The 56851-nt window shown below is 64.4% G+C and carries 53 protein-coding genes and 1 pseudogene (2 of these 54 running past the window's edge); 26 read left to right on the top strand and 28 right to left on the bottom strand.

The genetic code is table 11. The features are described from left to right. Together F8G81_RS23200 and F8G81_RS23195 are read left to right on the top strand one after the other, a co-directional pair. Positions 1-535 carry the 3' portion of an FMN reductase gene (locus F8G81_RS23200; RefSeq protein WP_267276955.1) on the top strand. The gene continues 92 nt to the left of window position 1, outside the view, so 535 of the gene's 627 nt are visible here — the last part of the coding sequence; its start codon lies off the left edge, out of view; its stop codon occupies positions 533-535. 66 nt (positions 536-601) lie between these two features. Next, positions 602-961: a zf-TFIIB domain-containing protein gene (locus tag F8G81_RS23195; protein ID WP_416377083.1), complete on the top strand. Its 360-nt coding sequence runs from the start codon at positions 602-604 to the stop codon at positions 959-961. Positions 962-1044: 83 nt separating this feature from the next. On the opposite strand, the gene F8G81_RS23190 is transcribed toward F8G81_RS23195, so the two are convergent. Both F8G81_RS23190 and F8G81_RS23185 read right to left on the bottom strand, forming a co-directional pair. Next, positions 1045-1620, bottom strand: a complete 576-nt coding sequence (locus tag F8G81_RS23190; RefSeq protein WP_267276953.1) for a hypothetical protein — start codon at positions 1618-1620, stop codon at positions 1045-1047. A gap of 3 nt (positions 1621-1623) precedes the next feature. Further along, a complete protein-coding gene (locus F8G81_RS23185) occupies positions 1624-2079 on the bottom strand; it encodes a hypothetical protein (RefSeq protein ID WP_267276952.1) in 456 nt (151 codons plus the stop codon). Between the two features lie 685 nt (positions 2080-2764). Between F8G81_RS23185 and dnaB the strand changes: the two genes are divergently transcribed. Then, a complete protein-coding gene (gene dnaB, locus F8G81_RS23180) occupies positions 2765-4147 on the top strand; it encodes a replicative DNA helicase (protein ID WP_267276951.1) in 1383 nt (460 codons plus the stop codon). A gap of 25 nt (positions 4148-4172) precedes the next feature. Here dnaB and F8G81_RS23175 read toward each other — a convergent pair whose 3' ends face one another. From F8G81_RS23175 to F8G81_RS23160, 3 genes are all read right to left on the bottom strand, one after another. Next, positions 4173-5156: an acyl-CoA thioesterase gene (locus tag F8G81_RS23175; RefSeq protein WP_267276950.1), complete on the bottom strand. Its 984-nt coding sequence runs from the start codon at positions 5154-5156 to the stop codon at positions 4173-4175. A 125-nt stretch (positions 5157-5281) separates the two neighbouring features. Then, positions 5282-9673 carry a GDSL-type esterase/lipase family protein gene (locus F8G81_RS23525; RefSeq protein ID WP_323809222.1) on the bottom strand — a complete coding sequence of 1464 codons (4392 nt, stop codon included), beginning with the start codon at positions 9671-9673 and terminating at the stop codon, positions 5282-5284. Between the two features lie 500 nt (positions 9674-10173). After that, positions 10174-10608: a DoxX family protein gene (locus tag F8G81_RS23160; RefSeq protein WP_267276949.1), complete on the bottom strand. Its 435-nt coding sequence runs from the start codon at positions 10606-10608 to the stop codon at positions 10174-10176. 209 nt (positions 10609-10817) lie between these two features. Between F8G81_RS23160 and F8G81_RS23155 the strand changes: the two genes are divergently transcribed. The 3 genes from F8G81_RS23155 to F8G81_RS23145 all read left to right on the top strand — a co-directional run bounded on the left by F8G81_RS23155 (position 10818) and on the right by F8G81_RS23145 (position 13281). Continuing rightward, positions 10818-12158, top strand: coding sequence for an MATE family efflux transporter (locus F8G81_RS23155; protein ID WP_267279343.1), 1341 nt, complete (start codon positions 10818-10820; stop codon positions 12156-12158). 25 nt (positions 12159-12183) lie between these two features. Continuing rightward, the gene (locus tag F8G81_RS23150; protein ID WP_267276948.1) at positions 12184-12774 is read left to right on the top strand and encodes a hypothetical protein; all 591 of its coding nucleotides are present in this window, start codon (positions 12184-12186) and stop codon (positions 12772-12774) included. A gap of 126 nt (positions 12775-12900) precedes the next feature. Continuing rightward, positions 12901-13281, top strand: coding sequence for a hypothetical protein (locus F8G81_RS23145; RefSeq protein ID WP_267276947.1), 381 nt, complete (start codon positions 12901-12903; stop codon positions 13279-13281). 103 nt (positions 13282-13384) lie between these two features. Here F8G81_RS23145 and F8G81_RS23140 read toward each other — a convergent pair whose 3' ends face one another. Next, positions 13385-13930, bottom strand: coding sequence for a CGNR zinc finger domain-containing protein (locus F8G81_RS23140; protein ID WP_267276946.1), 546 nt, complete (start codon positions 13928-13930; stop codon positions 13385-13387). Between the two features lie 71 nt (positions 13931-14001). On the opposite strand from F8G81_RS23140, the gene F8G81_RS23135 reads away from it, so the two are divergent. Then, positions 14002-15117: an EamA family transporter gene (locus F8G81_RS23135; protein ID WP_416377082.1), complete on the top strand. Its 1116-nt coding sequence runs from the start codon at positions 14002-14004 to the stop codon at positions 15115-15117. A 111-nt stretch (positions 15118-15228) separates the two neighbouring features. Here F8G81_RS23135 and F8G81_RS23130 read toward each other — a convergent pair whose 3' ends face one another. Continuing rightward, the gene (locus F8G81_RS23130) at positions 15229-15567 is read right to left on the bottom strand and encodes a hypothetical protein (protein WP_323809221.1); all 339 of its coding nucleotides are present in this window, start codon (positions 15565-15567) and stop codon (positions 15229-15231) included. Positions 15568-15700: 133 nt separating this feature from the next. On the opposite strand from F8G81_RS23130, the gene F8G81_RS23125 reads away from it, so the two are divergent. Next, entirely contained in the window at positions 15701-15973 is a 273-nt protein-coding gene (locus tag F8G81_RS23125) for a DUF2277 domain-containing protein (protein WP_267276945.1), read from the top strand. An 18-nt stretch (positions 15974-15991) separates the two neighbouring features. On the opposite strand, the gene F8G81_RS23120 is transcribed toward F8G81_RS23125, so the two are convergent. The 6 genes from F8G81_RS23120 to F8G81_RS23095 form a co-directional block, all read right to left on the bottom strand. Continuing rightward, positions 15992-18448: a heavy metal translocating P-type ATPase gene (locus F8G81_RS23120; RefSeq protein WP_267276944.1), complete on the bottom strand. Its 2457-nt coding sequence runs from the start codon at positions 18446-18448 to the stop codon at positions 15992-15994. Between the two features lie 25 nt (positions 18449-18473). After that, positions 18474-18713 carry a heavy-metal-associated domain-containing protein gene (locus F8G81_RS23115; protein ID WP_267276943.1) on the bottom strand — a complete coding sequence of 80 codons (240 nt, stop codon included), beginning with the start codon at positions 18711-18713 and terminating at the stop codon, positions 18474-18476. Positions 18714-18819: 106 nt separating this feature from the next. Next, entirely contained in the window at positions 18820-19173 is a 354-nt protein-coding gene (locus F8G81_RS23110) for a metal-sensitive transcriptional regulator (protein WP_267276942.1), read from the bottom strand. Positions 19174-19413: 240 nt separating this feature from the next. Then, entirely contained in the window at positions 19414-19932 is a 519-nt protein-coding gene (locus tag F8G81_RS23105; RefSeq protein ID WP_267276941.1) for a universal stress protein, read from the bottom strand. Between the two features lie 59 nt (positions 19933-19991). Continuing rightward, complete coding sequence (locus F8G81_RS23100) at positions 19992-20762, bottom strand: class F sortase (RefSeq protein ID WP_267276940.1); 771 nt, start codon at positions 20760-20762, stop codon at positions 19992-19994. Between the two features lie 121 nt (positions 20763-20883). After that, on the bottom strand, positions 20884-21513 hold the full coding sequence (locus tag F8G81_RS23095) for a hypothetical protein (RefSeq protein ID WP_267276939.1): 630 nt from the start codon (positions 21511-21513) through the stop codon (positions 20884-20886). 381 nt (positions 21514-21894) lie between these two features. Between F8G81_RS23095 and F8G81_RS23090 the strand changes: the two genes are divergently transcribed. The 9 genes from F8G81_RS23090 (at position 21895) to F8G81_RS23050 (ending at position 29899) form a co-directional block, all read left to right on the top strand. Continuing rightward, entirely contained in the window at positions 21895-22095 is a 201-nt protein-coding gene (locus F8G81_RS23090; protein ID WP_267276938.1) for a hypothetical protein, read from the top strand. Positions 22096-22158: 63 nt separating this feature from the next. Further along, a complete protein-coding gene (locus F8G81_RS23085; RefSeq protein ID WP_267276937.1) occupies positions 22159-23265 on the top strand; it encodes a WD40/YVTN/BNR-like repeat-containing protein in 1107 nt (368 codons plus the stop codon). Further along, positions 23225-23545, top strand: a complete 321-nt coding sequence (locus tag F8G81_RS23080; RefSeq protein ID WP_416377081.1) for a MoaD/ThiS family protein — start codon at positions 23225-23227, stop codon at positions 23543-23545. The genes F8G81_RS23085 and F8G81_RS23080 overlap by 41 nt, the downstream gene beginning before the upstream one ends. Before the next feature lie 182 nt (positions 23546-23727). Further along, on the top strand, positions 23728-25080 hold the full coding sequence (locus F8G81_RS23075; RefSeq protein ID WP_267276935.1) for an aminomethyl transferase family protein: 1353 nt from the start codon (positions 23728-23730) through the stop codon (positions 25078-25080). A gap of 123 nt (positions 25081-25203) precedes the next feature. Then, positions 25204-25986, top strand: coding sequence for an ABC transporter ATP-binding protein (locus F8G81_RS23070; RefSeq protein WP_267276934.1), 783 nt, complete (start codon positions 25204-25206; stop codon positions 25984-25986). Then, entirely contained in the window at positions 25973-26683 is a 711-nt protein-coding gene (locus tag F8G81_RS23065) for an ABC transporter ATP-binding protein (RefSeq protein ID WP_267276933.1), read from the top strand. The genes F8G81_RS23070 and F8G81_RS23065 overlap by 14 nt, the downstream gene beginning before the upstream one ends. A 5-nt stretch (positions 26684-26688) precedes the next feature. Next, positions 26689-27570 carry a branched-chain amino acid ABC transporter permease gene (locus F8G81_RS23060; RefSeq protein ID WP_267276932.1) on the top strand — a complete coding sequence of 294 codons (882 nt, stop codon included), beginning with the start codon at positions 26689-26691 and terminating at the stop codon, positions 27568-27570. Beyond that, positions 27570-28646: a branched-chain amino acid ABC transporter permease gene (locus F8G81_RS23055; protein ID WP_267276931.1), complete on the top strand. Its 1077-nt coding sequence runs from the start codon at positions 27570-27572 to the stop codon at positions 28644-28646. The genes F8G81_RS23060 and F8G81_RS23055 overlap by 1 nt, the downstream gene beginning before the upstream one ends. Further along, complete coding sequence (locus tag F8G81_RS23050) at positions 28643-29899, top strand: ABC transporter substrate-binding protein (RefSeq protein ID WP_267276930.1); 1257 nt, start codon at positions 28643-28645, stop codon at positions 29897-29899. The genes F8G81_RS23055 and F8G81_RS23050 overlap by 4 nt, the downstream gene beginning before the upstream one ends. 69 nt (positions 29900-29968) lie before the next feature. Here the strand turns inward: F8G81_RS23050 and F8G81_RS23045 are convergent, their stop codons facing one another. The 10 genes from F8G81_RS23045 to F8G81_RS23000 form a co-directional block, all read right to left on the bottom strand. Further along, entirely contained in the window at positions 29969-30589 is a 621-nt protein-coding gene (locus F8G81_RS23045) for a PadR family transcriptional regulator (protein WP_267276929.1), read from the bottom strand. A 64-nt stretch (positions 30590-30653) separates the two neighbouring features. Further along, complete coding sequence (gene ligM, locus F8G81_RS23040) at positions 30654-32066, bottom strand: vanillate/3-O-methylgallate O-demethylase (RefSeq protein WP_267276928.1); 1413 nt, start codon at positions 32064-32066, stop codon at positions 30654-30656. 79 nt (positions 32067-32145) lie between these two features. After that, complete coding sequence (gene purU / locus F8G81_RS23035) at positions 32146-33018, bottom strand: formyltetrahydrofolate deformylase (protein WP_267276927.1); 873 nt, start codon at positions 33016-33018, stop codon at positions 32146-32148. A gap of 10 nt (positions 33019-33028) precedes the next feature. Continuing rightward, positions 33029-33922, bottom strand: coding sequence for a methylenetetrahydrofolate reductase (locus F8G81_RS23030; RefSeq protein ID WP_416377080.1), 894 nt, complete (start codon positions 33920-33922; stop codon positions 33029-33031). Between the two features lie 133 nt (positions 33923-34055). Beyond that, complete coding sequence (locus F8G81_RS23025; RefSeq protein ID WP_267276926.1) at positions 34056-35330, bottom strand: MFS transporter; 1275 nt, start codon at positions 35328-35330, stop codon at positions 34056-34058. Between the two features lie 87 nt (positions 35331-35417). After that, on the bottom strand, positions 35418-36911 hold the full coding sequence (locus F8G81_RS23020; RefSeq protein WP_267276925.1) for an aldehyde dehydrogenase family protein: 1494 nt from the start codon (positions 36909-36911) through the stop codon (positions 35418-35420). Positions 36912-36956: 45 nt separating this feature from the next. Next, positions 36957-37910, bottom strand: coding sequence for a VOC family protein (locus tag F8G81_RS23015; protein ID WP_267276924.1), 954 nt, complete (start codon positions 37908-37910; stop codon positions 36957-36959). 61 nt (positions 37911-37971) lie between these two features. After that, on the bottom strand, positions 37972-39051 hold the full coding sequence (locus F8G81_RS23010; RefSeq protein WP_267276923.1) for a 4-oxalomesaconate tautomerase: 1080 nt from the start codon (positions 39049-39051) through the stop codon (positions 37972-37974). Continuing rightward, positions 39038-39787, bottom strand: a complete 750-nt coding sequence (locus F8G81_RS23005; RefSeq protein ID WP_267276922.1) for a 4-carboxy-4-hydroxy-2-oxoadipate aldolase/oxaloacetate decarboxylase — start codon at positions 39785-39787, stop codon at positions 39038-39040. Before F8G81_RS23005 ends, F8G81_RS23010 begins: the two co-directional genes overlap by 14 nt. After that, positions 39784-40515: a PIG-L deacetylase family protein gene (locus F8G81_RS23000; RefSeq protein WP_267276921.1), complete on the bottom strand. Its 732-nt coding sequence runs from the start codon at positions 40513-40515 to the stop codon at positions 39784-39786. The genes F8G81_RS23005 and F8G81_RS23000 overlap by 4 nt, the downstream gene beginning before the upstream one ends. 209 nt (positions 40516-40724) lie before the next feature. Here F8G81_RS23000 and F8G81_RS22995 point away from each other — a divergent pair, with 209 nt between their 5' ends. Further along, positions 40725-42077: an aminomethyl transferase family protein gene (locus F8G81_RS22995; protein ID WP_267276920.1), complete on the top strand. Its 1353-nt coding sequence runs from the start codon at positions 40725-40727 to the stop codon at positions 42075-42077. A gap of 41 nt (positions 42078-42118) precedes the next feature. After that, a complete protein-coding gene (gene ligM, locus F8G81_RS22990; protein ID WP_267276919.1) occupies positions 42119-43570 on the top strand; it encodes a vanillate/3-O-methylgallate O-demethylase in 1452 nt (483 codons plus the stop codon). Between the two features lie 123 nt (positions 43571-43693). Here the strand turns inward: ligM (F8G81_RS22990) and F8G81_RS22985 are convergent, their stop codons facing one another. Further along, on the bottom strand, positions 43694-43930 hold the full coding sequence (locus F8G81_RS22985; protein WP_267279339.1) for a hypothetical protein: 237 nt from the start codon (positions 43928-43930) through the stop codon (positions 43694-43696). Between the two features lie 180 nt (positions 43931-44110). Here F8G81_RS22985 and F8G81_RS22980 point away from each other — a divergent pair, with 180 nt between their 5' ends. The 3 genes from F8G81_RS22980 (at position 44111) to F8G81_RS22970 (ending at position 46415) form a co-directional block, all read left to right on the top strand. Further along, complete coding sequence (locus tag F8G81_RS22980) at positions 44111-44566, top strand: hypothetical protein (RefSeq protein WP_267276918.1); 456 nt, start codon at positions 44111-44113, stop codon at positions 44564-44566. A 65-nt stretch (positions 44567-44631) separates the two neighbouring features. Beyond that, positions 44632-45921, top strand: a complete 1290-nt coding sequence (locus F8G81_RS22975; RefSeq protein WP_267276917.1) for a serine/threonine-protein kinase — start codon at positions 44632-44634, stop codon at positions 45919-45921. 20 nt (positions 45922-45941) lie between these two features. Then, on the top strand, positions 45942-46415 hold the full coding sequence (locus F8G81_RS22970) for a hypothetical protein (protein ID WP_267276916.1): 474 nt from the start codon (positions 45942-45944) through the stop codon (positions 46413-46415). 238 nt (positions 46416-46653) lie between these two features. Here the strand turns inward: F8G81_RS22970 and F8G81_RS22965 are convergent, their stop codons facing one another. Together F8G81_RS22965 and F8G81_RS22960 are read right to left on the bottom strand one after the other, a co-directional pair. Next, positions 46654-47061 carry a hypothetical protein gene (locus tag F8G81_RS22965; RefSeq protein WP_267276915.1) on the bottom strand — a complete coding sequence of 136 codons (408 nt, stop codon included), beginning with the start codon at positions 47059-47061 and terminating at the stop codon, positions 46654-46656. A gap of 186 nt (positions 47062-47247) precedes the next feature. Continuing rightward, positions 47248-48004: pseudogene (locus tag F8G81_RS22960) on the bottom strand (class I SAM-dependent DNA methyltransferase). A 289-nt stretch (positions 48005-48293) separates the two neighbouring features. On the opposite strand from F8G81_RS22960, the gene F8G81_RS22955 reads away from it, so the two are divergent. Both F8G81_RS22955 and F8G81_RS22950 read left to right on the top strand, forming a co-directional pair. Then, positions 48294-49556, top strand: coding sequence for an ROK family transcriptional regulator (locus tag F8G81_RS22955; RefSeq protein ID WP_267276914.1), 1263 nt, complete (start codon positions 48294-48296; stop codon positions 49554-49556). Positions 49557-49727: 171 nt separating this feature from the next. Beyond that, complete coding sequence (locus F8G81_RS22950) at positions 49728-51545, top strand: glycoside hydrolase family 35 protein (RefSeq protein WP_267276913.1); 1818 nt, start codon at positions 49728-49730, stop codon at positions 51543-51545. A gap of 1 nt (position 51546) precedes the next feature. On the opposite strand, the gene F8G81_RS22945 is transcribed toward F8G81_RS22950, so the two are convergent. After that, positions 51547-53232 carry a helix-turn-helix transcriptional regulator gene (locus tag F8G81_RS22945; protein WP_267276912.1) on the bottom strand — a complete coding sequence of 562 codons (1686 nt, stop codon included), beginning with the start codon at positions 53230-53232 and terminating at the stop codon, positions 51547-51549. A 182-nt stretch (positions 53233-53414) separates the two neighbouring features. Here F8G81_RS22945 and F8G81_RS22940 point away from each other — a divergent pair, with 182 nt between their 5' ends. Together F8G81_RS22940 and F8G81_RS22935 are read left to right on the top strand one after the other, a co-directional pair. Next, complete coding sequence (locus tag F8G81_RS22940) at positions 53415-53798, top strand: hypothetical protein (RefSeq protein ID WP_267276911.1); 384 nt, start codon at positions 53415-53417, stop codon at positions 53796-53798. 117 nt (positions 53799-53915) lie between these two features. Further along, positions 53916-55646, top strand: a complete 1731-nt coding sequence (locus tag F8G81_RS22935) for a glycoside hydrolase family 13 protein (protein ID WP_267276910.1) — start codon at positions 53916-53918, stop codon at positions 55644-55646. Between the two features lie 43 nt (positions 55647-55689). On the opposite strand, the gene F8G81_RS22930 is transcribed toward F8G81_RS22935, so the two are convergent. Further along, positions 55690-56851, bottom strand: partial view of an alpha-amylase family protein gene (locus F8G81_RS22930; protein ID WP_267276909.1) — the 3' portion only. It continues 533 nt past the right edge of the window; the window shows 1162 of its 1695 coding nt (coding positions 534-1695); its start codon lies off the right edge, out of view; its stop codon occupies positions 55690-55692.

The raw sequence follows: 56851 nt of genomic DNA, 5'->3' as shown, positions 1-56851 counted from the left end.
ACGCCAGCTCACCGAAGCCGGCTACCGGGTAATCACGGACGTTGTTGAGCTCCGCGACCTGGCTGTGGACATTGCGAACAACTTTGTGACCGGCTACGCCGCCCCGCGGCTGGCTGATGTTGTTTCCGGCGTGCAGGCCTCGCACGGCATCATTGCCGTCACTCCGGTCTTCAGTGCGTCCTACAGCGGCCTCTTCAAGTCCTTCATCGACATCCTGGACCCCAAAGCCCTGGGGGGAAAAGCAGTCTTGCTGGGTGCGACGGGAGGCACAGACCGGCACCAGATGGTTCTGGACTACGCAATGCGTCCGCTGTTCAGCTACTTGAGGACCCGCATCGCAGCCACGGGTGTCTTTGCCGGGCCGCAGGACTGGGGAAACACCAACGAGGGCAGCTCACCGCTTTCGGACCGGATCACGCGGGCAGCTGGGGAGTTCGCTGGCCTCCTTCAGGGCAGCCAGCCTGCACCCAAGCCGGCTGTCTCAGCCTCGTTGCCTTTTGAGCAGCTGCTGGCGGGCATCTCTGGGGGCCAATGAGCCACCTTTCGGGAGGGGCCGAACTTTCCTGCCACCCCAATCGTTGACCGGGTCATGAAGTGTCCTGTGGATTCCATTGACCTGATCATGAGCGAACGCAGTGGTGTGGAGATTGACTACTGCCCCCAATGCCGCGGTGTGTGGCTGGACAGGGGTGAACTGGACAAGATCATCGACCGCGCCGAAACAATGGGCGGAACGGCTGCACCCGCCCGGCCGGTATCCCCGCCCCCTGCCATGACTCCGCCGCCGCTGTACCAGAACCTGGACCCGCGCAGGGAACAACGGCCCGACACCAGGAACTACGGCGACAACAGGACATACGGCGACGACAGAAGCTACGGCAAGCAGGGCTATGATCGTGACTCCGACCGCCGTCGGCCCAAAAAGAAGGAAGGCTGGCTGGGCGAGCTCTTCGACTTCTAGGTCCCTGCCGCGGCTTTCAGTCCTGTGACGGCGCTTGGGCTGTCCGGGTTCAGGCGTCCACGGGGTTCAGTCATCCACGGGGTTCAGTCGTCCAGCAGGGCGATGAACTCGCGGGCCTGCTTCAGGGAAATGTCCGAATGCCGCGTCAGCGCAGTGGCGGCCGCCTCCGTGTCTCCGCTGCGTGCCAGCGTCCGGATCCGCCCATAGATCTCGTCGTTGAGCATGTTGCTGCTGACCTCCCGTGTGACGTCACCCTTGCTGGCGATGGCACGGTACCGGTACGGAAAGCGCTGGGGTGTGTCGTCGTCGTCGGGCTCCGCAGCAACTGGTTCAGCGGTGGGGCTGCGGTAAGGCTGCGGATGGGCCGCCAAGGCAGTCACCGCGTCCCGCGAGGCCCGCAATCCTTCGCCTGTTGACTCGTAGTAGAGCTTGATGGCCGCCATCGCCTGTCCCTGCGCGATGAGAGCATAAAGCCGGCGGTGCTGGTCCTCGGTGAGCCTGGCTGAGGCTGTCCGGGCAACCTCGACTGGGTCAACATCGGCGGGAGCGCTGGCATGACGCGTAGTGGCGGCCAGGCGCCTGCTGATGGCGCGCGACGCCACGGCCACGCCGGCTGCCACGAGCACAAGGATGAGGGCGGGGATCACAAGCGATTCCATGTTCTAAAGCCGATCTACATACTTCTTTGCGGTAGCCAGGTCAGAGTGGGTTGCCTGGCGGAGGAGTTTGATGGCCTGCAGCTTCTGACCGTTGCGTGCCATCGACTGCAGTTGCAGGGCGAACTGGGGGTCCAACTGTCCGCCGGGCACTGCCATCTGCCCATAATGCCCGGGCACGGGACCAGTCTGGGCCCGGAGGGCTGCCCGCGCATGGTCCTGCTGCTGGGACTGCTGCTGCTCGTTCTGGCTTGGCCTGGTCATGGCATCCACGCGGGCGCGTGCCGCGGTGGCGGCCTGAACCTGTGCTGCGTAGTGCTCAGCGGAACGCAATGCGAGGTCCAGCTGGTAGCGCTCTGCGTCCGAAATGCCGGAGTCGCGCGGGCGCAGGGCCGTCGAGAGCGCCCACAGAACTGCCACCAGAATCAAACCAGGCAGTAACACCATCAGTAGTTCGCCCATAGATAGAGCTTATGTCAGATCGCCTGTTCTCCACAGCATATTCCCTGTCTCGCATACAGGCCTTCTGCTGTTCGCGTCAATTCATTTCAGGCACTTGTGTGATCGATCACAAATAACGCATGCATTATCGGTCGGAAGCGGGAAACGGGTCTTCCTGTCAACAGCCGGCAGCCACAACCTGTGGATGAAGGTTGGCGAAAAGAATATTTAGTCCACACGCTGGGAAGAACGTTTCCGCAGGTCAGAGCCGCAAGACGGGCAGAACTTTTTTTCTTTCCACAGGGTCGCCCACAGGCTGTGCACAAGCTATGCCCGTTAGTGCACAGGTTATCAACAGGCGTGGACGGAGCCCGGCTTTGCTGCTGCGGGCCGGGCGGCTAGCGTAGCGGGATACCAGTTTTACGGGTGCAGAAAAAGCTGCCCCCGGGCACGCTGCCACCGGCAAGGATCCACCGGTCCACCGGATGGGCCCCTTGTGGATAACCTGTGGATTCTGGGGATAACTCTGTCCGCGGGCAAGGCATTACGTCGAAACCTGGCAGGTCCGAGCGGCTCAATGTCGGTGCCAACCGGTACACCTGAGGTGACGGAAGCTGTTGACGCTTGGCAGCCCCGCACCCCTGCAGGGATGGCATCAAAGCAACGGCAGTTGAAAAGCCGCGGCACACAACGGAGGACGGCAGCTTTGTCAGTAACGCACCTGGATTCGATCGAGGGCACCCGCGCATCGGAAGGCAGCCGAAAGCCGCCGCAGGATATTCCTGCCGAACAGTCCGTATTGGGCGGCATGATGCTGTCCAAGGACGCCATTGCCGACGTCGTGGAGATCCTCCGCGGGCAGGACTTCTACCGCCCTGCCCATGAAACCATCTATGAAGCCATCATCGACCTCTACGGCCGCGGTGAACCTGCCGACGCCGTCACGGTTTCTGACGAACTGACCAAACGCGCCGAGATCAACAGGATCGGCGGCCCCGCCTACCTGCACGAGCTCATCCAGACTGTCCCCACGGCAGCAAACGCCGGTTACTACGCAGAGATCGTGGCCGAGCGCGCGGTTCTCCGGCGCCTGGTCAATGCCGGCACCAAGATCGTCCAGCTTGGATACGGATCCGACGGCGAAGTGGAGGACCTGGTCAACCAGGCCCAGGCCGAGGTTTACGCCGTTGCCGAGCGCCGCACCGCCGAGGACTACGTGGTCCTCAAGGACGTGATGGAGTCCACGGTGGACGAAATCGAAGCGTCCGGGCACCGCGGCGAAGGAATGACGGGTGTCCCCACCGGCTTCTACGAACTTGATGAGCTGACGCACGGCCTGCACCCCGGCCAGATGATCGTCATCGCTGCCCGTCCGGCTGTGGGCAAGTCCACCTTCGCCCTGGACTTCGCCCGGTCAGCGGCGATCAAGAACAACTTGGCCACCGTGATGTTTTCACTGGAAATGGGCCGGAACGAGATCGCCATGCGCCTCCTTTCAGCGGAGGCAACCATCGGCCTGCAGGACCTTCGCAAGGGCACCATCAAGGACGAGCAATGGTCCAAGATCGCCACCACCATGGGCCGGATGAATGATGCGCCGCTGTTCATTGATGACAGCCCCAACATGTCACTGATGGAAATCAGGGCCAAGTGCCGCCGGCTCAAGCAGCAGCATGACCTCAAGCTGGTCATCCTGGACTACCTCCAGCTCATGAGCTCGGGTAAAAAGGTGGAGTCGCGCCAGCAGGAAGTCTCGGAGTTCTCCCGTGCGCTGAAGCTGCTGGCCAAAGAGCTCCAGGTCCCGGTCATCGCCCTCTCGCAGCTCAACCGTGGCTCCGAACAGCGCCAGGACAAACGCCCCATGGTTTCGGACCTCCGTGAATCGGGTTCCATTGAGCAGGACGCCGACATGGTGATCCTGCTGCACCGTGAGGACGTCTACGACAAGGAGTCACCGCGTGCGGGCGAGGCGGACATCCTGATCGCCAAGCACCGTAACGGCCCCACCAAGGACATCGTGGTGGCATTCCAGGGCCACTACTCGCGTTTCGCCAACATGGCCGCGGACGCCGGCGGCGGCGGGTTCTAACGCGCGGGCGTCCGCCGTCCGGACGTCAGTTCCGCCCCGGCGCGCCCTCCTGCAGCAGGTGGTTGGGGAGCCGGTTCCCCGGTGCGGTGCCGCGGATCTCCAACAGCTCCCGGGCATGGGCGTGGAGCCGCTTGTCCTCCTCCGAAACGGGCAGCCACGGCGGGACGGGCAGGGAGTTCCCTTGGGCGTCGCGCGCCACCATCACGGTGAGGCAGTACGTGGTGAGGTTCAGCTCGACGCCTTTGGGATCTCCGGAGCGGACGTGGACCGCCACGTGCATGCCTTTTGTGCCGGTGTATACCAGCCTGGCTTCCACTTCCACCACGTGGCCTATCAGGAGTGGCCGGTAAAAACGGACGCCGCCGGAGAAGACGGCAACGGTGTCCTTGCCGCAGTAGCGTGACGCGCAGACATAGGCGGCTTCGTCGATCCACTTCATCACAATGCCGCCGTGGACCTTCCCTCCCCAGTTGACATCTGTCGGGGCAGCCATAAACCGCAGGGTCACGCGTTCGGCGGTGCCGGCGTCGGTGTATTTTTGGCTGTTCATTGCCTCCACGATCTGCTCGCGGACCCTGATCCGTGCCAGGGCGTGGTCGCGTTGTTCGATCTCCCGCGGAGTGACCGGTTCAAAGTGCTTGACCGGGACGGGCTTCCCGTCCTCGCCCACTGCCACAAAGATCACCATGCACTGGCTCCGCATGGTGGCAGGACCGCCCTTGGGATCCCCGGAGGAAACAACGGTATGAATGTGCATGGAGGAACGGCCGGTGTAAACAATGGTGGCTTCGACCTCCACCATGTCCCCGCTGTTGACGGGGTCCGCGAAATGGATGTTGCCCACGTAGGCGGTGACGCAATAGGCCTTGGCCCAGCCAACGGCCGCTGCATACGCGGCTTTGTCCACCCACTCCAGCACAGTTCCGGCATCCACGGATCCGCTGTGGCCCACATCCATGGGAGCGGCCAGGAAGCGGAGGGTTACCGAATTGGGTGCGGTCTCAGTCATGGTGCGATCTTACTGACGGCTGCTGCTACCCGCCGGTTCGGAGACGAAACTGTCCTGCAGACGGGAGCTGCCCCGCCCGCCGAACGGCGGGCGGGGCAGCTGGATACTGGTTAAGCGGGCGGGGGCTAGCGGGCTCCCATGTAGACGATGTCCGGCTGGGAGGGCAGTTCCATGCCCACTCCGATGTAGAAGCCCGGATGCGGCGGCTGGTTGTAGGAAATGTTCTCCCGGGCCACCGAAAGCCGGTAGACCGGATCATGCATCAGCGTCCGGAGGCGGACGTCAGTGCTGGCCGTGGTGGTGTAGATCCGCAGTTCGGTGCTGTCCGACGACGGCCAGGCGATTTCCTCACGCCAGTCACCGAGGAGATCCGCCTGGATGGCCGGGGTGCCTTTGGTGCTGTTGTTCGATTTCGCTCCGGAGGCTGTCAGCAACCTGTCGCTGGACTCTGTCTCCCAGTTCCACTTGGAGATGCTCGGAGTTCCGCGGCTGGCAGTGGCGTCCCAGTCGTGATCCACGATTTCACGCAGGAGGTCACCGTCCCACCAGGCCAGGAAGTTGGCTGCCGGGATGTTGTTGGCGATCAGTTCACCCTTGGCTGAGTGGAGCTCACCCACCGGCGAGTTCCACGCGGCGTCGCCACCGATGGCCCAGCCCTCGCCCCCTGCATAACGCGGGTCGATGTCGCCGGCGGCGGCCCGGCCAGTGTCCTTGGTGGCAGGGATGCTCCAGAGGACTTCGCCGGTGCGTGAGTCACGGAACGTGGCACCCTTGTTACCGCTTGAACCCATGTCCTCGTGGGCGGCGAACGTTTCCAGTCCCGGGCGGGAGGGGTCCAGGTCGCTGGTATGGATGGCGTCCCCGTGGCCAAGCCCGGTGTTGTACAGCGGCTTGCCGTTGTCGTCGATGGTCATGGAACCGAAGATGAACTCGTCCTTCCCGTCGGCATCCACATCAGCCACAGACAGGTTGTGGTTGCCTTGGCCACGGTATTGGGCACCTGCGGTGTCTGAATCAAAAATCCAGCGCTTGATGATTTTGCCGCCCACCAGGTCGTACGTTGCCAGCACGGTCCGGGTGTAGTAACCGCGGCTGAACATCATGGACGGCCGTTCGCCGTCCAGGTAGGCAACGGCACCCAGGAAGCGGTCAACGCGGTTGCCGTAGGTATCGCCCCAGGCTCCCACGTCGCCGCGGGGCGGGTCGTAGGGCACGGTGTCCATCACGGTGCCCGTGGCGCCGTGGAAGACGGTGATGAACTCCGGTCCCGTCAGCACATAGCCGCTGCTGTTGCGGTAATCCGCACCGGCGTTCCCAATCACGGTGCCGGCAGCGTCACGGGTACCGTCCGCTGTCTTCATCGCAACTTCGGCCTTGCCGTCGCCGTCGAAATCGTAGGCCAGCAGCTGGGTGTAGTGTGCTCCGGCGCGGACGTTCGGACCCATGTTGATCCGCCAGAGCCTGGTGCCGTCCATCCGGTAGGCGTCCACATAGACAGTGCCCGTGTAGCCCGCCTGCGAGTTGTCCTTGGAGTTGGACGGAGACCACAACTGGAGGATTTCGTAGGTGCCGTCCCCGTCGAGGTCGGCCACGCTGGAGTCGCCCGCGGAGTAGCTGTACGGCTGGCCGTCCTTGGTGTAGTCATCGGCCGGTTTGTCGAGCTTGATGGACAGGTAGTCCCGGGCCAAGGGCGTAAATTCGGCCGTGAGCTGCTCGCCGCCATTTCCCACGCTCTTAATGACGTAGCGGGAGGCGGCTGTCCCTGACGGGTCCAGGAACGTGGTGCTGCTGCGGATCGGCTCCTCGGTGAGCTGTACGCCGTCGCGGATTACATGGAAGCCCACCTGTTCCCGGTCCAGGCCCAGCATGCGCCAGCCCACGCGGACCCCGCCGTCGGTCAGCAGTGCCACGGGTGCACGGTCCAGGTGCTCCATTTGACGGTTGACCACCGTGACTTTTTCCGTGCCCACCACAGGGGAGGGGACGGATTCGCCGCCCTTGTTCACGGTGGTGACCCGGTAGTAGTACTTGATGGTGGTCAGCACGGTGTAGTCGGTGTAGTTGACCTCGGTAGCACGGCCAACGTACTCAAAGGGGCCGTCGGGGGAGGTGGAGCGGTAGACCTGGTAGGCGGCGGCACCGGTTACCTTCTGCCACTTCAGCGTCACACTCGTCTTCTCCACAGCCTTGATGTCCACCTTGGCTGTGGGGGCTGGGACAGGAGTGCCGGGATCAACAACTGCAGCGTCCACCGCGTTGGAGGGAACGGATTCCAGGCCGGTATTGTCCAGTGCGGTGACGAAGTACTTGTACGTCAGCCCGGCAAAGGCCGTGGTGTCCTGGAAGGACGGGGCTGTGACGTTTTCCGCAATGACCTGGGCTTCGGATTCAAAAGACGCCTTGCGGAACACCTTATAGCTGGCGGCGTCGGCCACGGCATCCCAGGCCAGATCAACGGTTGGCGGTTCGGTGGCGGCGTTAACGGCCGTGGTGTGCAGGTTCGTGGGGCCCACCAGCAGCGGGGTGACCTCCAGGCCGTTGAGCCGCTGCCCGGAGCCGCTGATGGCCAGGTTCAGCTGCCCGTCCGAGACCAGGACCTGGTTGATGATCTTGGTGGCGGAGGAGGCGCGGCCGGAGGAGACCTGGCCGAACGGGATTCCTTCGGCCGCAACGTCTGTCCGCGTGGAGCCGATCCAGTCGCTGTGGTACGTCTTCAGGGCGTAGGTACCGTTGGGCACGTCCAGCTGGAATTCGAAGCTGGAACTGCTGAGCACAAAGTCGCGCAGCAGGTTGGTGGTGACCGCACCGCGGTCCCGGTCGCTGAGGACGGTGAGGTCCTTGAAACCGAACGTCCGCTCGGGGGTGTAGCCCATGGTCCGGTTCACTTCGGTGTAGCCGGGCTCGACGGGGGCTCCCACCGGGCCGAAATCGAACTTGTACTTCGCCTGCTTGGTGGTCACGTTAAGCGTGTCGCTGGGCTCGGAAAGGCCTTTGCCGTTCATGGCCGCAACGCGGACGCTGTAGGCCGTGCCTTCGGCCAGGCCTGCCAGGTTGGCGGTGGGCACGGTGGCGGTGGTGGTGAGTTTGTAGGCGCTGTCCGGCTCGGAGGCCAGCTTGCGGTACACCTTGTAGATGTCCGCGCCGTCAATGGGCTGCCATTTCAGAAGTGCACCGGCGTTGGAAACGCTGCCGGCCACGAGCCCCTGCGGTTTGGCAGGAACGGACGACGGCGGCGCGATTTCCTTGACGCGGGAGGCCAGCGGAACGCTGAGCTGCTTCACTCCGCCGGCCACGAGGCGGGCGATCTGGATGGCGCCGTACTCCTGGAAGTGCGTGTTGTCCACGGTCCCGGTGGGCCGGTTGGGGTAAACGCCGGCATCGACGTGCAGGAAGACTGACTTGGTGTCTTCCGGACCGATCGCGTCGTAGTAGGCGCGGCTCGAGGCGGAAAGGTCCACCAGGGCCACATTTTCCTCAGCAGCGAGTTCCTGCATCTTGGCCACGTATTCGGGGAAGCTGACCCTGAATTTGCCGGTGGCCTCGTCAAAGTCGCGGCGGCCCACGGGGGTCACCAGGATGGGGGTGGCACCGCGCTGCCGGGCGCCGTGGACGTACGTCCGCAGGTATTCCTTGTAGTCCTCGGGGGAGGCGTACCGGTCGTCAACGCCGATGGTGGCGTCGTTGTGGCCGAACTGGACCATCAGGTAATCGCCGGGGTTGATGACGCGGAGGATCTCATCGAGCCGTCCCTGGCTGATGAAGTTCTTGGAGCTCCGCCCGCCAATGGCGTGGTTGCGGAACGTCACCGCAGTGTCGAAGTAGCGGTCGATCATCTGGCCCCAGCCGGCCTGCGGAACGAAGCCTGGGTCGTAGGTTTGCACGGTTGAGTCGCCTGCGAGGTAGATCCCGGGATCGGTGGTGGCAGTGCGCGGTGCCCGGGCGGCGATAACCAGGGAGTTGATCTTGGCTGCGGTGCCGGTGAAATCGAGGTTCAGCTGGCCGTCCACCAGCGAGATGGGGAACTCCATTTCCAGGAACTGGCCTGCGGGTTTGTCCGTGACCTGGACCTTGGCTATCTTTTCCGCGGTGATGGCGATGTTGGTTGCTTCTGCGGCATCGCCAGCCACCAGCTTGATGGTGTAGTCACCGTTGGGCAGGTCAACCAGGAACGTGCTGCCCTGGGCCTGCACAAAGTCTGAGCGGAGGGCGTCACCGGTACCACGGTCGGCGCCGGAGGTGACGGCAGTGTCAGTGAACCCAAACTTTCCCGATGCTGTGTATTGGGTAGCGGCGTCCACGTGCGTGTAGCCGTCTGCCGTGGAACCCGGGCCAAAATCGAACATAAATCCGCTGCCTACCGGTGGCAGGGCCGTGTCTGCCTGCGCTGCCGGAAGACCCGTCAGTGCGATTGAGGCTGAGGCAACAGCTGCGGTGGCAGCCTTGGCTGAGTTGAAAATCCTGCGCCGGCGCGGCGGCCCTGCTTTTGGACTCGGGATCGCTTGCGGGTGTTTGTTCACGGACATCTCCTTCGATGAGCGGTGGCAGAGCGGCCCCGAATCTCTATTGGAACGATTCAAAATGACAGCACAACCCAAACGGGGATGCGCAAGCCGATGTATGAGATTCCCGGGAGTGACCCGTTGAAAAAGCTGAGACCTGGGGTGCGGTGATGCAGCTCTCACTGCAACAGTCACTGGTTTATCAGTTGGCCTGCATCCTTGGCAAGCGTTTTCCCGATCTTTCCCGCGCGCTTCTGGTGCTAATTGTCCGCAAGTGTTAGGTCTTGTCCAAGGCAATGCTCACTGGCGGCCCTGTCAAGGCTTCTTGTTCCGCGGCCGGGTTCGCCGACTTCGTGGGAAGCCATCCGGGGCGCCGGAGTTATACGGCGTCCCGGTGTTGCCTCCCGCGAACTCGGTGCAGGTGCGGGTGTGTGCGGGGAGGGGCCGGGGTTAAACGGCCGACGGCGGCGGGGCACCCGGGTGCCCCGCCGCCGTCGAGCGGTGTTCCTTTGCCGTTGTCAGGCCAGGACTGCAAGCTTGGACTTGCGCCCGCCAAAGAGTGCCCGGTCTACCGACAGGCGGCCGGCTCCGGTGAGGGTCAGGGCCAGGGCGGCGGCGGCGAGCAGGAGTACCAGCTCGTAGCCGCCGGTGGCGGCGAAAACGCCTGCGGGCGCATGCACCAGGAACAGGGCGCCGAGCATATCCAGGGCAAGAAGTGCGGCAACCACGCGGGTCAGGACGCCCAGGATCAGGGCAATTCCGCCGGCCAACTCGAGGCTGGCAATGACCGGTGCCGCCAGTTCTGCAGCAGGAACGCCCATCTTGGCGAAGGAGGCCTGGGTGCCGGCGATGGTGAATTCGTTGAACTTCTGCCAACCATGGGCTGCAAAAAGGAAGCCGAGGATGACGCGCAGGATGGTGATGGCGCTGGTGGTAAGGGAGGTCTGGTTCATGGGAGGTTCACCGTTTCGGATATCGGTCGGGGCTGTTTGGACACAAGCGGGCCGGATCGCAGCGTTGAAGCTTGAGGTACCAGTCTTTCCGATACTTACTTGAACTGTCAACTAATTACGGGAGATGTGTCCTTTGTCATAAACAGGATCGCCCTGAATCCGGGGTTGTCGGCAGGGCGGGCTACGCTGTCATCGTGCCTCGCCAAACCATGCCTGATGCCAATACGACGGTGCCTGCTGGCCACGCCCGGGAGATCCTGCGGCTCGCTGTGCCGGCCTTCGGCGCGCTTATTGCCGAACCTCTGTTCCTGCTTGCTGATTCCGCCATAGTTGGTCATCTCGGCGTCGCCCAACTGGCCGGCGTCGGGCTGGCTTCGGCGGTGCTGCATACCGTCGTCGGGCTGATGGTTTTCCTGGCCTACTCCACCACGCCCGCAGTGGCCCGGGCCATTGGCCACGGCCAGCTCGGAAAGGCGCTGGCTGCAGGCCGTGACGGCGTGTGGCTGGCCCTCTTGCTGGGCATTGTCCTTGCCACGGCAGGGTTTGTGGCCGCCGAACCCCTGGTGGAACTGATGGGTGCCCAGGGTGACGTTCGCTCCTACGCCGTGGACTACTTCCGGTGGTCCATGCCCGGACTGGTGGCCATGCTGCTCATTTTCGCCGGGACCGGGGTTCTGCGCGGGCTGCAGGACACGCGCACCCCCCTGGTGGTGGCCACGGCGGGCTTTGGACTCAACATCGCCCTCAACCTCTGGCTTGTGTACGGCCTGGGCTGGTCAGTGACGGGTTCGGCGGTGGGTACCAGCATCGCGCAGTGGGCCATGGCGGCCGTCTATCTCGTGATGGTCCAGCGGAATGCCGCCCGGCACGGGGTCAGCCTGCTGCCGGACTGGCACGGGATCCGCACCATGACCCGGATTGGTTCCTGGCTGATGCTGCGCACGCTCAGCCTGCGGGTGGCCATCCTGGCTACAGTCCTGGTGGTCACAGCCCAGGGCGCAACCAACCTCGCGGCCCACCAGCTGGCCATGACCATCTTTTCATTCCTCGCCTTCGCGCTCGATGCCCTGGCAATCGCCGCCCAGGCTTTGATCGGAAAGGAACTGGGGGCATCACATCCCCTCCGGGCACGCCAGTTGACCCGCACCATGATCCGCTGGGGTGCGGGCTTTGGGGTGGTCACCGGAATCCTGCTGGCCCTGGCTGCGCCGTGGGCAGGCGCATTGTTCACGCCGGATCCCGGTGTGCAGTCCGCCCTCACCCTGGCGCTGTGGGTACTCGCAGTGGGCCAGCCTGTCGCCGGGTATGTTTTTGTCCTCGACGGCGTCCTGATCGGCGCCGGGGATGCGAAGTACCTGGCGCTGGCGGGCATGGTCAATCTTGCGGTGTACGTGCCCATGCTCCTGGCAGTCAGTGCTTCCGGTATTTCCGGCGGACCAGGATTGATGTGGCTTTGGGCCGCCTTTGCCCTGGGCTATATGGCCGCCCGCGCCCTGACGCTCGGTCTCCGTGCGCGGTCCGATCGCTGGATGGTGCTCGGTTCGTCCTAGCGTCGGCGGCCACTAAACTGGTCCGGTGACCCAACCGCTGACACCCGCAGGAACGTCCCCAGGTACCGCACCCCAAGCCGAGCTGTGGAAATCCATCCTCCTGCGTGCCGGGGCGGCGCTGATGTTTGGCGCGGTGACGGTATTTTGGGCTTCACCGTCCATCGCCGTGATGGGTTGGGCGGGCGGACTCTATCTGCTGGCCACCGGCCTGCTGTTCCTCAAGGGCATCCCGCTGGCCGGTTTCCGCACTGACGCCATGCCGGGGAGGATTTTCTCCGTCGCCGGATCGGCCCTTGCCGGCGGCGGCGTGGCTCTGGTCCTGATTCACGGGGACCTGGTCTGGGGGGTCCTGGCGGCTCTGGGCCTGGGCCTCGCGGGCGCCGTCGAGTTGTACTGCGGTGTCCAGTACCGCGGCCGCCATGTCCTGGCCAGGGACTGGCTCATCTCCGGCATCGTTGGCCTTGGCACCGCTGCTGCCCTGCCCTTTTTCATCAGCCTGGGCGCCCACGCTTTGCTCGGCGTTGCCGGTGGCGGAGCCATCATTTCCGGAGTTCTGTGGACGCTGTCCGGGCTGACCCTCCGGCACGATGCCGAGCCAGCCAGCCAGAAGCCGTAAACTAGGAAGGCACGGTTCTACTCAGCGTAGAAGAATCGCCGCGGGTGAATGCAGCGCAGGACGTATTCACACCACAATATTCAAACCAGGCCGCCGCAGTGCCATGCCTGAACGGGAGGAACCACCTTGGCAGACCAGCAACCAGGAAAACCGCGCAGGCTGCGGACCTCGGTGAAGGGGCCGCTGATGTTCTCCGCGTTCTGGGCCGTCATCGCCTTCTTTGCAGTACTCATTTTCGCTTCCGGCGGCAGTTCCCGTGCCCCGCGCTTTGACCTGGCCTTTACCGGCGCCGGCATCGCTTTCATCGTCACCCTGGTCATCGCCGCCATGCTTTCCATGAGCTACAAGGACAACGCAGAGCACCTCGGCAAGGGGTCCGGCGTGAACCTGAGTTCGGCCAAGAAGTCCTCTCATGGATTTGGCGGCCACGGCAGCCAGGGAGCGGCGCGTCCCGGCGCTCCGGAATCCGATAATCCGGATTCCGGCGGCAAAGGCACCGGAACCTAGCCAGCACCTTCGGCCGGCCCCACCCTCGGCGAGTTTTGTCCAGATGTAGCGACTTGGAGCGCTTGCAACCCGCCGCATCTGGACAATAACTCTTAGTGGGGAGTCAGGTTGTTGCCGCCTGGCGTGCCCGGTAGGCGGCAACATGCATCCGGTTGGCGCAGTTCCCCGTGTCGCAGTACCGCTTCGAGCGGTTGCGGCTGAGGTCCAGCACCACGGCGTCGCAGCCTTCCGCCTCGCAGACCAGCATCCGGTCCATCTCCTTGCTGCGGATGACGTCCACCAGCGCCATGGCAGCCTCGGTGCTCATTCGGTCCGCCAGCGGCGCTTCACGCGTGGTGGCGTGCAGATGCCAGTCCCATTCGTCATGCTTCATCAGTTGGGGGAGGGCATTGGCGTCCCTCAGGAGCCGATTAACGGTCTGCACGGCGGCGTCTTCATCCATGGTCCAGAGCACAGCCAGTTGACTCCGTAGCTCATGGATGCTGGCGAGTTCGGCGTCATCGCGGGTGCGTGAGCCGCTGAATCCTTCCGCCTCCAGAAAGCGGTCCAGGTCGGCAACGCTGGCCAGGTTTTCCCTACCGTTCGCGGCGGTATTGATCAGGTTGACGACGGTGCGCAGCGCAACGTCCGTGTCAGGGGCAAAAAGCATCTTGACTCCTTACAGGGAGGGCGCGTAGTGTCATGACCATTACCCCACTTTACTCCTGACAGGAGGCGACGTTGCCCGCCGCCAAAACCATCCGGTTCCGCCGGCCACCAGCTGCAGGGCGCCGCGGCTTTGGAGCCCGGGGGCTGTGGATCGCGCTGTTTTCCTCTGCCGTGTTCGGAATCTCGGGCTCGTTCGCCAAAGCACTCCTGGAAACCGGGTGGTCGCCGGGGGCAGCGGTGACCGCCCGCCTCACCGGCGCCGCCTTGATCCTCGCCATTCCGGCGTTCTTCGCGCTGCGCGGAAACTGGCACCAGTTGCGGGACAACTGGATCACCATCGTGCTGTTTGGGCTGATCGGCGTGGCCGCCTGCCAGCTTTTCTACTTCAACGCGGTAGCCAGGCTCTCGGTGGGGGTGGCGCTCCTCCTGGAGTACCTGGCGCCGGTGATTATTGTGCTCTGGCTGTGGGCTGCCAGCCGGAAACGGCCCCGTGCGCTCACCTTCGGCGGCACGCTGCTGTCCCTCGCCGGGCTGGTCCTGGTGCTTGACCTCACAGGCGCCGTTAAGGTCGATATCGTCGGCGTCTTCTGGGGAATTGCCGCGGCAGTCTGCCTTGCCATGTACTTCTTCATCACCGCCAAGGAGAACGACTCCCTGCCGCCGATCGTCCTGGCCTCAGTGGGACTGATGGTTGGTGCGGCAGTGATGTGGCTGGCCGGCGCCACAGGTCTGCTGTCGATGGAATTCAGCACGGCCGATACCAGGCTCGGCCCCTGGGTGACGCCGTGGTGGGTCTCGGTAGGCGGGCTGGTCATCCTGGCGACGGTTTTGGCCTACGTATCCGGCATCATGGCTGCCCGTGCGTTGGGCTCCAAAGTAGCGTCCTTTATGTCGCTCACAGAGGTTCTGTTTGCTGTGATCTGGGCATGGCTGCTGCTGGGTGAACTTCCCGGTGTCATCCAGCTGCTGGGCGGGGCCCTCATCGTCGGCGGTGTCATCCTGGTCCGGCTTGATGAACTGCGCCCGCCCCGGACACCGCCCACAAAACTGTCAGCTCGGACAGTGGCAGATGGGGAAGAGGCGGCGTCGGAAGAGCCGGCGTCGGAAAAGGTGGCCGCAGAAAGGGCGGGAGCTGAAAAGCGGGTGTCGCCGCTGGCGCATGCCAACGACGTCGAACCCGTACCGTAAGCTCCGCCCGCTGACACTGCCCGGCAAACACCACCCAGCCACGGCCCAAAAAAGTTAACGTCAGAGGGCCCGGACACATGATGTGTCCGGGCCCTCGTCAAACGGTGGAGACTAGGCCGAAGCGGTGGTCTGCTCGTCGGCGTTCTTGCCCGCACGGGTGCCGGCTTCACGCAGGGCGTCAACGACCCGCGAAAGCGAGGTCATGTGGGTGCCGGACCATTCGCTGCGGAACTTGTCCGCGTCCGGGCCCATCCACTGCGTGCCTTCGAGCCGTGAGTTGAGCTCATTCTTCTGAGCCTCGATAGCCTCGGCACCTCCATTGAGCTTTGTGCTGAGAGTCCTGAGACCTTCTACGTCTGCGCCCCAAATAGCCATGGTGTTCTCCTTCATTTTTTTGGATCCGATCCAGATCGGCTCCCCAGCGGCCTCCGGCTTGTCCGGAAGATCCATTGCCTAAAACCTATCCCGGCCCCCAAACAGTGTCGATGGGCACCACTGCCCATGAAGCACTCCCCATGGTCGGGTACCTCGGCAGCTGGCCGAGGGGGTCGATCCCAGGCGCTCCAGAGCCTAGCATGTCAATATGTGCCGGAATATCCGAACCCTCCACAACTTTGAACCGCACGCCTCCTCCGAAGAGGTGCACGCCGCCGCACTCCAGTACGTGCGGAAAATCAGCGGCAGCACCAAGCCGTCCAAGGCCAACGAGGAAGCCTTCCAGGAGGCGGTGCACGAGATCGCCCACATCACCCAGCACCTCCTGGACTCGCTTGTTACCCAGGCTCCTCCCAAGGACCGTGAGGAAGAGGCGGCCAAGGCCAAGGCTCGCTCCGCCGTCAGGTTCGGCGCGGCTTAGCTGTATTGACCTGAGTGGCTACTTGCCGAAGCTGCGAAGCCGGAGCGAGTTCGCCACCACCAGGACTGAACTTGCCGCCATCGCAGCGCCGGCAATCATGGGATTGAGCAGGCCCAGTGCGGCCACCGGTATGCCCACCGCATTGTAGAAGAAGGCCCAGAACAGGTTCGTCTTGATGGTGCCCAGGGTCCGGCGGGACAGTTCGATGGCCTGGGCCACCTGGCCCAGATCGTTGCCCATCACTGTCAGATCCGCAGCCTCGATGGCCACATCAGTGCCTGAGCCCATGGCGATGCCCAGGTCTGCCTGCGCCAGGGCTGCGGCATCGTTGACCCCGTCGCCGGCCATGGCTACGGTGGCGCCGGCGGTCTGCAGCTTTCGCACGGCCTCAACTTTTCCGGCCGGCAGGACTTCCGCGTAAACGTCCTCCGGGGCGATGCCGACGGCGGCGGCAACCTGCGCTGCTACCGCGCCGTTGTCGCCGGTCAGAAGGATGGGGCGCAGACCCAGCAGCCTGAGGCGCGAGATGGCAGCCGCTGAGCCTTCCTTGATGGTGTCCCGGAGTGTGACAAAGCCTGCGGTCCTGCCGTCCACCGCGACCCAGATGGCTGTGGCGCCGCTCAGTTCGGCCGCGGCAAACGCCTGGCGCTCGGCGGGCAAGATGGAGACGCCGTTTTCCTCCAGCCATCCTGTCCGGCCGGCCAGGACCAATTGCCCTTCCACGGTTCCGGCCACACCGCCGCCTGGCGCGGAGCGGAAGTGCACGACGGCGGGAAGGCGCCCGCCGTCGTCGTCCTGGCTTTGGTTTGCAGCCCCGGCCAAGGGAGGCGGAGGAGCCGACTGTCCAGTGAGCGACGGCTCCAGGGCATCCGCCCTGCCCGTCTGCTGGACGGCATGGGCGGCACGTTCTGCCAGCGCGGCCGCGGCGATGGCGTGCGCGATGGGGTGCTCGGACGCCGCTTCGACGGCGCCGGCGAGGCGAAGAATTTCGGAGCGGCCGAAGCTGCCAAAAGCCTCAATGCCGTCTACGGCGAGCTTCCCGGTAGTTACCGTGCCGGTCTTATCCAGCAGGATGGTGTCCACGGTCCGGGTGTCCTCCAGGACCTGGGGGCCCTTGATCAGGATGCCCAGTTGGGCGCCACGGCCGGAGCCGGTGAGCAGGCCCACCGGTGTGGCAAGCCCCAGCGCGCAGGGGCAGGCAATGACCAGGACAGTGACCGCCGCCGTGAAGGCAGCGCGCAGTTCCGCCTCGCTGATAACGGGCCCGGCGAAGAGGAGCCACAGCGCAAAGGTGAGTACAGCGATGACCAGGACAACCGGAACGAAAACGGCGCTGACGCGGTCCGCCAGACGGGCGATGGGGGCTTTCCCCGTCTGAGCCTGCGCCACCAGGCGGGCCATCTGCGCCAGCGTGGTTTCGGAGCCCACACGGGTGGCACGGACAAGCAGCCGGCCGGAAGTGTTGATGGTGGCCCCCGTGACCTTGCTGTCCGGGCCCACCTCCACCGGCACCGACTCGCCCGTCACCAGGGAAGCATCAACGGCAGAACTGCCATCGATCACTATTCCGTCGGCAGCGATTTTCTCGCCGGGGCGCACCACCACGACGTCACCCACCTGGAGGTGCCCGGCGGCAATCTTGCGCTCCGTACCGTTACGGAGGACGGTGGCGTCTTTCGCTCCAAGATTCAGCAGGGCCCTGAGCGCATCACCGGCCTTTTGCTTGGCACGTGCTTCCAGGAACCGGCCCAGGAGCAGGAAGGTGGTGACCCCCGCGGCCACCTCGAAGTACAGGCCGCCGGACTCCATCCCCGCCATTCCCGGGTGTTCGGTCATACGGGGATCCATCAGGAGCTGCGCGGCGGAGAACAGGTAAGCGGCTAACACGCCGATGGATACAAGGGTGTCCATGGTGGAGGCGAGGTGGCGGGCATTGATGGCTGCCGCCCGGTGGAAAGGCCAGGCCGCCCACGTGACCACGGGCAGCGCGAGAGCCCCGGCCACCCAGCCCCAATGCGGGAACTGGAAGGCCTCGAGCATCGAGATCAGGAACACGGGAACGGTCAGGACGGCAGCCACGATCAGCCGCGGCTTCAGTGCGGCCGCCGCGTCGCTGTGCTGGACATGGCTGGATGGTTCATGGCCATCCGGCCCGTAGCCCGGGTGCCCCTCCTGCCCTTCTTCCTGCCCTTCGTCCTGCCCCTGCTTGTCGTCCTGCCGGGGCGCCTCTTGCCGCAGGCGGACAGTTGCCTTGTAACCCGCCGCATTAACCGTATTCACGATCTGCTCATCCGTGACGCCGTCCGGAGCCGTCACGTGCGCTGATTCCAGGGGAAGGTTGACGGAGGCTTCCACGCCGTCGAGCTTGCCAAGCTTCTTTTCCACGCGGTTCACACAGGACGCGCAGGTCATGCCCTCGATATCAAGTTCAACCACCCGGCTCCCGCCCTGATGGAGGAGTTGTTCGTTAGTCATGGTGCCCGTTCGGATCCCTGGGGGTTCAGGCTTCGTTGGCAACGACGAGATAGCCGGCCTCGGCCACAGCCTCGCCGATTTCGGAGGGCGAGAGTTCATCACTGGAGGTGATGGTGACGGTGGAGATGCCCCGGGCGTTGAGATCGACGTCGACAGCTTCGACGCCGGCGAGAGCTTCAAGCTCTTCACTCACCGATGAGATGCAGTGGCCGCAGGTCATGCCCGAAACGCTGACGGTGGTGGTGACTGTGGAGGTGGTGCTCATGGCTGGCTCCCTGGGTTCTGGCCGGCCTGTGGGCCGGCGATGTGTTAGTTGCAGTCTGAAGTATGGGGTGGGTTGAAGAGCGCTGTGAAGGATGCAGGGTGTTGGGTCAGCGAAGCAGGCGGCCAATAGCGTCGGCGGCCTCTTTGACCTTGAAATCGATGGCCTCCGCCCGCAGGGCCGAGTCGGGTTCGGCTGCAGCTCCCACAACACAATGCCCGATGTGCTCCTCAACCAGCCCAAGACTCACAGCGTGGAGGGCTTTGGTTACCGCCGAGACCTGGGTCAGGATGTCGATGCAGTATTTGTCCTCATCAACCATGCGGGCGATTCCCCGTACTTGGCCTTCGATCCGCTTCAAACGACGCAGGTATGCTTCTTTATTTCCTGTGTAGCCGTGTGCGTGCTCGGGCTGCGATTCAGCGGCAGGCAGCACTTGGGCAGCTTCTTCCGGTGCGTTCATAATGCCAACTTATACCGGGTGGGGGTATATGGCAAGTACCCCCTGGGGGTATCCCACTGCTCCAAAAGGGCATTAAAAAGCTCCGGAGTGCGTTATTGGGGGATACGCACTCCGGAGCAGCCTTTGGGCAGATTCACTTTCCGTTCTCTCGACCGGATCTCTCTGCTTGAACCAGCTTACGTGGGCGGAACGCTCTCCGCCACCACCTCGAATAACTACTTTCGCTTTATTATTTAGCGCTCACAATCCGTCTTGATGGGCCGGCATCCGATAGGGGACCAGCAGCACCGGTTTGCTCTGATGATGGGTCAGCCACGCCCCCACCGAGCCGTTCAGGACTTCGGAAATCTTGTGAACCAGCCCGCGCTCGGACGTCCCCACAATGATCATGGGGGCGTTGCTTTCCGCGGCCAGACGGGCAAGTGCCCGGGCAGGATCCCCGGCCAGGGTGCGCAGGCTCCATTCCGGCGGGGCACCTCCTGCGGCTGCTTCGTGCATCGCGGATTCGATCACAGCCCCAAGCTCCACGGTCACGGCCCGGATGTCGTCGTCGTTCTTCTCCGGATGCAGGGACAGCCGGTGCGCTGACCTGGCAGGGTCCCATTCCACCAGATAACTAGCTTCATCCACGTAGGCGCACACGAGCGGGGTCGAGAGCTTGACTGCGAGGGCTGCCGCCGTCTGAAGAACCTCCGGATGCTGGTTCGGCACAATCCCCACCAGCAGCGGAGCCGACGTGTTGAAACGTTCTGGAGTCATAGCTCATTGTCTGTCCGGCAGCGGCACTTGAACAGTACCGTGGCTGGTGGGCAGGCTTTTCAGGCAACAGCGGGCGACGCCGATACCACCACGTTCTTACCCCAAGGGTCTTCCGTGTAGCAGCTGATCAGCACCACACGGTTGGGCACCATGTCCCAGATGGGGCTGTCCTTCAGGGCGGCCTTGACGTAGGTGGTCACGCTGTCCACGCGGTAGCGGATGGTGCCGTTGCCGGTCACGACGTCGAACTCGTCACCCACCGCCGCGTCCGAGCTGAGGTGGTTAAAAGGGGCATCACGGCCTTCCCAGCTGTGGCCAATGATGTAGGTGGTGTTCGTTGATCCGTTTCCCGGCGAGCCGAACGGCGTCAACCAATATCCGTCCATGGTGGTGGGCGGCACGATGGTCTGGCTGGCCACCGCGGAGTTGTCCGGCTCAAGAGGATGGACGCTGGTATCGATTGCTGCGGCCGCGTACTGGATACGTACGGGTGCGGAGGCATCGGGAAGAGCGGGAACGGCTGGTGCCGGTGCCGGTTCAGCTGCTGCCGCAGCCAGCGGGGCCGCGGGATCGGACGCCGCCTGTGTCGATGCCGCAGGGCCGGCCGCCGGTTGGGTGGCGCCAGCGGAATCGGGCCACTCAATGTACGACGCCGTTCCCACCGACTGAGCCGTGGCGGCCGTTCCGCCTGCACCGTGTTCCGCCGCCTGGAGGAGCGGTGCGCCGAATGTGAGGGAAAGAAACCCCAGGATCCCGCACAGCAGGATGGCTGCGTCTGCGCGGGTAAAGCCGCGCAGGCGTTTTGTGGTGGATACGCGGTGCTTTCCCATAATGCCCCCTGTGCCGTGGAAAGAAGTTTTTGCAGGAGGGCGCCCTGCCTCATCCGGCGGGGCGCCCTCCTTGTATGTGGACTTGTGTGCGGCAGCGTTGGGACAGTCCCAGCGCCGGGGCCTAGCTGGCTGCCGGCACTACCGTGCTGGACCGGCGACGGACCGCAATAGCCATGCCTGCAGCGACCAGCACACCCAGGCCTCCCAACCAGGACGGTGCGCTGTCGGCGGCGTTCCCGCCGGCTGCGGTCTGGGCGTTGAAACCCTGATTCGTGCCCCGGCTGGTAACTGCCGTCTTGGCTGGTGCCTTCGCAACAACTTGTGGGGCAGGCGCCTGGGCGGCAGGGGGAGTGACAGCGGACGGAGTCACTGGCTGACTGACCACCACGGGAGGATCGACCACCTCCACCGGGGGGTCAACCACTACCACCGGGGGATCCACCACAACGACCGGGTCAACCACAACAACCGGCGGCACCACAGTGGCCGGCATGCAGTTGTTGAGGTTGATGGCGATCCCCTCAGCCGTCCAGTTCTGGCCGTCCGGCAGCAGCGGGTTCGGCGGAATGATGTCCATCGTGTCTGCGTCGTGGCCATTCAGGGCGTGGTAGTCCACCAAGACCCCTTCGTAGGGGTTTGTCTCGCTGCCGGTTGCATGGCAGATGAGAATCTTTTCGGCGGCCATGGCGGGGGCGGTGACACCGAGCAGTCCCAGTCCCACCACCGCCGCGGTTGCAAAAGTCTTTTTCATGATATTTTCCCCAGTCTGTTGGAAACGGACCACGCCGAAGGGGGAGAAGCGACGACTCTCAGTGCCCCAGCAGCACAGCCAGCTTGCTTGAGTTTTCAGGCTAGGGCCGGGGGATGGAGGCAGTCGCGAGTAGCGAGTACTCGTCTTTCCCGGGTACTTAACGGCCCCTGTTACCTGTGGGTACCCGGAAGCCAGCGCGTACTACTTGTGTATCCAGCGGAAGGTGGGGCAGGAGTGTTTGCCGGATGCGTCCGTCCAACCCGAACAGAAAACTGCGGAGCATGACGGTCACTGCAGCGGGGCGTGGAACCGCTCATCTTTCCCTTGTACGCAGCCATGCCCACGCCTAACGTGGAGACATATGAAAGGTGCGTGAACGGCATGGAAATCTTCATGTGGTGGCTGGATCTGGATCTGGCAACGAAGGAATGGCTCCGCGAGAATCTGCGCGCCGAGGAGTTGCCCCTCCCAGTGCTCCAGGGCATCGCCGAGGCAGGCGGACCACATCCGGATACCCCCGTCTCGGTCCTCACGGAAGCCGACTGGGATTTCATCGAGACCCAGTCTGAATTTGTGGACTGACAGCACCACGGAGAACATGCTTCACAGCCAAAACCGTTGCCACCGTCCGGTGGGAGTGGTTGCATGGGGTTCATGTCACCTGCAGAGAGTTTTGTCGTAGCGATCGGAACCAAAAAAGGCCTGTGGCTGGCCACCAGCCCGGACCGTCAGGACTGGTCACTTTCCGGACCGCATTTCCTCATGACCGAGGTCCCCAGCATTGGCATTGACACGCGGGATGGCCGGACCCGGATCATGGTTGGCGTGAGGTCTGAGCACTGGGGCCCCACGGTGGCACACTCGGATGACCTGGGCGCGTCCTGGACGGAGCCTGAGCAGGGCGCAATTGGCTTTCCTGAAGATACCGGCGCTGCTCTGGAACGCATCTGGCAGATCTACCCGGACGCAGAGTCGCGGCCAGGTGTGGTCTGGGCAGGTGCCGAGCCGATATCCGTCTGGAAATCCACCGACGGCGGGGAGCACTTCGAGCTGAACCGGGGGCTGTGGGACCACCCCCACCGGAGCGAATGGGGCGCAGGCTTTGGAGGCGCGGCAGCCCATTCCATTGTGGTGAACCCTGCCGGGGACAACGTGCACGTGGCCATGAGCACCGGCGGAGTTTACCGTTCGCTCGACGGCGGGACGTCCTGGGAGCCGAGGAACAAGGGGATCTCCGCGTACTTTATGCCCGATCCGAACCCGGAGTTCGGACAGTGCGTGCACAAGATAGCGGCGGATGCCGCCGTCGAGGGCCGTCTCTACGCGCAGAACCACCACGGCGTCTACCGCACCGATGACAATGCCGAAAACTGGGAGTCCATCGCGGAAGGCCTGCCTGCGGACTTCGGCTTTGTGATGCTGACGCACCCGCGCCGTGAAGGAACGGCCTGGGTGGTGCCGCTGAAGGCCGACGGCGAGCGGATCCCGCCGGACGGAAAGCTGGCGGTACACCGGACGGATGACGCCGGGGCCAGCTGGAAACGGCTGGACTCCGGACTGCCGGAAAACGAGTACAACAGCGTGCTGCGCGATGCCGCCTCAGTGGATTCCGCGGAGCCGGCGGGCGTCTACTTCGGCACGCGCGGCGGCACTGTGTATGCCAGTGCGGATGAAGGGGAGACCTTCACGGAAGTGGCTTCCCATCTTCCCGATGTTTTGTGCGTGCGGGCAGCCGTGGTGGCAGGTGCCTGATATCAGCGTGGTGCTCCCCAGCGTCCTCCAGCCTTTGGCCGGCGGGCAGCCTGTCCTGACAGCACCTGCCGACGGGCCGGTCACTGTGGCGAAGCTGCTGGATTCAGTGACCGGGAACTACCCTGTGCTGGCAAGGCGCCTGCGGGACGAAACCGGGGCGCTGCGCCGCTACGTGAATATATACGTCAACGGTGATGAGGTACGGCGCCTTCAGGGATTGGAAACCGAGGTGGCTGCCGGCCAGGAGGTGCTGGTCATCCAGTCAGTGGCGGGCGGCTAGACAGCTTCACCTGACAACAGTTTCAGCTCGGACAGGTGCCGCTGCAACTGGCCGCCTCCCAACCACAGCCCCTCCCAGCCATGCCCCTGCCATGACAGGTTCGTGCGGCGTATCGTGAGATTCAGGAAGAACGACGCCGTTCATCCCAGTGCGCTGTGTCGCCGTCCTACGGAGGGATCGCCATGACAAACCAGAGCCTTCAGTCCGCCATTGACCGGCAGGGCAGCGCCGTCGAGGTGTTGCGCAATGCCTACTCCAGGCCGTTCACCTTCCCGGTGACCCCTGAGTTCACGAATTGGCGGAGCGAACAGGCGTCATGGCGGGATTCATGCGCCCTGCTGGACCAGTCACACCACATGGCAGACCTCTTCGTCCGCGGCCCCGATGCAACAAAGTTCTTCACGTGGATCGGGACGAATTCCGCCGCCGGCTACCAGGTGGGGAGGGCAAAGCAACTGGTAGCCGTTAACCATGACGGGTACCTCATCGGAGACGGCATCCTCTTCCATCTCGGCGAGGACTCGTTCGACCTGGTGGCCCTTCCCATGCTGAGCGACTGGGTCGAATACAACATCTCTTCCGGCGACTGGGACGTCACCCTCGAGCGCGACGACCACTCGCTGATCAGGCAGGGCGATCCCAAGCTCTTCCGGTATGAGCTGCAGGGGCCGAACGCGCTCGCGATCATCGAGAAGGTCACCGGCAAGCCGGCACCTGAACTGAAGTTCTTCCACATGGGTGAAATCGAAGTCGGCGGTCACAGTGTAGGCGTCCTCCGCCACGGCATGGCGGGCCAGCCGGGCTTCGAGCTGTGGGGTCCGTGGGGCGATGCGGCCGGGGTGCGTGAGCAACTGCTGGCCGACGGCGAGGAATTCGGCATCACGCCGGTGGGGGCCAAGGGATACTCATCGGCGAACCTGGGCTCCGGGTGGGTGCCTTCCCCGCCGCCGGCGATCTTCCAGCCTGAGCTCAAGGCGTACCGCGAATGGCTGGACGTGTCGAAGGCCGGTTCATTGGGAGGCAGCTTCTACTCGACTGATATCACCGACTACTACCTCACCCCCTACGACATCGGGCTCGGCCGCTCGGTGTCCTTTGACCATGAATTCCTTGGCAAGGAAGCCCTGCAGCGGCACTCCGAAGATAAACGGCGCACCAAAGTCACGCTCGTGTGGAATAAGGACGACGTGAAGGACGCGCTCGGATCCATCCTGGGTGACGGGATTCCTGCCAAGTACATCGAGCTTCCGAAGTCCCGCTATGCGCTGTACCAGACAGACCGGATCCTGAAGGAAGGGGAGACCGTCGGAATGTCGCTCGACGTCGGCTACCTCGCCAATGAGCAGGCCTTCCTCTCCCTGGCGACGATCGACGTCGGGCATTCCCAGACCGGAACGGAGGTGGTGGTGGTCTGGGGCGAGGAGCCGAATTCCCGCAAGGTTCAGGTGGAGCGGCACCGCCAGGTGGAGATCCGCGCCACGGTCGCTCCGGCACCGTTCAGCGAGTTTGCACGGGGCGGTTACCGGGCGCCCTGAGGCCGGACCAAGGGCGCTCCCAATATCGTTGACAATTTCGTTTCCGATCCGTAGCGTCGATTTTGAGCGATCGTCAGCGATCGCGCCGATCCCGAGCGATGATGCGACAGGAAGGTAGAGGTGGTGGCCGCAAGCCTGAGCCTCAAAGGAGTGGACCTGCACTTCGGCGGCGTCAAGGTTCTGCAGGATGTGACCTTTGACGTCAAGCCGGGTGTGATCTTCGGCCTGGTGGGCCCTAACGGCGCCGGCAAGACCTCGCTCTTTAATTGCATCAGCGGACACTACAAGCCCAATGCCGGATCGATCACCATCAGTGGCACAGAGGTGCTGGGCAGTGCCCCCTACCGTCTGGCGCGGCTGGGGCTGGCACGCACTTTCCAGCAACCCGCATTGGAGTTGAACGCCACAGTTCTGGAGAATGTGCTGCTCGGAGGGCACATCAGGCTCCCCGGCGGGCCTGTTGCCTGGTCGCTGCGGCTGCCGTTCACGGTGCGGGCCGAGCAAGGAATCCGCGCGGAGGCACTCGAACTGCTCAACCGTGCCGGGCTGGGCTGGGCCTCGAATCTGCCCGCCGGGGAGCTTTCGCATGGCTTGCATAAAGGCGTGGAGCTCTGGCGTGCGCTGCTCTCCAAGCCGGCGCTTCTGCTGCTCGATGAGCCTGCCGCGGGACTCTCGCATGGCGAAGTGGAGCAATTCATTAAGACCGTGCGGCGGCTCCGGGCCGAGCAGGACATCACCATCATCATCGTCGAGCACCACATGGGGCTTATCTCCGCCCTCACCGACCGGGTTGTGGTGCTGGACCACGGACGCAAGCTTATGGAGGGCACTGCTGCCGAGGCGCAGTCCGACCCCCGGGTGATCGAGGCCTACATTGGGAAGGACGCGGCGGATGACGCTACTTGAACTTGCCGGTGTGACCGCGTCCTATGGGCCTGTCCAGGTGCTCGACGGGGTGGAGCTGAGCGTGCCCGAGGGCGGCTCGGTGGGGATCCTCGGCGCGAACGGGGCAGGCAAAACGACGACGCTGCGCGCGATCAGCGGCACAGTGCGCACCGGTGGTCGGATCAGGTTCGAGGGACGCGACATCCGCGGTTTGCGCCCCGACCAGGTGGCATCACTGGGTGTCGCCCATGTTCCGGAGGGCCGCGGAACCCTCGGCCAGCTGAGCGTGCGGGAGAACCTCCTGGTGGGGGCCTACCTCCGCAAGGACAGGAAAGCGATCGCTGGCGATATTGAGTACTGCCTGGACCTGTTCCCGCAGCTGCAGGACCGGGTGGGCTCCCGCGCGGCTTCACTCTCGGGCGGTGAGCAGCAGATGCTTGCCGTTGCCAGGGCCTTTATGGCCAAGCCCAAGCTGCTGCTGCTAGACGAGGCGTCCCTTGGACTTGCCCCGAGCACCTCCAAGACGGTGTACCAGGCAATCAGGCGGCTGCGGCTCGAGTCAGGCATCGCCATGCTGGTGGTGGAGCAGAACGCCAATCTCGCGTTCTCGCTGGTTGATACTGCCACCGTGCTCGAAACAGGGCGCAACGTGCTGACAGGAACGTCGGCCGAACTTAAGGGCATGGACGAGATCCGCCGTGCCTACCTGGGGGGCTGAATGACATGGGCACCTTTATCCAACTTGTGGTGGACGGGCTCTCGACCGGCTCAATCTACGCGGCGTTGGCCCTTGCGATCGTGCTCGTGAACCAGGCAACCGGCCTGATCAACTTCGCCCAGGGCGGCATGGCCGTGCTGTCCGCCTACATCGCCTACGCTTTCACCCGGCTGGGCCTGCCGCTGGTGCTCGCCATCCTGGCGGCGGTGGTGATTTCGTTCGTTATCGGCGCAGTGATCGAGAGGTTCCTGGTCCGCAGGTTCGAAGGCGGCGATCCCGACACCGCCGTTGTGGTTACCATCGGCCTGCTGAGCCTGGTCACCGGAATTGCCGCCATATTTTGGGGCTACAACAACCTGGCGTTCCCTTCTCTTTTCCCGCTGACCAGCGTGGAGATCCTCGGCGCCGTGGTGAGTGTCCGGTCGCTCGCAACAACGGTGACCATTGTGGCCATCATGGTGGTTCTGCAGGTGCTCTTCCTGCGGACCAAGCTGGGGCTCGCGCTGCGGGCCGTTGCGGACAACCCGGCCTCCGCCGCCTTCTCGGGCCTGGCCGTGGGCCGGCTCCTGATGGTGGGCTGGGGCCTCGCCGCGGTTCTGGGCGCGATCGCCGGCGTCCTCGTCGCTCCACAGCTGACCCTCACCCCCGGCATGCTCGATACGGCACTCGTCTACGCACTCGCCGCAGTGATCCTGGGCGGCCTCAGCAGCCCGATCGGATGTGTGGTGGCCGCTTCCGCGATCGGCGTGCTTGAAAACCTCGTGGCCGTTTACGTGCCGCTGATCGGCCATGACCTCAAGATCGCCGTGCCGTTTGTGCTGATCTTCGTCATCCTCGTCATCCGGCCGCAGGGCCTGTTCGGACGGAAGGTTGTGGTGAGGGTCTGATGCCTGCCATGTCCTCCGTCCTGGCGAAGAGATCTACCCGCGTCATCCTGACGGCGGTAGTGGCCATCGCCCTGATCGTTGCCCCGCTCATCCTTCCGGCGTTTGCGAACCAGACGCTGGTGCGTATCGGCGTGTATGCGGTGGCGGTACTGGGCCTGAACATCGTCATGGGTTACACCGGGCAAGTGAACCTTGGGCAGATCTTCTTTGTCGGGCTCGGGGCCTATGTCACCGCCTACGGAGTCAACCACGACTGGAACATCATCCTGGTGTTCGTCGCGGCGTGCGTTGTTCCGGGCATCGTTGGGCTGCTGGTGGCTTTGGCCGCAGCCCGGCTTGGTGGCCTGGCGATCGCCATGGTCACCATCGCCCTGCCGATTGTCGGCGTCCCGCTGGCCAAACGCCTTGATGAGTTCACCGGCGGCTCCCAGGGGACCTCGGCCCGATTCACGGATGCGCCGGACTGGTCGGGGCTGTACAACGACCAATGGCAGTTCTACATCGTCTTGCTGGTGACGGTGGGCGCGTTCCTGCTGGGCCGCAGCCTGGTGCGCGGCAAGTACGGCCGGGCGTTCGGTGTGGTGAAGGAAAACGAAGCCGTTGCCGCGTCCATGGGTATCTCGCCGTACCGTACCAAAGTACTCGCGTTCACGGTCGCTTCGATATTCGGCGGGGCGAGCGGCTTCCTTTACCTTGCAGCGGTGCAGTACACCTCGCCCGAGACCCTCAGCTTCGGCCACTCCATCAGCCTGGTGGCCGCGATGGTCATCGGCGGCGCGGGGAGCATCATTGGCGCGCTGATCGGCGGCGCCTACTACGTTTTCGTTCCGCAGCTGACAAACGCCATCGATCCGAACTTAACCGCCATCAGCCAGGGCGCGATCCTCCTCGTGGTGCTTTTCCTGCTGCCCCAGGGACTGGTCAGTCTTCCACGAGTGATCCGCCGGCTCTCCCGCCGGCGCCCCGCCCGCTCCACACCATCGGGGAATCCCCCGCAGAACTCTCCTGTGCATCAGCCTGCTCCTGCGGCCGCGCCGGAGGGACTCGAAAAAACAGAGAGGCAAGATCGATCATGAAGATTAGAAAAAAGCCAGACGGGGTCCTCGGTATCGTCGCGATGGCGTCGATCATCGCGCTCTCCCTTGCAGGTTGCGCCCGTGACGGTGCCGGACAGGGTAACGGCTCCGGGGCGAGCCCGGGCATCACTGACACCGCGATCACACTGGGTGTCACCACCCCGCTCAGCGGCCCCACAGCCGGGCCCGGAACCTGTACCGTAGCGGGCCTCGCAGCCTACTTCGGCTCCGTGAATGCGGCCGGTGGCGTGAAATTCGGCGACGGCAAGACGCGCAAAGTCGACATCAAGTCTTACGACGACGGATATGATCCGCAGAAATCGCTGTCGAACTTCCAGCAGATGGTGTCCGACAACGTTTTTGCCGTCACATCCGGCCTCGGTACTCCCACCAACCGCGCCTTCCGTGATGCCGCCATCAGCCAGGAGGTCCCCCAGGTGCTGGTCATGACCGGTGACCCCCTGTTCAGCGACCGGGATGAGAGCCCGTGGCAGCTGGGGTTCGTGCCGATCTACCAGAATGAGGGATCTGCCTTCGGCAAGCTGCTGGCAGAGTCGGGCAATCAGCACAAGGTGGCCATCCTGTCGCAGAATGACGACTACGGCAAGGGTTACGTTTCGGGTTTCAAGGATGCCGTCAAGGATGCATCCAATGTCTCGGTGGTGGGAGAACTGACGTACGAAGCGACTGACACCTCGGTGGATGCCCAGCTCACCCAGCTCGCCGCGTCAGGCGCGGATGTCTTCTTCAACGCAATGTCCATCACTCCGCTGGTGATCTCATCGCTCCAGAAGGCGCAGCAGATCGGCTGGAAGCCCAGCTGGTTCCTCCCGTCCAATACATCAAGCCCGACGGCGATCCTCCAGCCCGGTGGTGCGGGGGCATACCCGGGCATTTACTCAGTGTCCTTTGCCAAGGCACCTCAGAGCCCGGCGTTCGCCCAGGACGAGGACGTCGTGAAGTTCCTGGCGGACCTCAAGCAGTACGGTAACTACCCGGACATGCCGGCGTTCCCGCACTGCATGTGGAGTTACATGGTGGGAGCCACCCTCGAGGAAGCCTTCAAGAAGATGACCGAACCAACGCGTGAGGATTTTATGGCCAAGCTGCGGGACATCAAGGGCCTGCAGGCTCCACTGATGCTGGAAGGCACGGCGGTGGACACCACTGCCGACGGCCAGCCGGCGGTATCTTCGGTTCTCGTGCAGAAGTTCGACGGGAGGGGTTACGGCACGGTTGAGAAGTTCGGCTAGCCGCACGGCATCATTCCAGCACTAGCCCTTATTCCAGCACTGGTCCTTCATTTCAGCACAGAACCAGGACTAGACGCGGGCGGCGTTCGGGTCAGCCCAGACGCCGTCCGCGTCTGCCAGCTCATCGATCAGCTTGAGTCCGCGCTTTGCCCACGCGATTTCGCCCCGGGCCCGGTCAACAAGGCCCTCGTACGTAAACCGTTTGAACGCGATGGTCCGCTCGCGGTCCTCCGGTGCTGTGACTGCCAGCCGCCGCAGAAGCATCGGGTTGGCGATTTCAGCGATCCGCAGGAGTTCGCCCTCCCACTGGGCAAGTTCGCTCTCCCACTGCACGATGTGCGAACGGAAGAATTCCCGTGCTGCCTCGGGAGTCGCAGCCTCAAGGTAGGCGGCCCGGAGGTGGGCCGGGTCCCGGACGCGCGCGTACTCCAGGGGTGTGTGCATCCAGGCAAGGAAGGCCTGCTCCCCGGCGTCGGTCACATGATAGATGCGCCTGGTGGCACGCTGGCCCCGTGGCTGCTCCTCACCCTCGATAAGGTGCTCAGCTTCCATCTTGCGAAGCTCGGGGTAGATCTGCGAGTCGGGAGCATGCCACACGTGACCCACCGACATGGAGAACTGCTTCTGCAGTTCGTAGCCGGAGAGCGGGCCCACGCGAAGCAAGGCAAGCAGCGCGTATCGCAGGCTCATGCAGCACTCCTTCAGTAACCGGACGGTTCCGGGGGCGCTGCCGCCCCCGGGCCCGGCCTCCAGACTAGGCGGACTTATAGTTGGTCCGCCACCCGCCACGGTAGCTGGCGCGGGCGACGGCGGAGTACGGCACGGGGCTGACCACCGCCCTTACCTCGGTTTGAACGTGCGGTTCCACTGCCGCCTTGGCGGTGCCGCCGTCGGGCTCTCCCCACACCACCCTCAGTTCAGTGCCTTCGGGCACGTTGGGGTCGATGGTTGCGAGCGAGAGCGCGCGCCGCTCGTTCGCGCTGTAGCCGGTGAACATGGAGTAACCCACCACCGTGCCGTCCGCGTCGATGACAGAGTCATAGTTCGCCGAACCATAGTTGGCGAGGGGCAGGTCGAAGAACTTGTAGTTCGGTCCTTCCCCCTTGAACAGCGATGCGAAGATCGACGTGACGTCGTCGCCATCCCAGGCCAGGGTGACTTTCTTGCGCTGGGTATCCTGGTCGATCCGCTCCAAGGCATCGCGGCCGATGAAGTCATGGTCAAACTTCACAAACGTGCCGTAGCCAAGTTCCCAGGGAGTCAGGTAGTAGTCCTCGATGTTCCCGGACACGAACGATCCCGCGAGCGTTCCGGTGGCCTCGTAGCCGTCCGCGGGAAGCCACTCGCGGTAGCCGCGCTCCGCTTCGCCCGAGTAGATGGCCGGCAAAGGCGACGGAATCCAGCCGGACTCCAGGGTGTTGGATGGATAGGCGCGCGAACCGACGGGCACCAGCCCGAAGTCGGCGCCGGCTTCCATAATTGCGTCCCTGATACGCCCGTGGTCGGCATAGGGCCCAAAGATTTCAAGACCCGGAGCGCCCGCCATGCCGTGGCGAAGGGTACGGACGTTTGTTCCTTCGATGGTCATGGTGGACATGTTGAAGAACTTCAGCTGCTCCACCGGGCCTCGGTTCAGCTTTTCGATGACTTGCCAGGCGTTCGGCCCCTGGATCTGGAAACGGTAGTACTGGCGGGTGACCTGCTGGCCGTAGGGCCGGGACGGCGAACGGCGGTCAATGGTCATCTCCAGGTTTGGGTAGCCGCCGGTCTCGCCATGGTAAAGCAGCCAGTTGGCGGCCGGTGCGCGCCCCACGTAGACGTACTCCTCCTCGGCAAGGCGGAAGAGGATGCCGTCGCCGATGACGTGTCCGGATTCGGTGGTGGGGACGTACTGCTTGGCCCTGTTGACGGGGAACACCGCGGTGGAGTTGATGGCCGTTGACGAGATCAGCTTGATCGCGTCCGGGCCCTTCATGAACAGGTTGTCCATGTGGTGGGACTGGTCGAAGAGCACGGCCGTCGAGCGCCACGCGGTCTGCTCCTTGATCCAGTTCTGGAAGTCGGCCGGAACAACGGGGTAGATGTAGGACCCGATCTGTGAGTTGCGGAGCAAATCCACTGCGCCGCTGGACGAGTCGAGGACTTCCTGCAGATTCTTCGGTGCCACGATGAACCTCTCATTCTGTATCGGTTGTTTTGGATCCGTTGTGGTTGGCATGTTGGCTTGCGATGTTGGCTGCGGGAAGTCAGAAGACGATGGTCTGGTTGCCGTGCCGGATGACCCGGTCATCGGCGTGCCATTCCACGGCCCTTGAAAGGACGGCACGTTCCACATACGCGCCGCGGGCCTGGAGATCAGTGGCGCTGTGGGCATGTGTCACCCGGGCGACGTCCTGCTCGATGATGGGCCCCTCATCCAGGTCCTTGGTCACGTAGTGCGAGGTTGCCCCGATCAGCTTCACGCCGCGCTCCTTGGCTTTGCGGTAGGGGGCCGCGCCAATGAACGCGGGCAGGAAGGAGTGGTGGATGTTGATCAGCGGCACGCCAACCTGGTCGAGGAACTCAGGTGACAGGATCTGCATGTAGCGTGCCAGAACCACAAAATCCACATTGCCCTCCAGCAGCTTCAGAATCTGGGCCTCGGCGTGCGACTTGTCACTGCCAACGGACGGCACGTGGAAGAAGGGCACACCGAACGAGCGGACGTCCTCGGCGGTGTTGGTGTGGTTGGAAATAACCATCGGGATGATGACATGCAGCTCGCCGCGGCGGTGCCGCCACAGCAGTTCGAGCAGGCAGTGGTCTGACGTGGAGACCAGGATGGCCATCCGCTTGGGAACAGAACGGTCGGTGAGGTTCCAGGCCAGCCCCAACGACTCCAGCGTCCTGGCGAGGTCTGCCTCGATCTCGGGCAGGGCAACTGTAAGGTCAGCCCGGCTGAAGACGATCCGCTGGAAGAAGTCGCCCCCGGTGGGGTCGCTGGAGTGCTGGTCCAGGGAGACAATGTTTCCCTGGTTTCGGGTGACCACGGCCGCAACCGCGGAGACGATCCCCGGCCGATCGGGGCCATGGACAATCAGGCAGGCCTGGTCCCTCTGCGCTTGGCTGTGCAGAGCCATCGGGGCCGCCTCACTCCTGCCGGCCCGTGAACCGGCGGGCCCAGCCCGCCGTCTCCGCCAGTCCGCCGAAGGTGTAGAAGTGCAGCCCTACCTGTCCGCGGAGGCCAGGGCCTTTGCGCGCGGGCTGATCGGCGAGAACTGCGGCAAGGTCGTTGACGAAGTTGTCGGGCCCGGCCTCGCCGACGAGGTTGGTGAGTGAGAATCCGTACTTCTTCACGATCATGGCGTTCGCGCCGACCCCAAAGCGGCGGGCAAAGCCCAGGAGGCGCTTGATCCCCGCCGGTCCAGGTGTTCCGACGCGGATTGGAGCGTTGATGCCCCTGGCCCTAACCTCCCCGATCCACTCGGCCACAGGTTCGGTGTCGAACGCGAACTGGGTGAGGATGACAGTGTCAAGCCCCTGGTCCCGGAGCGCTGCAGACTTGTCTTCAAGCGCGCGCCACAGGACGTCCTTCCGGATATCCGGATGACCTTCGGGGTACCCTCCGATTCCGACTTCGCGGACTCCGAACTCCTGCAGGATGCCACTGTGTATCAGCGAGAGCGAATCGCTGTAGGGACCCTCGGGCTGGGCGGGATCACCGCCGACGGCGAAAATATGCTGCGCCGCGTCAACGTCCTGCAGCCGGCTGAGGAACTCCCTGAACCGCTGCTCGGACTCCAGCCGCCGGGCCGAGATGTGGGGTACGGGAACGAAGCCCATCTCCCGGACCGACTTGGCGGCGGCCACACGCATCTCAAGGTCTTCGTTTCCCAGGAAGGTCACGTTGATTCTCGTGCCAAGGGGAATGAGCGGCCTGGCCTCAAGGAGGGAAGGGACGTCCTTGCCCGTCATCTCCAGGGAGAAGTCCTTCATGAGTTCGCGGGAAGCCGCGCGGTTGATCGTGTGAGTGGTTTTAGTCACAATGCCACGTCCCTTCATTGGGCCCCCCGTTGCACCTGCTACGTCTTAAATTTTACCTATGGATATAGGTACTGTCCATAGGTATCTGTCGGATGAAACCCAGCCGGATAAGGAAGCCAGCCGGACAGGGACCTCAGCCGGAGGGATGGCTGGACGCCGGCATCACATGCCGTTCCCGCCCGACGAAGAAGCCGACGGCGAGCTGTGCTGCGAGGGCGAGCTCCACGAGCAGCAGAGGCACAAGCCACCCTCCGGTGAGCGAAAGCAGGCTGCCAAAGGCAACGGGACCCACAGCAGCAATGGCATAGCCGCCTGACTGGGCCATGCCCGACAGCCGCCCCGCAGCCCCGGAGGTGCGTGCCCGGAGCCCGAACAGGCTGAAGGACATCGCCAGAGATGCCCCCGAGGAGAGGCCGTAAAGGATCACCCAACCCGCGAAAAGCACCGGCGCGATAATGAGCCCCGTGATGGCCACCAGGCCGAGCACCGGGATGACGGCGGGTGTCCACCGCGCCAAACGCCCGCGAAGCATCAGCGGGACCGCAAGTGAACCCGCGAGCGAACTCACCTGGAGCACCATCACGTCTATCCCGGCCACCACCTCCGAACGCCCGATGCTGTGTGCCAGCGGTGCAAGCCACGTGACCATCATGTAGAACGTCATTGCCTGGAACCCCATGTATGAGAGCACCTGCCAAGCCACTGGGTCTCCCCACACGCCCCAGCGGCCACCTGGTGCTGGCTCCGGTTTCGCGGTTGACGCCACGGCATGCGGCCCTCCGGTACCCGGCCCCAAGGTGGGCAGGGGTTCTCCTCCCCGCCTTCGCATCAGGACCGCCAGCCAGACCACTGTTGCGAGTGGAATCAGTGATCCCGAGAACAGCAGCGCACCGGACCAGCCAACTACTCCGTCGCCGGCAGGGATCTGCGAGACCGGAACCACAATCCCCGAGGCCAGCGCTCCCGTGCCGCTGAGGAAGGCGGTGAAAAGTGCCGTCACCACCGCCAGGCGGTCGCTAAATTCACGCTTAATCACCGCCGGGAGCAGGACGTTGGCGACGGCGAGGGATGCTCCGGTCAGGACTGTTCCGGCCCACAGGTTCAGGCTCGTTCCCGGGAGAGAGCGCCACACGGTGCCGGCCCCGAGCGCGATCAGGGAGCAGAACACAACGGCCGAAATGCCGAAGCGCATGCCGAGGGCGTGAGCCAAGGGTGAGACCAGCGCGAAGGCAATCAGGGGGATGGCGGCCAGCAGCCCCAGGGCAGCCTCAGTGGTTCCCAGATCCGCCGAGATCTGCGCAAGAAGCGGCCCTACGCCGGTGATCGTGGAGCGCAGGTTGGCTGCTGTCAGCAGCACGGCGGCGAAAAGGAGGAGACGGGGATGCCTTACCTGCTCTGATGGTGGCATCCCCGCACCTTCCCCGTAACCTCCCGGCGTCGCGGGATTCGCGATCGGCGGATCTACTTCCCCGGCTCCTCCTGGCCTCCGATCGAATCAGCCCGCGGCCAGGGCATCGGGATCGAGGTGGGCGATTGAGCGGGTGTCCTGGAAGGCACGCACTCCCTCGATGCCCTGCTCCCGGCCCATGCCGGACTGCTTCATTCCCCCGAAGGGAGCACGCAGGTCCAGCCGCGTGGCGCCGTGGTCATTCACCCAGACGTAGCCACAGACCAGCCGTCCGCCCACGCGGTTGGCCGACTCCGGATCGGCCGTCCAGACCGAGCCGCAAAGCCCTGACCAGGAATCGTTAGCGGCACGGATGGCCTCATCCTCCGTGTCGAACGGGATCAGCGGAATCACCGGGCCGAACTGCTCCTGGGTAACAACGCGCAGCGACGGATCCGGGTTGATCACCAGCGCCGGCCGCAGGAAGTTGCCGCTCCGAAGGTCCGGATCTGAGGGCAGCGTCCCAAACTCCCTGACGTCGGCGCCCGCTTCCTTTGCCTCCTCGATGATCTCCGCGACGAAAGCCTTCTGGGCCGGCTGGTGCAGCGGTCCCATGGTGGTGCCTTCGTCCAATCCGTAACCGACAACGGCTTTGTCGAGCCGGGCCGACAGTCCTGCCACCAGCTCATCCATGCGCGAACGGTGGACGAAAACCCGTTTCGCGGCCATGCAGATCTGGCCGGTGGTGTCGAAGATTGAAGCGTACAGACGGTCAAGGTGGGCGTCATCAAGGATGGCATCTTCCAGCACCACGGCAGCGTCGTTTCCGCCCAATTCCAGCGTCACCCGGGTCAGGGACTTGGAGGCCATCTCCATGATGCGCTTGCCGCCGGAGACGCTGCCCGTGAAGCAGACTTTCGCAACATCGGGGCTTGTGATGAGAGCCGACATGTCCGCGTCCTTGCCGGTCACGATGTTGAGCACGCCGGGCGGAAGCTTCTCCGCGACTCTCTGAACCACACGGGTGGTGGCGAGCGGAGTGGTGGGCGGTGGCTTCACAATGGCGGTGTTGCCGGCCAGAAGTGCATGTGGCAGCGATGCCCCGAGGATCGCGATGGGCCAATTGAACGGCACGATGACCGTCACCACGCCCAGCGGCTGGTACTCCACCGTGGTGGATACGGGGATCCCTGGCGCCGGGGGAAGGACTTTGGTCGCGTCCACTTCGTCCGCCAGCTCCAGTGCAAGGTTCCACCGGAGCTCGAACACCAGTGAGTCAATCCACGCCTCCATCCGGATCTTCCCGTTCTCCTGGGACAGGATGGCGGCATCTTCATCACGGAAGTCGGCGATTCCCTCGATGGCGGCGCGCATCTGGTCGGCGCGTTCCCGTGCGCTCAGTGCAGACCATTCGGGGAAGGCCGCCTTGGCCGCGGCAATCGCGTCGTCAACGTCACCCGGGCCCGCCGCTGCCGCATGCCCCACGATGGCGCCCGGTTTGCCCGGATCGACCACCTCCAGGGTGGCGGCGGCCTGACGCTCGGCCCCTCCGATGTACAGGCCGGTGGTCACCGGCGCTGAAGTGTTCACTGTGTCGGTCATGGCTTCGCACCTCTCTAAATGAGTACTGCAGGTTCTCCTACGGCGTCACTGGTGGACGACGGGTGTTCCGTGGGTGTGGAACGTTTCGATGGTCTTCATGCCCCAGGCCTGCCCTTTCTTGCGCTCTTCCTGGGTCCACTCCACCACCGGGGAGTCGGGGTCCAGCAGGAGCCGCGCGCCGGCGTTGGCGAGTTCGATGCGGTTGCCGCCGGGCTCCCAGACGTAGAGGAAAAAGGTCTGGTTGATCGCATGCTTGTGGGGGCCTGACTCGATGTGGATGCCGTTCTCGAGGAAGATGTCGGCTGCCTTGAGGATGTCCTCCCGGGTGTCGGGGGCGAACGCGACGTGGTGCAGCCGGTTGCCGTGCTTCAACCAGTCGTCGGAGTACACGATGTCGTAGGACTTGTTGTTGAAGTGGAACCACCAGGCGGCATATCCGCCGTCGTCCAGCTTGATCCGTTCACTTTCGCGTCCCCGCAGGGCTGTGGCCACGAATTCTCCGTTGGCCACCACATCCTTGGCGAGGTAATTGATGTGGTCCAGCCGCCTGACGTTGACGCCACGGCCGGGAAACGCGGAGGCCTGGTTCTTCAGGGCGGGCTTGTCGTCGGTGGCCACGTACCGCTCGGTTTCATAGTAGATAGCCATGTCGTGCCCGTCAGGATCCTGGAAAGCGTAGGCGGGGCCCGTGCCCACTTCCCCTTCCACCCAGCCGATGCCCAGGCCAGTGGCTTCGATGGCAGCCACCCGCCGCTCAAGAGCCTCCTGGCTGGTTGCCCGGAACGTCGTCCGGCCTACTCCTGCCTCGGCGGATGCGGTGAGCTTCAGCGTGTACAGCTGATATTCGTCCCACGTGCGCAGGTATACCGAATCGCCGGCCTCGGCGACAACACGCATGGCCAGCAGGTCGCGGAAGAACCACAGGCTCTTATCGAAGGTGGGTGTCAGCAACTCCACGTTCCCCACGTGGCCGACGTCGAATGAGGTGTACTCGGTCATTGACTTGTCCTCTCCAGAATCGCTTTCACAGCCAGGGTCGCTTTCAGAGGCACACTCGCTTTCACAGGCGTGGCCGCGGGAAGACACGCCCGTCGAAAATCTTCCGCGCCGTGCGGAGGGCTGCCGATTTGGTGACGGTGAACCCGTCCGGAGTTGACTCGACCGCAATGTCGACGTCGAAATGGCCGGTGGGATGTTCGATACGCAGCGGATCGCCGCGGGAGGGCAAGGCAGCGAGTCCGTGGCCCACTGATCCCTCTGCCAGCACTCCCGCGCCTACTGTAAGAGCCCCCAGCACACCAATTGAGGTGTGAACCCGCACTGGCAGGAAGCTGCGGGTGGCAATGGCGCCGCCTGCGCTGGGCTGGGCCAGCAGTACAAGCTTTGGCACGGTGGCATCGGAGACATCGCCCATGCCCATCACTTTTGCGGCTTCAAGGCGGATCGCCCTAAGGCGGTCTGCCAGATCGTCGTCGGCCTCCAGCTCCTCAGGTGATTCGCCGCCCGTCAGCCCGAGGTCGGCGGCGCGCATCAGGACGGTGGGCATGCCATTGTCCACGCAAGTGGCGTCTACTCCGGCAACCCGGTCCAGCACGCTGCCGGACGGGAAGAGCGCCCCGGTGGAGGATCCGGCTGTCCCCTCGAAGTTGAGCCTGATCGCTCCCGCCGTACCGGGGACGCCGTCGATCTCGAGGTCGCCGTCGTAGTCCACTTGCCCGTCCGGAGTGGCGAACGTGGCCGTGGCCAGGCTGTCAGTATTGACCATCCGGATGCGGACGTCGGTATGCCCGTTGCCGGGCGGAACGAGGCCGCGCTCCACCGCGAACGGACCGACGCCGGCCAGGATGTTGCCGCAGTTTTGGCGGTCGGTCACAAAGGCGCTGTCGACGCCCAGCTGGAGGAAAAGATAGTCGACGTCGGCGCCGTCGTCGGGGGATGGCGAGATGACGGCCACCTTGCTGGTGAGCGGATGCGCACCGCCCAGCCCGTCGATCTGGCGCGGATCCGGCGTGCCCATGATGCGCAGGAGCAGGTCGTCACGTTCCTCGTGGTCAGCCGGGAGGTCCGCCGCGAGGAAGAACGCACCCTTGGACGTGCCCCCACGCATATAGAGGCAGGGGATTCCCTCAACCCCGGCCATGATCCGCCCCGGATTCTGCGGCTCTGTGCTCAGCGGCTTCTGCCGCGTAGTATTCAGCAGCGCTCACATAGCGTACGCCCAGGTCCTCCAAGACGCCGCGGAGCCGGTTGCGGTCCAGGCTCAACTCGCCGGCGACGTAGGCCGCACGTGACTCCGCCTCTTTCATCACCCGCGCATCGGCCGCTTCGAGGGCAGACTGGACGTCCGCGCGCGGCACGCACAGTACGCCGTCGTCATCAGCGACGACGACGTCCCCCGGGCGCACCACCGTGCCGCCCACCGTGATGGGCACATTCACTGAGCCTGCGGTGGCCTTGACCGTCCCCTGGGCGTTGACCGCGGCAGACCAAACCGGAAACCCCATGGCCCGCAGGTCTGCCACGTCCCGGACCCCGCCGGTTGTCACCAGCCCCCGCACTCCGCGCTGTTGCAGAGCTGTGGCGAACAGTTCGCCAAACGAGCCGTCAAGCGAGGGGGACGCCGTGGTCACCACCAGCACGTCACCTTCCCGGCACTGCTCCACCGCAGCATGGATCATCAGGTTGTCGCCCGGCCAGCAGAGGACGGTGACCGCAGAACCCGCAATCCGGACCGACTCCTGGATGGGACGGAGCGAGGCACCCACCAGTCCTGTGCGACCCATAGCTTCGTGCACCGTCGCGACGCCGTGCGATCCGAGCGCGTCTATGGCGGAAGCATCCGCCCGCGGGACATCAGTGACCACAACGGTCTTCATTCGAGGACCTCGGTGACCTGGGGGTAATAGCGCATGTACGCCTCTCCCTTGGTGTCAACCGGCAGGCCGAGGTTGGGGCCGGCGTTGCGCTTCACCTGGACCCCGCGGCGCACCGCAAGGGAGGTGTAGTAGTCCCACATGTGCTGCTGGGCGGGCAGGCACTTCATTGCCTTCTCCTTGGCGGGGAAAGCGGAGGTGATGTCGAGCAGGACATCTGGCTTGAAGTCGCACTGTTCGGGCTGATGCGGCTCGAAGAAGAACACGGGCGGTGCACCCAGCACTTCGCCCGGAGCCTCGTAACCAATGGCCTGGGCCAGGATCCTGGCTTCGATTGCCAGTTTTCCGGCTGCCGGGTGGTCGCCGTTGTAGGGATCCAGCAGCGGATGCGTCAGCACAACGGTGGGCTGGACCCGGCGGTAGATCCGCACCAGCTCATCCAGCAGTTCCCGGCTCGGCAGGAGGGGGTAGTCGCCGGCGTCGAGGAATTCGATTTCGGCACCCAGGGCCTCGGCGGCGGCCTCGGCCTCTCCGCGCCGGATGGCCTTGATTTCGTCCAGTGATTTCCCCGCCAGCCACTGGCTGGCTGACTCGCCGCGCTCGCCGTAGGAGAGGCAGACGACGACGGCGCGATCACCTCGGGCGGTGGCGGCGGCAATGGCGCCGCCGGCCCGCCAGACGAAGTCGCCGGCGTGCGCGCTTACCACCAGCACGGTGCCTGCATTGGCCATGATGGGTCCCTCCCGGACTGCTGTCCCATCTCCGCATCCTCTTGCCAGACAACCACTCTCTGGTACTGCGGTCAAGACATCGGCTACAATTTTGTTACCAATCCTGATCCTCATATTTGTTGCTGCCACAGTTACTGCCACAGGTTGATTCGCCCGCGCGAACCTGGCCTTCCCGGTGGCCAAACTAATCAGTGGACAAAGGAGTCAGCGTGACGCAGACCTTGCAGGAAGCGATCGATCGGCCGGGCTCTCCGGTCGAACTGCTGCGCAACTCAACGGCGTCACCCACCGTTTTCCCGGTCAAGCCGGAATTCAGCAATTGGCGGTCCGAGCAGCAATCATGGCGGACGGGCTGCGCACTGCTGGACCAGTCACACCACATGACCGATCTCTTCCTTCGAGGGCCTGGCACCGAACGCCTGCTCAGCACCCTGGCCGTTAATTCATTTGCAACGTTCCCGGTTGACCGCGCCAAGCAGTTCATCGCCGTGAACCACCAGGGTTACCTCATTGGCGACGCCATCCTGGCCCACCTCGACGTGGACTCCTACAACCTGGTGGGGCATCACATGGCCATCGACTGGGTGCAGTTCCACGCCGAGACAGGCGCACACGATGTGGACGTTGAGCGGGACGGGAATTCCATCGTCCGGCCCGGCGACCCCCGGCTCTTCAGATATGAACTCCAGGGACCAACAGCACCGGAGATCGTGGAGAAACTCATCGGCGGTCCGGTGCCGCAGATCGGCTTCTTCCACATGGGCCGTTTCGGGATTGCCGGGCTTGAGGTCCGCGGCATCCGGCACGGGATGGCCGGCCAGCCGGGCTACGAGCTTTTCGGCCCATGGGCTGACGGCGTGCGGGTCAGGGACGCATTGCTGGAAGCCGGTGCCGGGCTCGGCCTGACACAGGTTGGTGCCAAGGCCTACTCAACAGCCAACCTTGAATCGGGATGGGTGCCCTCGCCGGTGCCCGCAATCTTCTCGGATGGCCAGTTGCGGGCCTACCGGGAATGGCTGCCCGCAGCGGCGGCGGGGTCGCTCGGCGGCAGCTTCAATTCGCCCAACATCGAGGATTACTACCTGACACCCTATGACCTGGACTACGGGCGTGCAGTGGCGTTCGACCACGACTTCATCGGGCGTGACACGCTCGAGGCCCTTCCGCAGGATTCGGGCCGCCGCAAAGTCACGCTCGTCTGGAACCCCGATGACGTCCAGGAGGCCATCGGCTCGCTCCTGCGCCCGGGCCTCCCGGCCAAGTACATCGACCTGCCAAAGGCGCGGTACGCCCTCTATCAGGTGGACAGCGTGCTCCACGAGGGTGCCATTATTGGGCAGTCCTTCGACTGTGGTTACATCACCAATGAGCAGTCGTTTGTTTCGCTTGCCAGCGTTGACCCGGCGTTTGCCGAAACCGGCACGGAGGTCACCGTCGTCTGGGGTGAGGAGCCCAATTCGTCCAAGCTCCAGGTGGAGCCGCACCGGCAGGTTGCCATGCGCGCCACTGTTGCCCCCGCCCCCTTCGTGCAATTTGCACGCGAAAGCTACCGCGCCGCCTGAGGGCGCGGGCCAGAGCCGGACCGATCCGAAGGAGAAATCTCATGGCGCAGAAGACCTTGCAGGATGTTCTCGACGAGGCAGGCAACACCGTCGAACTCCTGCGCAACTCACAACTTGGCACCTATATCTACCCGGTGGTCCCGGCCGAGTTCACCAACTGGCGGCGCGAGCAGCGGGCCTGGCGCGAGACCGCCGTGCTCTATGACCAGTCGCACCATATGGTGAACTTCTTTATGAACGGCCCCGGCGCCCTCAAGCTCGTGTCCGATACAGGAATTAACAGCTTCGCGAACTTCCCCGTCAACACGGCAAAACAGTTCGTGCCGACGGCGTCCAACGGCGGCGTGATCGGCGACGGCATTCTTTTCCACCTGGCCGAGAACGAATTCGTCTACGTCGGCCGCGCCCCTACCGCCAACTGGCTCCAGTTCCACGCCGAGACGGGAGGGTACGACGTCGAGTGCAGGTATGACGACAGGTCGCCGTCGCGCCCTTATGGCCAGGCGGTCAGGCGCGAGTTTTACCGCTTCCAGATCCAGGGCCCCAACGCCTGGCAGATCATCGAGAAGCTCAACAAGGGAAGACTCGAGCAGGTGAGGTTCTTTCACATGGGCCACCTCGGTATTGCCGGGGAGCAGGTGCGTACGCTGCGCCACGGCATGGCAGGCGCCCCCGGGCTGGAGATCTGGGGGCCCTATGAGCAGCACGGGAAGATCCGTGACGCCGTGCTGGAGGCTGGCGCCGAGTTCGGTCTTGAACCGTGCGGGTCACGCGCCTACTCCTCGAACACCCTGGAATCCGGCTGGATCCCGTCGCCGTTGCCCGCGATTTACAGCAGCGAGGCTGAACGGAGCTACCGTGAATGGCTGCCCGCCACGAGTTATGAAGCGATCAATGCGCTCGCCGGCTCCTTTGTGTCGCAGAACATCGAGGACTACTACTTAACCCCGTGGGAGCTCGGTTATGGCTCGTTTGTGAAGTTTGACCATGACTTTATTGGCCGTGACGCCCTCGAGAAGATTGATCCTGCCAAGCAGCGCAAGAAGGTCACGCTGGCCTGGAACGATGAGGACCTGGCGAAGATCTGGGCCTCCTTCCTGGACCGCGACAGCGTGGGATACCAGTTCTTTGACGTGCCCAACGCGAACTACGGATCATCGAACTATGACTCCGTGGTGGACGCCGACGGGACCGGGGTTGGGCTCTCGCTCTTCACCGGCGTCACCGCCAACGAACGGCGCGGGCTGTCCCTGGCCACCGTGGATGCCAACGTCGAAATCGGCACGGAGGTCCACGTGATCTGGGGCGAACCCGACGGTGGAAGCAGGAAGACCACGGTGGAACCACACCAGCAGATCAGTGTGCGCGCCGTGGTCAGCCCCGCGCCCTACGCCGTCACTGCCCGCACCGAATACCACGGCGGCTGGCGGACCGCCGCCGCTGCCGGTGCCGGAAACCGAGGGGCCGACGGCGGCACCGGTCCGGTCATGTGAGGAAGATACGGGTAGTGGCGCCGGCGAAGCTGCCGGCATTCCGGGCGGCGGGCAGTCCTTACTGACTACGCCCGCCTGGGGTAAATGGTGCCGGTGGCAAATGTGCCGGTGAAGCAGGGCGGTTCAGGCCACCCGCCAGACGCTGCACTCGTCGGCATTGATGGCTTTGCGGAGGCCGGTGTGGCGGTCCATGATCCAGACGACGCCGATGCCTGGCGCCGTCTCCTGGACGCGGCCGCGGCGGATCACCACGTCGTCGTAGCTGGGGCCCACGGAGAGGCGGGCTTCGATTTCGTCACCGCGGTGGAGCTGGTCCAGGGCGCGGACTCTGGTTACATGGGTTTTGGCTTCCTTCAACATCACGTGGCCCCCTGAGCTGGAGTTGGTGCCTGCTCTTGCCGGCCCTTCCAGTGTGGCGGGGCAATGTTGCAGCCGCGTTTCCTCACGGTTAGGTCCCGGTTAGTTCTCTGAACCAGCCCTGTTTCTGCCTCGTGGGTGGGTCAGCGGCCCTGCGGCGATGCGCCTGCCTAGAGTAGGTGCATGAAGATCCTCGACGTGATCTGGAACGCTGTGCTGGGCGTGTCCGCGATAGCACCGCTGGCCACGTTCGGAGTGGTCCTGGTGGCTTACCTGACCTACCGGCAAAAGGCGCACGCGGACAGGCGGGACCAGTGGTGGAAACGCGCGCAGTGGGCCATCGACTCGGCGTTGAACGACGCTGATCCCCAACGGCGCCTCGCGGGGATGCGCGTGCTGGTCCAGCTGGTTGGCAGCGACCTGGCCACGGCGGAGGACGCTGACCTGATGAGTGCCCTGGCGGTGGGGATCCAGACCCAGGAACTCGCACGGCTCTCCACCGGGGCAGGTGCCTCCGGGCTTCGGCCCGACGGACGCGCCGACAAACGGGCCGGGGATGGTCCGGCAGTTGTGGACCGGATCCTGGCGGAAGCTGAAAAGCTCATCGCCGCAGCGGAGGCCCGGTCTGCCCGCCCCTAGCGCAGAGGCGGGTTTCCACACTGCTGCCGGCCTCTAGAATCAATGCTGACGGAAGGTGGCCGCCAGTGAAGGACACTGATACCGGAATGCAGGGAACAGTACTGCAGGAGCGCTACAGGGTGGGTGACGTACTGGGCCAGGGCGGGATGGGCACCGTGTACCGCGGCACCGATCTGGCGCTGGGCCGTGATGTGGCCCTGAAGATTTTCCGTGCCGACGTTGCGGATGCGGCTGAGCTGAGCAGGCAGCAAAGCGAAGTTCGTTTGCTTGCCCGGCTGAACCATCATGGCTTGGTGACACTGTTCGATGCCGGCTCCCTTGTCCAGGGTCAGAGGGACGTTCCCTTCCTGGTGATGGAGCTGATCCCGGGGGTCGATCTCCACCGTCATTTGAAGGCGGGGCCGCTGACGGGGATGGAAGCAGCACGGATAGGGGCGGAGCTTTCTGAGGCGCTGCAATACATCCATCACCACGAGGTGGTGCACCGTGATGTTAAACCGGCCAATATCCTGCTGGCCCGCTACGGCTCTGATGCAACAGTCCGGGCCAAGCTGGCGGACTTCGGCATTGCCCGGATGCTGGACGGGACGCGGCACACAGCCACCAACATGATTCCGGGTACAGCCGCTTACCTGAGCCCCGAACAGGCCAGCGGGGAGCCCGTAGGTCCGCCTGCCGATATTTACTCACTGGGCCTGGTTCTGCTGGAGGCTCTGACCGGGAAGGTTGAATTTCCGGGGCCTCCCCTTGAGGCGGCCGTGGCCCGGTTGTCCAGGTCCCCGGTTGTGCCGGCTGAATTGGGCAACCGGTGGAAACCGCTGCTGACCGCGATGACCGCACGCGACCCCGCGATGAGACCTGATGCAGGAACAATCGCCACGGCGCTGCACGACGGCGGGGACTGGGCCACGCTGTCCGGTCCTATGGATCCTGCGGATGCGGTGGAAACACCGGGTCCGCAGGGGACCCTGGTCCTGGGCGCCAGCCAAGGGCAGAGCCCTGCGGCGGCGCCAGGTGGTTGGGAAGGAGGAGTGCTGCCCGCTCTTGCAAGCAGCGAGATAACCAACGCCACGTCCTGGCGTCCGGCTTCTCCCCAGCCGCCGACGCGCAAGCCAGCAGCCGTCCCCCGGGAGCAGGGTCCGCAGCGGCGCTGGGGAAAGCTGCTCCGCAACACCGGCCGCCAACAACTGTGGATCCTCGGGGCGTTGGTTGTGGCCGTGGCTGTCTTCATCGCCATTGTGCTGCTGAATTCAGTGCCTTCGTCAGATCCTGGCCCTGCAAATGCTCCCGATCCGGTCATTCCAGGGCAGATGGGCGAGCACTTCAAGGAACTGGAAGAGAGCGTCAAGCCATGACCGGCGTACAAAATAGCAACATGTTGGTTCCCGACTCAGGACTGGGGCCCGTCGTTCCTCCCCGCAGACGCCGTTTCCTTCGCCGAACCGCCATGTTTTTGCTGGCCGCCGCCCTCTTGGCTGGGTGCACCGGTGTACCCGAGCTGGACGGCGAGGCGGCTGGACAGTTCCAGGCGCGGGTTGTCGCAGCGAAGCAGATGGCCGCTGAACAGGAGTTTCATGGTGCCGTGGCTGAACTGGAGCAGCTCGGCAAGGATGTGCAGGCTGCCGGAGGCCAGGGACGCGTGTCACAGGAGAGGCGATCCCGGATTGAAGCGGCACTTGCAAAGGTAAGGGCCGACCTGGAAGCCGCCATTGCCGCTGCCGAACGCCCCACACCCAGCCCATCCGTCTCCTCTCCTGGACCCCAGAAAGATGAGGGCAAGGACAAGGACGAGGATGGAAAAACCGAAGACGGCAAGGACGAAAACAAAAATAAAGGGAAGGACGACTGACCCCTGGTTACGTCCCTTCGCACTTTGGGCACCACAGTCTTGAGGGGAACTTGAGCTGTTGCCATCACTGTCTTGAGAACTCCGTGCAAATATTGCGTCGGCAACACACTGCGGCGGGGATTGGAACATACAGCTCCGCTACGGACGTGACCGGCCGGGACCCGTCCTTCGCTGGGGACTGACGGGCAGCGGTGGTGGGGCGGCGCTCAAGCAGACGGGCGTTGTCCAACCAAGCAGGTCAGAAGATCTGGCCGGCACCGGCTACCAGTGTGGAACCCCGCCCGCGACGCCGTGTCCCTGCTTTGGGAGTGTGCAAGACCGGGAGCGGTGAACCTCGCAGCGGCAGCCACGCCGGCGTGCGGGCAGGAAAAGACCTCCCCGAACCCGTCAGCTCGTTCAACCGGTTACGGAGTTGGTTCGCGAAGATTTCCTGCATGACAACCCGGTTTTCCACTACCGATCCTCCCGTGTCCGATCCGGGAGGCCGCAGCCATGGACCGTGCGGCAAGAGGCGGGGGCTGTGCGCCACAGGCCCGCCGATCTTTGTAAGTTCCTGCGCCGTCTGCAGCAAGCGGGGATCCCGGCGGTACCTCAGCGGCACGTCGAAAGAATCGAAAATGGCCTGTATTTCTTGAGTTGGGGTCACGCTCGCTCCAAGGTCAACCGCAATGCCGGCCGTTGTCCCCGTCCCAGCGGGGGAGCCCGTCGTTAACCTCAGGATAAGACCCGCGCCGTCCCTGCGGCCACGAAAGGGGGCAAATAGGGGGCTCTGCAGGGGCCTCCTTAATCTCTGCATCGATGACGTCGAGCAGCCCGGAACGTCACTGATCCTTCAGCGTGTAGTGAGCCGGTACACCGACACGTGGCTGCGGGATTCTGCGGTGAACTCGCTGCGGTCCCAGTCCGCCCACCGGGATTCCAGCTCAAACCCGGCAAGCCGCGCCATGAGGTCGAGCTCGCTGGGCCAGATGTAGCGGTGTGGTGTCCGCCCGATCCTGGCCTCCCGCCCGTCGGACAGTTCCGGGCCGAACTGCACGTGGTGTGAGATGACGTGCTGGTGCAGCACGTCATAGGTATCCACCAGGAGATAGCCTGGCTGGCTCACCTCCACCGTTCCGCCGTGTCCAGGAGGCAGGGAACGAAGTTGCGGCACCCAGAGCTCAATGACGAAGTGCCCGCCCGGGGCAAGATGACGGGCGGCATTCTGGAAACAGCGGACCTGATCCTCCTGCGTCAGGAGGTTGGAGATGGTGTTGAACACCAGGAACGCAAGCGAGAAGCCCCCCACCCGCCGTTGCCTCCGTCATGTCCCCCTGGACCACGGGAATCCTGTCCTCTCCGACCTTTTCCCGCAGCCGGGAGATCATCGCGTGGGACAGCTCGATTCCGCTGACCTTGACCCCTGCTTCCAACAGGGGGATGGCGACACGGCCCGTGCCGATGGCGAACTCAACAGCCGGACCATCGCCTGCCAGGCGTGACAGCACCTCCACCGTGGGGGCCAGTACCTCCGGCGCGAACATACCCTCTCCCGGGGTGTCGTACTGTTTCGCTGTCTCGTCGTCCCAGAGCTGTTGCTGGTTAGTCATCCCGCCACTATTCCATCCGACTGGGCCAGGCATCTACAGGCACTCAAAGTAGGCCGTCCACATCGCCAAAACCTGCCTTACAGCCGGCGGGTTCGCACGGAACACGTTTTGGTGTGCCTTCAATGCGCGGAGGGGATCCCCGGCGTCATCTGGCTCCCGGCGCCTATGATGAAACCGCAGGCCAGGCTCCCGCTGCTGCTTGAAAGCCGCGGAACCACCGCGGGCAGGCTTGACTCCCTGCTGTGCCAACGGGCGTACAGCTGACCCTTACCGAACGTAGAAACAGACCATGCCGAAGAGAACCTCCAGGGACATCCGCAACGAGAGCCGCTTCGCGCTTCTCCGCGGCCTGTACTCACTGCGCACCGCCACCCGGCAGGAGCTGGCGGCCGCCACGGGCCTGAGCTTCGCCACCATTTCCAACATCGTCGGGGAACTGATCGAGGTGGGGGTGCTGGTGGAGGCCGGCAGGGAGGACTCGGGGGGAGGGCGGCCCGTCACCCGGCTGAAAATCTCCCCGGAACGCGGGGCCCTGGTGGGGGTGGACGTCGCTGAAACCTACATCCACGTGGACATCTACGATCTCGCCCTCGGTGTGATCGGCAAGGCCGAGAGCGAACTGGCCATCGAGGAAAACGAGCCCGCCGCCCTTGTCAGGCACGTGGCGGGCGTGATCGAACAAGCCGCAGTGGACGCCGGCATCACCCGGGAGAGGCTCCTGCGGGCGGGTGTCAGCCTTCCCGGCCAGGTGGACCCGGAGCGCGGTGTGTCCGTCTTCGCGCCGAACTGGGACTGGCATGAAGTCCGGATCCAGTCGCTGCTGGCGGAGGCCATTGGGCTTCCCGTGGACGTGGACAACCCGCTGCGCGCCATCGCCATCGCCGAACTCTGGTTTGGCGCGGGCCGGCTGGTGAACAACGTGGCCACCGTCAACCTCGGGACCGGCGTGGGGGCAGGCCTGGCAATCGACGGTGAACTGGTTCGCGGAGCCAGCAACACTGCCGGTGAGTGGGGCCACACAACCCTGGTCTTCGACGGCCGCTTGTGCCGCTGTGGCCGCAGAGGCTGCGTGGAGGCCTACCTCGGCGTCCCTGGCCTGCAGCAGACCATGGCCGAAATCAATGCCTCCCACGATCTGCTCACGGGTGACCGCCAGCGCGAGTTCGTTTCAAATGTCGCCAAGGGGCTGTCCGACGGCGATGCCGACTGCCTGGAACTCATAGAAGTCACCGGGCGCTACTTCGCGGCGGCCCTGGGCAACCTGATCAATTTCATCAACCCGGACCACGTCAGCGTCCTGGGCTGGACAGCAGGGAGCATCGGCAAAGAACTCCTGGACGTCACGGAGAAGCACCTGTCACAGGAGATGTTGCCCAGCGCCGGCCGGGCCGTCCAGGTGGGACTGTCCACGGTGGCGGGAAATTCCGTCACGCTGGGCATGGCCACGCTGGCGCTGGAAAGCTTCCTGGAACAGGTGGGGGTGCCCAGCCGGGGACGCACGGGGCCGGGAGCCACCCGGCGGGGCGCGAAACTTCCGGCAGGCGCGGAATAAGGGACCTGGGAAAACGCCGGCGGCGGATTCGCAGCTGAAACGTCAGCCGGAGACTGGGAGATGCCTTCCCAGGAACGGTTTCCACAGTTATTCTAATGGTTGAAATAAGAGATAGATTATGTAGATTTTGTCCGGGTCGTGCTGCCGGACGCTAAAGGAGACTTACTTTCCATGCGGACTTTTGAAATCGGCAGCCAGGACTTCCTGCTCGACGGCGAGCCGTTCCGGGTCCTGTCCGGCGCCATCCACTATTTCCGGGTCCACCAGGACCTGTGGGCAGACCGGATCCACAAGGCCAGGCTGATGGGCCTGAACACCATCGAGACGTATGTTCCCTGGAACGAACACTGCCCTGTGCCGGGAGTTTTTGCCTTGGAAGGACAGCTGGACCTGGGCAGGTTCCTGGACCTGGTGGCGGCAGAAGGCATGCAGGCCATCGTGCGGCCCGGCCCCTTCATCTGCGCGGAATGGGACAACGGCGGGCTCCCGGCCTGGCTTTTCAGCGATCCCAGCATAGGAATCCGGACCAGCGAACCGGGCTACCTTGCCGCCGTCGACAGCTTCTTCCAGTCGATATTGCCCGTCGTGGTGGAGCGGCAGATCACCCGCGGCGGACCTGTCATTATGCTGCAGATCGAAAACGAATACGGTGCCTACGGGAAGGACAAAGCGTACCTGCAGCACCTCGTGGATCTGTCGAAACGGGAAGGCGTGGACATTCCGCTCTTCACGTGTGATCAGCCGTTCGGCACCATGATCGAGGACGGCTCCCTTCCTGGACTCCACAAGACGGCCACTTTCGGTTCACGGGCCACGGAGCGGCTGGCGTTCCTCCGTGAGCATCAGCCTGACGGACCGCTGATGTGTGCGGAGTTCTGGAACGGCTGGTTCGACAACTGGGGCACCCACCACCACACCACCAACGCCGCCGCGTCCGCAGCCGAGCTGGATGCCCTGCTGGCCGCGGGAGCGTCGGTTAACATCTACATGTTCCACGGCGGCACCAACTTCGGGTTCACCAATGGCGCCAATGACAAGGGCATTTTCGAGCCCACCATCACCTCCTACGACTACGACGCACCGCTGACCGAGGACGGCTTCCCGACCGAAAAGTACTTCGCCTTCCGGGACGTCATCGCCAAGTACTTCCGGGTGCCGGCGGAACGTCCGGCCAGCCGCCCGGAAGCAACATCGACAAGTATTGACGCCGCTATAAGCGTCACCAGCTCCGTTTCCATCCTGGATTGCCTCGACGTCCTGGGCGCTCGTGTCCAAGTGACAGGGCCGGCACCCACTACCGAAGACGCCGGGCATTACCGCGGCTTCACCATGTACAGCACCGAACTTGCCGCCGGCGGCGTCCTGACCGTGGACGAGGTCCGCGACCGTGCACAGTTCTTCCTCGACGGCCGCCCCGTAGGCGTGCTCAGCCGCGAGTTGGGTGAACGGGCCATTGCCCTGCCGTCCGGCGGCCGCCTCGAAGTTCTGGTGGAAGACCAGGGCCGGGTCAACTACGGCCCCCGGATCGGGGAGTTCAAGGGCCTGATGGCACCTGTGAAGCTCGACGGCATGGAGCTCCTGGAGTGGGACATCCGGCCGTTGGATTTCGGGAACCTGGGCGGACTCCGTTCGGCAGCCGGACTCCTCGACGGCTTCCTCGATGGGGAAGGCTGCGTCGCTGGGGCAGGGGATGGGGCAAGTACCGGGGAATGCGGCGTGCCCGGGCCTTCAGTCTCCTTCGCGGACTTCGAAGCGGACGGACCCGGGGACCGGTACCTCCGGCTGGACGGCTGGACCAAAGGCAACGCCTTCATCAACGGCTTCAACCTGGGCCGCTACTGGAGCCGCGGGCCACAGAAAACCCTGTACGTCCCCGGCCCGCTGCTGCGTCAGGGAACCAACGAGCTGGCCATCCTGGAACTGCACGGCAGCACCAGCCGGACAGTCCGGTTTGTGTCTGGCCCGGACCTCGGCCCCGACGAAAAATAGCTCAAGCGCCGATGAGCCGCTCCCGGATAGCCACCGCGGCAGCCGCGGTGCGCGAGTGCACCCCCAGTTTGTCGAAGATGTGGCTGACGTGACGGTGGACGGTGCGGTCGCTGAGGAAAAGCCGGCCCGCGATCTCATGGTTGGACGCCCCGGCCGCGACCAGGGCGAGCACCTCAAGCTCCCGGCTCGTCAGTGCGTGCGTGCCGGCCTGAACCGTCCTGCGGACTAGGCGCTGCAGCTCCTGGACCCTGCGCACGTCGGGCTGCGCACCGAGGCGTGCGAACGTATCGCGGGCGGACTCGAGCTCGGCGTCGGCAGCCTCATCGTCGCCCAGGTCCCGGCACGCCTGGCCCACCAGCACAGCCACGGAGGCCAGCGCGTAGGGCGCCTCCAGTTCCCGCCAGGTGCCGGCGGCGCTGCGCAGCAAGGTGAGCGCGGATGAGGCGTCGCCCTCTGCCAGTGCCACCCCACCGCGGGCCTGGGCAAGTTCCGCCCGCACCACGGGCGTATCGTACGTCGTGGCGATCGACGCGATTTCCTCCGCAGCAGACCCCGCCGCGTCCAGATCGCCTGCCGCCAGCATGATCTGCACGCAGGCCGGAAGGAGGCCAAGGCGCGCCAGGGGATCCGGGGCCTCGGCAAGCGCCCGGCGGATGCCTCCCACCGCTGCGGCCGTTTCACCCTGGGAGAGCCGGAGCAGGGCGAGGCCGGGCTGGTCCTCGGCGCCACGTTCCCGGGCGCGCCGGTAGTCGTTCGCTGCCTCGGGTTCGCCGAGCAATCGGTGCAGCTCCCCGAGTTCATACCAGGCATGGCCTGCAATGCGTTGACCGAATCCCTCACGCAGCTCACCGCAGACCTCATCGAGTTCTTGCAGGGCCTGCGACCAGTCGCCGCGGAGGCGCCACAGGAGGGAGCGGTAGATCCTGCAGTTACCGAAGTACACACCACTTTGGTGAGGGAGTTCGTCGAGCCAGGCGCCAAGGGCCAGTGTCCATTCCCGGGCCCGGCTCCACTCGTGCGCCTCGAGGCAGGTGGCGATGGCGCTGCAGTAGAGCATGCTCGTTGCCCGCGGGGTGGTGTCACGGTCCACGATCGCCACCATGGCCTCGTCGAGGTGGGTCAGGCCCTCGCCCAAGCGCCCGGCCTTGACCAGGGCACGCCCCCACAAAGTCGTTGCGAAGGCCTTGAGGTCCGCCTCCGCCTGAAGCGAGCCGAGACGGGCCGCGGTTTCCAGCACACCAACCGCCTCGTCGTAACGGCCGGACCGGATCAGTCCGTGCGCGTCGGTGACCAGCAGCCAGCCGGAGTTCCCGGTCTCAGAGGTTTCCGCCGGCCCGGCATCGCGGCCTTCGGACTTCTGCCTAACAAGGTCACGCATGAGCGCCGCCCAGCCCGCTGCCCGCGAAACCTCCCCGCTAATGACAAGGGCCTGCCACAGCCAGAAGGCGATGGCGATGGCGCGACTAATGTCGCCGGAGGCGACGCGTGCCCCGTACGCGCGCCGCAGCGCTGCGACGGCGAGCTCGCCGCGGCCCATAACCTGCGCTGATTCGGCGAGCAGCTCCAAGTCCTTTGCGCCTAGCGGCTCCACCTCGTCGACGGCAAGAAATTCATCGCATGCCTCGACCCAGCGCTCCGTGCTGTGCAGCCGATGGGCCAGCTCCAGCCGACCCCTTATGTCCGCCATCGGGTCCTCCCGCTCACCATCATCCTCCTGAATGTTCGCTCGCTACAGGGCCGGGATCGGTAGAAATGCCCATCAGCCGTCAGCTGATCTGGCCTGATCTGCCGATTCGACGCAGTCCCGCCTTCGGCGATTCTGAAGGTATCCACTCCGAGAGTCGGAGTGCAGTTCCCAAGGAGGAAACCATGTCCGCACCTTTCATCTTTATCGGCACACACACGGTTAAGCCCGGGAAGCTTGAGGCATTCCAGAAGTACTTCAGCGACTTCTGCGACAACGTCGTGGAGCCGAACGAGCCCAGGTTGCTGTCGTTCCAGGCGTATGCCGATCCGGAGTCCAACCAGGTCACCATTGTCCAGATCCATCCCGATGCAGAGTCCATGGTCAGCCACATGTCGGTGATCGCGCAGCATGTCGACGTGGCGTATGCGGATTACCTTGAGCGCGAAAGCCGCTGGCAGATTTATGGCACAGCCGAGGCCGGCGTGCTCGAGAAAATCCAGACACTGGCGGGGGACAGCGTGGCACCGCGGAGCCACGAACCGTTTGCCGGCTTCACCCGCTGGTAACGCTTGGTTCGGCGCCTAGTTCCGAAGCGTGAAAAATTCCTTGCCCCACGGCCTTGCGGGCGGGGAAGGAATGGCGTTCACTGATCCTGCATCCGCCGCCGCACCCAGGAGGAACAGATGACCAGCCAGGAGACCCAGCCCGAGATGGCCCGCACGGGGCGGGAGTGGTTCAGGAATGCCGTGGTCTACCAGATCTACCCGCGGAGCTTCGCCGATTCGGACGGCGACGGCGTGGGCGACCTTCGCGGGATCATCGGCCGGCTGGACTACCTGCACCGGCTGGGGGTGGACGTCGTCTGGCTCTCCCCGGTGTACCGCTCGCCGCAGGACGACAACGGGTATGACATCAGCGACTACCGGGACATCGATCCGGTCTTCGGCGATCTGGACACGCTCGATGAACTGCTCAACGGCCTGCACGCCCGCGGCATGAAGCTGGTGATGGACCTGGTGGTGAACCATACCTCGGACGAGCACCCCTGGTTTGTGGAATCCCGTTCCGGCAAGGACAGTCCCAAGCGGGACTGGTACTGGTGGCGGCCGGCGCGGGAAGGCATGGAACCAGGTGCTCCGGGCGCCGAACCGAACAACTGGGGCTCCGCCTTCTCGGGCTCGGCGTGGGAGTATGACCAGGCCAGCGGGGAGTATTACCTGCACCTTTTCTCCAAGAAGCAGCCCGACCTGAACTGGGAAAACCCCGAGGTCCGGGTGGCCATCTACGACATGATGAACTGGTGGCTGGACCGGGGCGTGGAGGGCTTCCGGCTGGACGTCATCAACTTCATCTCCAAGGATCCTGCCTTGCCTGACGGACCCAGGGCGGACGGCATGCTGTACGGCGACGGCGGCCCGCACTACATTTCGGGGCCAAGGATCCACGAGTTCCTCCAGGAAATGCATCAGGAGGTCTTCGAGGGCAGGGACAAGGACCTCCTGACCGTGGGGGAGATGCCTGGCGTCACGGTGGAGGACGCCCTGCTGTTCACAGATCCAGTCCGCGGCGAGGTGGACATGGTGTTCCAGTTCGAACACGTGGCCCTGGACCAGGAGGGCGGCAACAAGTGGCGGCCCAGGAAGCTCCAGCTGACAGACCTCAAGAAGTCCCTTGGCCGCTGGCAGGAGGCGCTGGGGGAGCGCGGCTGGAACAGCCTGTACTGGGGAAACCACGACCAGGCCCGCGCCGTCTCACGGTTCGGCGATGACGGCCAGTACCGTGAGCTGTCAGCCAAGATGCTGGCCGCAGTCCTCCACCTCCACCGCGGAACCCCGTATGTCTATCAGGGCGAAGAGCTGGGCATGACCAACATGACGTTCGGCGCCATCAGCGATTACCGCGACATCGAGGTCCTCAACCACCACCGGGAAGCCACCACCCACCTCGGCCACACGGATGCCGAAGTCCTCGCCGCCCTGGCACCGCTTAACCGGGACAACGCACGCACCCCGGTCCAGTGGGACGCCAGCAGGCATGGCGGCTTCACCACTGGTTCCCCCTGGATCGCCGTGAATCCCAACGCCAACACCATCAACGCCGCTGCCCAGGTGGACGACCCGGAATCCGTGTACAACTTCTACCGGCAGGTCATTGCGCTGCGCCACACGGACCCGGTGGTGGCTGACGGGGATTTCACCATGCTCCTGCCCGAGGACCAGCACGTCTACGCCTTCCGGCGCTCGCTGCCGGACGCCGAGCTTCTGGTGCTGGGCAATTTTTCCGGAACAGCACAGACGGCCGACGTCGGGATCCCCGCCTGGTCAAATGCCGTCCAGGTTTTGGGGAACTACCCGCCCTCCCCCGGATTTGAGCTTCGGCCGTGGGAAGTGAAAGTGCTGCGCCGGGAAGGGTAATTGCTGCGCCAGGAAGAGTCGCCGCTGGTGTGCTCTCAGCCGCTCACGGCGCCAGCCGGTCGCCCTGATGGTGCACCCTGAACCATTTGTAACCGTAACGGCCCAGCTCCACTGTGAAGGCGCCGTCGGGTTCCAAAGGCACATTGTCGCCGTCGAGCACGTCCAGCAGGACGGCACCCTTGTACGCTCGCGGGCCGGCGTCCTCCGGGCCTGCCCTGCCGGCGACTTTCACCGGGTCCTCGCCGAGGTTGTGCAGCAGAACCATGGTGGCCCCGTCCGAGCTGCAGGTGTGGGCGAAGACCGCGGGCTCCGGCTGGTCGATCATGGCGAAGTGGCCCCAACCCAGCTCCGGCGACTCACGGTAGCGCTGCATCAGGATGGCCATAAAGTTCCAAAGGGAATCAGGATCCCGTTTGGCGGCCGCCGCGCTGACGTTCTCCGGCCCGTACTCGCCGCGCACCAGCGGAACCACCAGGTCTGAGGCCTTGGCAGTGGAGAAGCCGCCGTTCTTCCCGTTGTTCCACTGCATGGGCGTACGGACGGCGGCCCGGCTTTTCTGCTTCAGGTCCTCGCCCATGCCGATCTCCTCGCCGTAGAAGAGCACCGGCGTGCCGGGCAGGCAGAACAGCAACGAATAGACCATCCGGATTCTGTCCGCATCACCACCAAGCATTGGCGGCAGCCGGCGCCGCAGCCCGCGGCCGTAGATCTGCATGGATTTCTCGGGCCCGAAGGCGGCGAAAACCTCCTGCCGTTCGGCGTCGCTGAGCTTGTCCAGCGTCAGCTCGTCATGGTTGCGGACGAACATGGCCCACTGGTTGTCCGGGTGCAGGGCGGGCCTGCTTTTGAGGGTCTCGGCCAACGGCCGGGCATCCTGCCGGGCCAGGGACAGGTAGAGGTGCTGCATGGACATAAAGTCGAACTGCATGTTCAGCTCATTGCCGTCAGGGCCGCCGAAGTATTCCAGCTGCTCCTTGTAGGGCAGGTTGACTTCGCCTAGCAGCACCGCGCTGCCGTTCCGGCGGCTCACGAAGCTGCGCAGCGCCGTCAGGTAGTCATGCGGATCGAGGTTGGCGGCCTCGTCCTTGGGCTGGCCGCGGGTTTCCAGGAAGAACGGGACGGCATCCAGCCGGAAGCCGTCCAGCCCCAGCTCCAGCCACAGGCCCATGGCCTTGGCGATCTCGTTCCGGACAGCCGGGTGCGTG

It is taken from the genome of Arthrobacter sp. CDRTa11 (assembly GCF_026427775.1).
Taxonomy (GTDB): Bacteria; Actinomycetota; Actinomycetes; order Actinomycetales; family Micrococcaceae; genus Arthrobacter.
This window is presented reverse-complemented; position numbering and strand designations above follow the sequence as displayed.

Excerpts from the sequence above, each read along its gene's own strand:
- F8G81_RS23190 (WP_267276953.1), bottom strand. The coding sequence starts at position 1,620 with ATGGAATCGCTTGTGATCCCCGCCCTCATCCTTGTGCTCGTGGCAGCC.
- F8G81_RS23185 (WP_267276952.1), bottom strand. The coding sequence starts at position 2,079 with ATGGGCGAACTACTGATGGTGTTACTGCCTGGTTTGATTCTGGTGGCA.
- F8G81_RS23175 (WP_267276950.1), bottom strand. The coding sequence starts at position 5,156 with ATGACTGAGACCGCACCCAATTCGGTAACCCTCCGCTTCCTGGCCGCT.
- F8G81_RS23160 (WP_267276949.1), bottom strand. The coding sequence starts at position 10,608 with ATGAACCAGACCTCCCTTACCACCAGCGCCATCACCATCCTGCGCGTC.
- F8G81_RS23155 (WP_267279343.1), top strand. The coding sequence starts at position 10,818 with ATGCCTGATGCCAATACGACGGTGCCTGCTGGCCACGCCCGGGAGATC.
- F8G81_RS23140 (WP_267276946.1), bottom strand. The coding sequence starts at position 13,930 with ATGCTTTTTGCCCCTGACACGGACGTTGCGCTGCGCACCGTCGTCAAC.
- F8G81_RS23130 (WP_323809221.1), bottom strand. The coding sequence starts at position 15,567 with ATGGATCTTCCGGACAAGCCGGAGGCCGCTGGGGAGCCGATCTGGATC.
- F8G81_RS23125 (WP_267276945.1), top strand. The coding sequence starts at position 15,701 with ATGTGCCGGAATATCCGAACCCTCCACAACTTTGAACCGCACGCCTCC.
- F8G81_RS23120 (WP_267276944.1), bottom strand. The coding sequence starts at position 18,448 with ATGACTAACGAACAACTCCTCCATCAGGGCGGGAGCCGGGTGGTTGAA.
- F8G81_RS23115 (WP_267276943.1), bottom strand. The coding sequence starts at position 18,713 with ATGAGCACCACCTCCACAGTCACCACCACCGTCAGCGTTTCGGGCATG.
- F8G81_RS23110 (WP_267276942.1), bottom strand. The coding sequence starts at position 19,173 with ATGAACGCACCGGAAGAAGCTGCCCAAGTGCTGCCTGCCGCTGAATCG.
- F8G81_RS23105 (WP_267276941.1), bottom strand. The coding sequence starts at position 19,932 with ATGACTCCAGAACGTTTCAACACGTCGGCTCCGCTGCTGGTGGGGATT.
- F8G81_RS23100 (WP_267276940.1), bottom strand. The coding sequence starts at position 20,762 with ATGGGAAAGCACCGCGTATCCACCACAAAACGCCTGCGCGGCTTTACC.
- F8G81_RS23095 (WP_267276939.1), bottom strand. The coding sequence starts at position 21,513 with ATGAAAAAGACTTTTGCAACCGCGGCGGTGGTGGGACTGGGACTGCTC.
- F8G81_RS23090 (WP_267276938.1), top strand. The coding sequence starts at position 21,895 with ATGGAAATCTTCATGTGGTGGCTGGATCTGGATCTGGCAACGAAGGAA.
- F8G81_RS23085 (WP_267276937.1), top strand. The coding sequence starts at position 22,159 with ATGGGGTTCATGTCACCTGCAGAGAGTTTTGTCGTAGCGATCGGAACC.
- F8G81_RS23080 (WP_416377081.1), top strand. The coding sequence starts at position 23,225 with ATGTTTTGTGCGTGCGGGCAGCCGTGGTGGCAGGTGCCTGATATCAGC.
- F8G81_RS23075 (WP_267276935.1), top strand. The coding sequence starts at position 23,728 with ATGACAAACCAGAGCCTTCAGTCCGCCATTGACCGGCAGGGCAGCGCC.
- F8G81_RS23065 (WP_267276933.1), top strand. The coding sequence starts at position 25,973 with ATGACGCTACTTGAACTTGCCGGTGTGACCGCGTCCTATGGGCCTGTC.
- F8G81_RS23060 (WP_267276932.1), top strand. The coding sequence starts at position 26,689 with ATGGGCACCTTTATCCAACTTGTGGTGGACGGGCTCTCGACCGGCTCA.
- F8G81_RS23055 (WP_267276931.1), top strand. The coding sequence starts at position 27,570 with ATGCCTGCCATGTCCTCCGTCCTGGCGAAGAGATCTACCCGCGTCATC.
- F8G81_RS23050 (WP_267276930.1), top strand. The coding sequence starts at position 28,643 with ATGAAGATTAGAAAAAAGCCAGACGGGGTCCTCGGTATCGTCGCGATG.
- F8G81_RS23045 (WP_267276929.1), bottom strand. The coding sequence starts at position 30,589 with ATGAGCCTGCGATACGCGCTGCTTGCCTTGCTTCGCGTGGGCCCGCTC.
- purU (WP_267276927.1), bottom strand. The coding sequence starts at position 33,018 with ATGGCTCTGCACAGCCAAGCGCAGAGGGACCAGGCCTGCCTGATTGTC.
- F8G81_RS23025 (WP_267276926.1), bottom strand. The coding sequence starts at position 35,330 with ATGCCACCATCAGAGCAGGTAAGGCATCCCCGTCTCCTCCTTTTCGCC.
- F8G81_RS23020 (WP_267276925.1), bottom strand. The coding sequence starts at position 36,911 with ATGACCGACACAGTGAACACTTCAGCGCCGGTGACCACCGGCCTGTAC.
- F8G81_RS23015 (WP_267276924.1), bottom strand. The coding sequence starts at position 37,910 with ATGACCGAGTACACCTCATTCGACGTCGGCCACGTGGGGAACGTGGAG.
- F8G81_RS23010 (WP_267276923.1), bottom strand. The coding sequence starts at position 39,051 with ATGGCCGGGGTTGAGGGAATCCCCTGCCTCTATATGCGTGGGGGCACG.
- F8G81_RS23005 (WP_267276922.1), bottom strand. The coding sequence starts at position 39,787 with ATGAAGACCGTTGTGGTCACTGATGTCCCGCGGGCGGATGCTTCCGCC.
- F8G81_RS23000 (WP_267276921.1), bottom strand. The coding sequence starts at position 40,515 with ATGGCCAATGCAGGCACCGTGCTGGTGGTAAGCGCGCACGCCGGCGAC.
- ligM (WP_267276919.1), top strand. The coding sequence starts at position 42,119 with ATGGCGCAGAAGACCTTGCAGGATGTTCTCGACGAGGCAGGCAACACC.
- F8G81_RS22985 (WP_267279339.1), bottom strand. The coding sequence starts at position 43,930 with ATGTTGAAGGAAGCCAAAACCCATGTAACCAGAGTCCGCGCCCTGGAC.
- F8G81_RS22980 (WP_267276918.1), top strand. The coding sequence starts at position 44,111 with ATGAAGATCCTCGACGTGATCTGGAACGCTGTGCTGGGCGTGTCCGCG.
- F8G81_RS22970 (WP_267276916.1), top strand. The coding sequence starts at position 45,942 with ATGTTGGTTCCCGACTCAGGACTGGGGCCCGTCGTTCCTCCCCGCAGA.
- F8G81_RS22955 (WP_267276914.1), top strand. The coding sequence starts at position 48,294 with ATGCCGAAGAGAACCTCCAGGGACATCCGCAACGAGAGCCGCTTCGCG.
- F8G81_RS22950 (WP_267276913.1), top strand. The coding sequence starts at position 49,728 with ATGCGGACTTTTGAAATCGGCAGCCAGGACTTCCTGCTCGACGGCGAG.
- F8G81_RS22945 (WP_267276912.1), bottom strand. The coding sequence starts at position 53,232 with ATGGCGGACATAAGGGGTCGGCTGGAGCTGGCCCATCGGCTGCACAGC.
- F8G81_RS22940 (WP_267276911.1), top strand. The coding sequence starts at position 53,415 with ATGTCCGCACCTTTCATCTTTATCGGCACACACACGGTTAAGCCCGGG.
- F8G81_RS22935 (WP_267276910.1), top strand. The coding sequence starts at position 53,916 with ATGACCAGCCAGGAGACCCAGCCCGAGATGGCCCGCACGGGGCGGGAG.